Annotated in this window: 42 protein-coding genes and 1 other RNA gene (1 of these 43 running past the window's edge); 19 read left to right on the top strand and 24 right to left on the bottom strand. The window is 57.2% G+C overall.

From position 1 onward, the window contains the following. Positions 1-484, bottom strand: the 5' portion of a protein-coding gene (gene grpE / locus ACZRMS_RS18910) for a nucleotide exchange factor GrpE (RefSeq protein WP_463996549.1). 83 nt of this gene lie to the left of the window's left edge; the window shows 484 of its 567 coding nt (coding positions 1-484); the start codon lies at positions 482-484; its stop codon lies beyond the left edge, outside the window. Between the two features lie 252 nt (positions 485-736). Between grpE and recN the strand changes: the two genes are divergently transcribed. Further along, the gene (gene recN / locus ACZRMS_RS18905) at positions 737-2,419 is read left to right on the top strand and encodes a DNA repair protein RecN (RefSeq protein ID WP_463996548.1); all 1,683 of its coding nucleotides are present in this window, start codon (positions 737-739) and stop codon (positions 2,417-2,419) included. Between the two features lie 95 nt (positions 2,420-2,514). Here the strand turns inward: recN and fur are convergent, their stop codons facing one another. Beyond that, positions 2,515-2,928 (bottom strand): ferric iron uptake transcriptional regulator, encoded by a 414-nt coding sequence (fur, locus tag ACZRMS_RS18900; RefSeq protein WP_048362124.1) that lies wholly within the window; start codon positions 2,926-2,928, stop codon positions 2,515-2,517. A gap of 98 nt (positions 2,929-3,026) precedes the next feature. Between fur and ACZRMS_RS18895 the strand changes: the two genes are divergently transcribed. Beyond that, a complete protein-coding gene (locus ACZRMS_RS18895) occupies positions 3,027-3,560 on the top strand; it encodes an outer membrane protein assembly factor BamE (protein ID WP_463996547.1) in 534 nt (177 codons plus the stop codon). Positions 3,561-3,617: 57 nt separating this feature from the next. Here the strand turns inward: ACZRMS_RS18895 and ACZRMS_RS18890 are convergent, their stop codons facing one another. The 3 genes from ACZRMS_RS18890 to ACZRMS_RS18880 are packed head-to-tail and all read right to left on the bottom strand — an operon-like array spanning position 3,618 to position 5,773. Beyond that, on the bottom strand, positions 3,618-3,935 hold the full coding sequence (locus tag ACZRMS_RS18890) for an RnfH family protein (RefSeq protein WP_463996546.1): 318 nt from the start codon (positions 3,933-3,935) through the stop codon (positions 3,618-3,620). Further along, on the bottom strand, positions 3,928-4,362 hold the full coding sequence (locus tag ACZRMS_RS18885) for a type II toxin-antitoxin system RatA family toxin (protein WP_463996545.1): 435 nt from the start codon (positions 4,360-4,362) through the stop codon (positions 3,928-3,930). The genes ACZRMS_RS18890 and ACZRMS_RS18885 overlap by 8 nt, the downstream gene beginning before the upstream one ends. Positions 4,363-4,369: 7 nt before the next feature. Next, positions 4,370-5,773: a sodium-dependent transporter gene (locus ACZRMS_RS18880; protein WP_463996544.1), complete on the bottom strand. Its 1,404-nt coding sequence runs from the start codon at positions 5,771-5,773 to the stop codon at positions 4,370-4,372. 117 nt (positions 5,774-5,890) lie between these two features. Here ACZRMS_RS18880 and smpB point away from each other — a divergent pair, with 117 nt between their 5' ends. Beyond that, positions 5,891-6,373 (top strand): SsrA-binding protein SmpB, encoded by a 483-nt coding sequence (gene smpB, locus ACZRMS_RS18875; RefSeq protein WP_463996586.1) that lies wholly within the window; start codon positions 5,891-5,893, stop codon positions 6,371-6,373. 143 nt (positions 6,374-6,516) lie between these two features. Here the strand turns inward: smpB and ACZRMS_RS18870 are convergent, their stop codons facing one another. Next, positions 6,517-7,284, bottom strand: a complete 768-nt coding sequence (locus ACZRMS_RS18870) for a GntR family transcriptional regulator (RefSeq protein ID WP_463996543.1) — start codon at positions 7,282-7,284, stop codon at positions 6,517-6,519. 260 nt (positions 7,285-7,544) lie between these two features. Between ACZRMS_RS18870 and ACZRMS_RS18865 the strand changes: the two genes are divergently transcribed. From ACZRMS_RS18865 to ACZRMS_RS18830, 8 genes are all read left to right on the top strand, one after another. Further along, positions 7,545-9,239, top strand: coding sequence for a lactate permease LctP family transporter (locus tag ACZRMS_RS18865; protein WP_463996542.1), 1,695 nt, complete (start codon positions 7,545-7,547; stop codon positions 9,237-9,239). Between the two features lie 140 nt (positions 9,240-9,379). Then, positions 9,380-10,204 (top strand): (Fe-S)-binding protein, encoded by an 825-nt coding sequence (locus tag ACZRMS_RS18860; protein WP_463996541.1) that lies wholly within the window; start codon positions 9,380-9,382, stop codon positions 10,202-10,204. Continuing rightward, entirely contained in the window at positions 10,201-11,658 is a 1,458-nt protein-coding gene (locus ACZRMS_RS18855; protein ID WP_463996540.1) for a LutB/LldF family L-lactate oxidation iron-sulfur protein, read from the top strand. Before ACZRMS_RS18860 ends, ACZRMS_RS18855 begins: the two co-directional genes overlap by 4 nt. Then, positions 11,658-12,329 (top strand): LutC/YkgG family protein, encoded by a 672-nt coding sequence (locus ACZRMS_RS18850; RefSeq protein WP_463996539.1) that lies wholly within the window; start codon positions 11,658-11,660, stop codon positions 12,327-12,329. The genes ACZRMS_RS18855 and ACZRMS_RS18850 overlap by 1 nt, the downstream gene beginning before the upstream one ends. After that, a complete protein-coding gene (locus tag ACZRMS_RS18845) occupies positions 12,326-15,133 on the top strand; it encodes an FAD-binding and (Fe-S)-binding domain-containing protein (protein WP_463996538.1) in 2,808 nt (935 codons plus the stop codon). The genes ACZRMS_RS18850 and ACZRMS_RS18845 overlap by 4 nt, the downstream gene beginning before the upstream one ends. Positions 15,134-16,106: 973 nt before the next feature. Continuing rightward, a complete protein-coding gene (locus ACZRMS_RS18840) occupies positions 16,107-16,388 on the top strand; it encodes a hypothetical protein (RefSeq protein WP_463996537.1) in 282 nt (93 codons plus the stop codon). A gap of 73 nt (positions 16,389-16,461) precedes the next feature. Further along, positions 16,462-16,853, top strand: a transfer-messenger RNA (tmRNA) gene (gene ssrA / locus ACZRMS_RS18835). A gap of 184 nt (positions 16,854-17,037) precedes the next feature. Next, on the top strand, positions 17,038-18,294 hold the full coding sequence (locus tag ACZRMS_RS18830) for an integrase domain-containing protein (protein ID WP_463996536.1): 1,257 nt from the start codon (positions 17,038-17,040) through the stop codon (positions 18,292-18,294). A 158-nt stretch (positions 18,295-18,452) separates the two neighbouring features. Here the strand turns inward: ACZRMS_RS18830 and ACZRMS_RS18825 are convergent, their stop codons facing one another. Together ACZRMS_RS18825 and ACZRMS_RS18820 are read right to left on the bottom strand one after the other, a co-directional pair. Continuing rightward, positions 18,453-19,901 carry a hypothetical protein gene (locus tag ACZRMS_RS18825; RefSeq protein ID WP_463996535.1) on the bottom strand — a complete coding sequence of 483 codons (1,449 nt, stop codon included), beginning with the start codon at positions 19,899-19,901 and terminating at the stop codon, positions 18,453-18,455. Continuing rightward, on the bottom strand, positions 19,898-24,913 hold the full coding sequence (locus tag ACZRMS_RS18820) for an AAA domain-containing protein (protein ID WP_463996534.1): 5,016 nt from the start codon (positions 24,911-24,913) through the stop codon (positions 19,898-19,900). The genes ACZRMS_RS18825 and ACZRMS_RS18820 overlap by 4 nt, the downstream gene beginning before the upstream one ends. Positions 24,914-25,166: 253 nt before the next feature. Here ACZRMS_RS18820 and ACZRMS_RS18815 point away from each other — a divergent pair, with 253 nt between their 5' ends. The 5 genes from ACZRMS_RS18815 to radC all read left to right on the top strand — a co-directional run bounded on the left by ACZRMS_RS18815 (position 25,167) and on the right by radC (position 29,178). After that, entirely contained in the window at positions 25,167-25,496 is a 330-nt protein-coding gene (locus ACZRMS_RS18815) for a hypothetical protein (RefSeq protein ID WP_463996533.1), read from the top strand. 78 nt (positions 25,497-25,574) lie between these two features. After that, on the top strand, positions 25,575-26,543 hold the full coding sequence (locus tag ACZRMS_RS18810) for a DUF932 domain-containing protein (RefSeq protein ID WP_463996532.1): 969 nt from the start codon (positions 25,575-25,577) through the stop codon (positions 26,541-26,543). An 81-nt stretch (positions 26,544-26,624) separates the two neighbouring features. After that, positions 26,625-27,629 (top strand): YqaJ viral recombinase family nuclease, encoded by a 1,005-nt coding sequence (locus ACZRMS_RS18805; protein WP_463996531.1) that lies wholly within the window; start codon positions 26,625-26,627, stop codon positions 27,627-27,629. A 78-nt stretch (positions 27,630-27,707) separates the two neighbouring features. Further along, positions 27,708-28,628 carry a recombination directionality factor gene (locus tag ACZRMS_RS18800; RefSeq protein WP_463996530.1) on the top strand — a complete coding sequence of 307 codons (921 nt, stop codon included), beginning with the start codon at positions 27,708-27,710 and terminating at the stop codon, positions 28,626-28,628. A gap of 52 nt (positions 28,629-28,680) precedes the next feature. Next, positions 28,681-29,178 carry a RadC family protein gene (gene radC / locus ACZRMS_RS18795; protein WP_463996529.1) on the top strand — a complete coding sequence of 166 codons (498 nt, stop codon included), beginning with the start codon at positions 28,681-28,683 and terminating at the stop codon, positions 29,176-29,178. A gap of 166 nt (positions 29,179-29,344) precedes the next feature. Here the strand turns inward: radC and brxL are convergent, their stop codons facing one another. The 10 genes from brxL to ACZRMS_RS18745 form a co-directional block, all read right to left on the bottom strand. Next, complete coding sequence (gene brxL, locus ACZRMS_RS18790; RefSeq protein WP_463996528.1) at positions 29,345-31,393, bottom strand: BREX system Lon protease-like protein BrxL; 2,049 nt, start codon at positions 31,391-31,393, stop codon at positions 29,345-29,347. 3 nt (positions 31,394-31,396) lie between these two features. Further along, complete coding sequence (gene pglZ / locus ACZRMS_RS18785; RefSeq protein ID WP_463996527.1) at positions 31,397-33,739, bottom strand: BREX-1 system phosphatase PglZ type B; 2,343 nt, start codon at positions 33,737-33,739, stop codon at positions 31,397-31,399. Next, positions 33,736-35,427, bottom strand: coding sequence for a DUF262 domain-containing protein (locus ACZRMS_RS18780; protein WP_463996526.1), 1,692 nt, complete (start codon positions 35,425-35,427; stop codon positions 33,736-33,738). Before ACZRMS_RS18780 ends, pglZ begins: the two co-directional genes overlap by 4 nt. Beyond that, the gene (locus tag ACZRMS_RS18775; RefSeq protein ID WP_463996525.1) at positions 35,424-38,795 is read right to left on the bottom strand and encodes an Eco57I restriction-modification methylase domain-containing protein; all 3,372 of its coding nucleotides are present in this window, start codon (positions 38,793-38,795) and stop codon (positions 35,424-35,426) included. The genes ACZRMS_RS18780 and ACZRMS_RS18775 overlap by 4 nt, the downstream gene beginning before the upstream one ends. A gap of 13 nt (positions 38,796-38,808) precedes the next feature. Beyond that, positions 38,809-42,249, bottom strand: coding sequence for a BREX system P-loop protein BrxC (brxC, locus tag ACZRMS_RS18770; RefSeq protein ID WP_463996524.1), 3,441 nt, complete (start codon positions 42,247-42,249; stop codon positions 38,809-38,811). 14 nt (positions 42,250-42,263) lie between these two features. Further along, entirely contained in the window at positions 42,264-42,797 is a 534-nt protein-coding gene (locus ACZRMS_RS18765; protein ID WP_463996523.1) for a BREX protein BrxB domain-containing protein, read from the bottom strand. Between the two features lie 4 nt (positions 42,798-42,801). Beyond that, positions 42,802-43,599 carry a hypothetical protein gene (locus tag ACZRMS_RS18760; RefSeq protein WP_463996522.1) on the bottom strand — a complete coding sequence of 266 codons (798 nt, stop codon included), beginning with the start codon at positions 43,597-43,599 and terminating at the stop codon, positions 42,802-42,804. A 7-nt stretch (positions 43,600-43,606) separates the two neighbouring features. After that, positions 43,607-44,533 (bottom strand): WYL domain-containing protein, encoded by a 927-nt coding sequence (locus tag ACZRMS_RS18755; protein WP_305504421.1) that lies wholly within the window; start codon positions 44,531-44,533, stop codon positions 43,607-43,609. A gap of 352 nt (positions 44,534-44,885) precedes the next feature. Beyond that, positions 44,886-45,554, bottom strand: a complete 669-nt coding sequence (locus tag ACZRMS_RS18750; protein WP_463996521.1) for an inovirus Gp2 family protein — start codon at positions 45,552-45,554, stop codon at positions 44,886-44,888. A gap of 449 nt (positions 45,555-46,003) precedes the next feature. Next, positions 46,004-46,189 carry a helix-turn-helix transcriptional regulator gene (locus ACZRMS_RS18745; protein ID WP_463996520.1) on the bottom strand — a complete coding sequence of 62 codons (186 nt, stop codon included), beginning with the start codon at positions 46,187-46,189 and terminating at the stop codon, positions 46,004-46,006. 816 nt (positions 46,190-47,005) lie between these two features. Between ACZRMS_RS18745 and ACZRMS_RS18740 the strand changes: the two genes are divergently transcribed. Next, positions 47,006-47,881, top strand: a complete 876-nt coding sequence (locus ACZRMS_RS18740; RefSeq protein WP_463996519.1) for a hypothetical protein — start codon at positions 47,006-47,008, stop codon at positions 47,879-47,881. A 220-nt stretch (positions 47,882-48,101) separates the two neighbouring features. Here the strand turns inward: ACZRMS_RS18740 and ACZRMS_RS18735 are convergent, their stop codons facing one another. Beyond that, positions 48,102-49,001 (bottom strand): EamA family transporter, encoded by a 900-nt coding sequence (locus tag ACZRMS_RS18735; RefSeq protein ID WP_463996518.1) that lies wholly within the window; start codon positions 48,999-49,001, stop codon positions 48,102-48,104. Positions 49,002-49,120: 119 nt separating this feature from the next. On the opposite strand from ACZRMS_RS18735, the gene ACZRMS_RS18730 reads away from it, so the two are divergent. Beyond that, the gene (locus ACZRMS_RS18730) at positions 49,121-49,903 is read left to right on the top strand and encodes an AraC family transcriptional regulator (RefSeq protein WP_463996517.1); all 783 of its coding nucleotides are present in this window, start codon (positions 49,121-49,123) and stop codon (positions 49,901-49,903) included. A gap of 107 nt (positions 49,904-50,010) precedes the next feature. Here ACZRMS_RS18730 and ACZRMS_RS18725 read toward each other — a convergent pair whose 3' ends face one another. The 5 genes from ACZRMS_RS18725 to ACZRMS_RS18705 all read right to left on the bottom strand — a co-directional run bounded on the left by ACZRMS_RS18725 (position 50,011) and on the right by ACZRMS_RS18705 (position 56,619). Beyond that, the gene (locus ACZRMS_RS18725) at positions 50,011-51,225 is read right to left on the bottom strand and encodes a hypothetical protein (RefSeq protein ID WP_463996516.1); all 1,215 of its coding nucleotides are present in this window, start codon (positions 51,223-51,225) and stop codon (positions 50,011-50,013) included. Between the two features lie 12 nt (positions 51,226-51,237). Beyond that, positions 51,238-53,253 (bottom strand): hypothetical protein, encoded by a 2,016-nt coding sequence (locus tag ACZRMS_RS18720; RefSeq protein ID WP_463996515.1) that lies wholly within the window; start codon positions 53,251-53,253, stop codon positions 51,238-51,240. An 8-nt stretch (positions 53,254-53,261) separates the two neighbouring features. Continuing rightward, entirely contained in the window at positions 53,262-54,116 is an 855-nt protein-coding gene (locus ACZRMS_RS18715) for an SH3 domain-containing protein (protein WP_463996514.1), read from the bottom strand. Positions 54,117-54,140: 24 nt separating this feature from the next. Beyond that, on the bottom strand, positions 54,141-55,400 hold the full coding sequence (locus ACZRMS_RS18710; RefSeq protein WP_463996513.1) for a hypothetical protein: 1,260 nt from the start codon (positions 55,398-55,400) through the stop codon (positions 54,141-54,143). Between the two features lie 196 nt (positions 55,401-55,596). Continuing rightward, a complete protein-coding gene (locus ACZRMS_RS18705) occupies positions 55,597-56,619 on the bottom strand; it encodes an aldo/keto reductase (protein ID WP_463996512.1) in 1,023 nt (340 codons plus the stop codon). A gap of 212 nt (positions 56,620-56,831) precedes the next feature. On the opposite strand from ACZRMS_RS18705, the gene ACZRMS_RS18700 reads away from it, so the two are divergent. Further along, on the top strand, positions 56,832-57,464 hold the full coding sequence (locus tag ACZRMS_RS18700; RefSeq protein ID WP_463996511.1) for a helix-turn-helix domain-containing protein: 633 nt from the start codon (positions 56,832-56,834) through the stop codon (positions 57,462-57,464). Positions 57,465-57,671 lie beyond the last annotated feature (207 nt).

Genomic DNA, 57,671 nt, shown 5'->3' with positions numbered 1-57,671 from the left:
TGAGCTGATAACCTTTTTGAAACACCTTGAGCACACTGTTTGGCTCCAGGTCAGCGCTTTCCTGCATTGCCATCGCTTGATGATGCTCGGCATTGAAGGGTTCGCCATGTGGATCGATCGCTTCCAGCTGATAACGCTTCAGGGTGTCCTGGAACATTTTCAGGGTCAGTTCGATCCCTTCACGCATTGGGCGAATGTTTTCGTCGTCCGGGCTGGAAAGTTCAAGACCGCGCTCCAGGCTGTCGATCACCGGCAACAGGTCGCCAGCGAATTTTTCCAACGCAAACTTATGCGCCTTCTCAACATCCTGCTCGGCACGACGGCGAACATTCTGCAGATCGGCAGCTACGCGCAGAGCCTGATCGTTGGCGGCGGCCAGTTGCTCTTCAAGCACCTGCACTCGGGCTGCCAGATCCTCACCTGCGACATCGGCGGCCTGATTAGCTTCCTGGTTCTGCGTATCCATAGTCTGTTCGTCTGCCATAGATTTCTCCTTTCAAACATCGTCCGCGAGCTCGACTCGCGCTTCTGCCAAGGTATATGGGGTCGCAATTCTCAGGTTCAAGAGCCAAAAAACCAGAAAAGACATGTTTGAACATCAACGCCCTGGCTGTAAAAAAACTAAAACGAGCTAAAAAACCTAAAAAAACAAGCAAATCGAACTAAGCACAGCCATTGTCAGCACGAAACAAAACACTGTATAAATAACCAGACATTACGTTTTGGAGCGGCTCCCATGCTGGTGCACCTGTCCGTACATAACTACGCCATCGTTGAACATCTCGATCTTGAGCTCGATCGCGGGATGAGCGTAATCACTGGCGAAACCGGCGCCGGCAAATCGATCATGCTCGATGCGCTGGGCCTGGCCCTCGGCGATCGTGCCGACAGCGGTGTGGTACGCCCCGGAGCCGACAAGGCCGACATCCTGGCCACCTTCGACCTGCAACACATTCCCGAAGCCCGGGCCTGGCTGGCCGAGCGCGACCTGGAAGGCGACGGCCCGTGCATCTTGCGCCGGGTCATCACCGCCGAAGGGCGCTCGCGCAGCTACATCAACGGCACCCCCTGCCCTCAAGGCGACTTGAAAGCCCTGGGTGAGCTGCTGATTGATATCCACAGCCAGCACGAACACCAGTCACTGCTAAAGCCCGACACTCACCGCCGCCTGCTCGACGAATTTGCCGGTGCCACGGATCTTGCACGCCAGGTTCAGCTCGCTGCACAACGCTGGCGCCAGACCCGACAAGAGCTAGAGCACCTGTCCAACTCCGGCGATGAACAGCGCGCACGTCATCAGTTGCTGAGCTACCAGCTCGAAGAGCTTGAAACCCTTTCCCTGGGCGAAAACGAACTGGAGGAGCTGGAGCAGGAACACAAAAACCTGACCAACGCCGAAACCCTGCTGACCATCTGCCGCCAGGTGGTCGAACAGTGTAGCGAAAGCGACTCCGGCAACGTGCTTAATGCGCTGACAGCCAGCCTGAACCGCCTTTCGAGCATCAACAGCAACTCGGGCTCACTGGGTGAAGCAACCGACCTGCTGGCCAGCGCACAGATTCAGGTCGAAGAAGCGGTGGGTGAGCTCAACCGCTTCATCGATCACTTTGATGCGGACCCGGGCCGCCTGCAGTACCTCGAAGAGCGGCTCGATACCATCTATACCCTGGCGCGCAAACACCGGGTGCAGCCCACCGAAGTGGCCGCGCTGCAGCAAAAGCTGCTGGATGAACTTGAAACCCTGAACGCCAACGATGAAACCATCGAACGCCTGGCCAATGAACTGGGGGCTTATGCCCGCCACTATCAAGAGTGCGCACGCGAACTCAGCAACCTGCGCAGTCAGGGCGCAACACGCCTGAGCAGCGCAGTAGAAGAAGAAATCCAGCGCCTGGGCATGCCAGGCGGGCGCTTCATGATCGAACTGCGTCCACAGAGCAGCAGTGACCCGATGCCCCACGGCCTGGAGCAGGTCGAACTGCTGGTAAGTGCCAACCCCGGCCAACCACTCAAAGCCCTGGCCAAGGTGGCCTCTGGCGGTGAACTGTCGCGTATCAGCCTGGCCATTCAGGTCATCACTGCACAAACTTCCCGCGTGCCGACTCTGGTATTCGACGAAGTGGACGTCGGGATTGGCGGGCCGACAGCTGAAATCGTGGGGCAGCTACTGCGCCGCCTGGGCGAACGAGGCCAGGTGTTGACCGTCACTCACTTGCCGCAAGTGGCTGCGCAATGCCATCAGCACCTCTTCGTACACAAGGTTCGCGAGAGCGAAACCACGCGCACAGCCGTGTCGAAACTGAGCAAAAAAGAACGCGTAGAAGAAGTCGCCCGCATGCTCGGAGGCATCGATCTGACTAAAGAATCATTGGCACACGCCAAAAAAATGGTCGTCACGGCAAAAAGCCAGGCAGCTTAGCGACGAACGGTCACTCAAAACCGATTTCAGAAAGCACGAAGGCGGCCCTTGGGCCGCCTTCGATCGTTTCGCGAACCGTAATTCGCGCGACATGCTTATTTAACTTTCTTGCGCACGTACAACACCAAGTTGTGATCCACCAACTCAACACCGTGCTTGGCTGCAATGGCGTGCTGCAGTTTTTCGATGTCCTCGTCGAAAAACTCGATCACTTCACCGCTGTCCACGTTGACCATATGGTCGTGGTGGCCACCATCGGCATCAGCCAACTCAAAGACCGCATGACCGCCATCGAAATTATGGCGAATCACCAGCCCCGCTGACTCGAACTGGGTCAGAACACGGTAAACCGTGGCCAGCCCGACGTCTTCGCCTGCCTGCATAAGTGCCTTGTAAACATCCTCGGCGCTCATGTGACGCTGCTCGGCAGAGTCAAGCATCTGTAGAATTTTGACTCGTGGCAGAGTCACCTTAAGTCCGGCCTTACGTAGTTCGCTATTTTCAACCATGGTTAGCTTTCTCGCGGAAGCTGCTTCGCAGCTCCTCTTAATACGGGTATGATCGGCGTTTACGTTGTCCCAGCCAAGATAGTGGAAGTCGCCCACCGATGCAAAACACCAAGCTCTTGCTAACCAGTTTCACCTTTGTGGGACTGCTCGCACTCGCCGGTTGTTCATTCCCCGGGGTTTACAAAATCGACATCCAACAGGGCAATGTCGTCACACAGGACATGATAAACCAGTTACGCCCGGGAATGACCCGTCGGCAAGTGCGGTTTATTATGGGCAACGCCCTGTTGACTGACACTTTCCACCCGGATCGCTGGGACTATCTGTATAGCCTGCAGCCCGGTGGCGGTGAGCGCCAACAAGAACGCGTGAGCGTGTTCTTCAACCAAAACGACCAACTCGTAAGCTTGTCGGGCGATTTCAAGCCTGGCGTAAGCCGCGACGAAGCCATTCTCGGCAAAACCGGTGGCACAGACGTGACCGCACCGGACGCTCCAGTTCAGGCTCCAGCCGAGAAGAAAGAAACACCAGCCAAACCTGGCTCGCTGCTTGATCAAATCCAGAAAGACGTAGACGGTGTTGAAACCGTACCGGTACCTACGCCAGAACCTCTGGATACCACCGAACAATAAACGTTCGGCACAAAAAAGCCCGGCATGCCGGGCTTTTTGTTGTCTGCGATATAGCGATCAGGGCTGGCTCAGGCGCTTGGCTTCGGCAGCTTTAGCCGCACGCTGACGGCGAATCTCTTTAGGATCGGCCAGCAACGGACGATAGATTTCGATGCGATCACCCGCCTGCAGAACTCGAGCTTCAGGCGCCATCACCTGTTTGCCGAAAATCCCCACCGGGCAACTGGCCAGATCAAGCTCGGGGAACTCACCACCGATGCCCGACGCCAATACCGCCGCCCGTACCGTCGTGCCTTCCGGCACTGTCAGGCTCAGCAGCCGCTGGCGCTCGACAGCGGCATAGACCACCTCGATATCAATCATGGGCTCAGCCATACAGCTGCTTGGCTCGCTGACAAAATGCATCCACCAGCGTATTGGCCGCCTGATTGAACAACGGCCCCAGGGTTGCTTTGACAATGGCCCCGGCGTAATCGAAGGTCATGTCCAGGCTGATCTTGCAGGCCTTTTCGCCCAGCGGTTTGAACACCCATACGCCGTGCAGCTTGGTAAACGGGCCTTCTTCAAGGTTCATTTCAATGGACTGCCCCGGCACCAGCGTATTGCGGGTTACGAAGTGCTGGCTCAAGCCGCCCTTTGCTACCCCCAGACTGGCGCGCATCAGCACCTCGGTGTTTTCCAGGATTTCAGCAGACGAACACCACGGCAAAAATTGCGGGTAGCTCGCAACATCGTTGACCAGGTCATAAAGCGCTTGCGCCGGGTAAGGCAACAAGGCCGAGCGTTGGATATGGGTAGTCATGTCAGCGTTACTTCCACAGCTGGGCGGCAAACACAATCAGAATGCCGAGTGGCGCCACATAGCGCATCAAAAAAAGAGTCAGGGCGAACATTACCGGGCTGCGCATCGACAACTCGTCGCGAACCGCACCGCGCCCCATGATCCAGCCTGCAAAGACCACAAAGCACAGCCCACCCAAAGGCAACATGATACGCGAGGTGAAGAAATCGACGACACCAAAGAAGTCCAGACCGCCGGCAGCGCCCCACTGATAGAAGTGAAAGCCTGAGCCTTCATTTACGAAAAACTTGGCCTGCTTCCAGATATTGAACGAAAAGACTGTGCCCAGACCGACAAACCAGCAGCTGAACGCCAGCCAGAACGTGACCCACAACCGTCGCACTTTGGTGCGTTCCACCAGATACGCCACCATCGGTTCAAGCAACGAAATGGCCGAACTCCAGGCCGCCACGGCCACCAGAATAAAGAACACCACGCCCATCAACTGACCGAATGCCACATTGCCAAAAGCAAACGGCAAGGTCACAAACATCAGGCCCGGCCCCTCACTGGGGTTCAAACCCGACGCGAAGACAATTGGAAACAATGCCAGCCCGGCCAGCAATGAGACAAAAGTGTCAATCAGTGCCACCCCCACCACCGTCCCGGAGATCGATGCATTCTTGGGCATGTAGGCGCCATAGATCATGATCGAGCCCACGCCGACGCTCAGCGAAAAGAACGCATGCCCCATCGCAGCCAGCACACCGTCGAGTACGCGGTCGGGGTTGAAGTCGAACATGAAATGCACGCCTTCCATAAAGTGCCCGGTGGTCATGCTGTAACCCAGCAACACCAGCAACAGCACAAACAGAATCGGCATCATGATCCGCAAACTGCGCTCAAGCCCCGCCACTACGCCCCTGGCGATCACAAATGCGGACAACAACATAAACCCGGTGTGCCAAAAAGTGAGGCGCCAAGGGTCCGAAATGACCCCGCCAAAATACGCACCGACCTCATCGGCCGTCGCCCCCTGAAAATCGCCCTTGCCCATATTGATGATGTAATCCAGCGACCAGCCGCCCACCACGCTATAGAAAGATAAAATCAGCAACGCCGTGATCATCCCGGCAAACGCCCCCCACGACCAACGTGCCGAATGCCCCGCCTCGACCGCCAACACCTTCAAGGCATTCGCCGGGCTGAGCCGCGCACGCCGGCCGATAAGGGTTTCAGCCAGCATCACCGGCACACCGATCAGCGCGATACACGCCAAAAACACCAACACAAAAGCGCCGCCACCATAGACGCCGACCATGTAGGGGAATTTCCAGATACTGCCCAAACCCACGGCAGAACCGGTCGCAGCGAGAATAAAGACCCAACGGCTTGCCCAACTGCCGTGGACAGAAACCTTGTCTGTCGACATCGTTACTACGCCCAACCACTAAAAAAAGAGGGCGCATTGTCCGGGAATCAACCTGCGTGCTCAAGCACGCAGGTGCCCATAGCCGACACGCTCGCAACTGCCTATAATGCCGCCCCTATGGCTAAACAGAAGAAACACCCCACAGGGACCATCGCGCAGAATAAAAAAGCGCGACACGATTACTTCATCGAACATCGGTTCGAGGCTGGTCTGGTCCTGGCCGGCTGGGAAGTAAAAAGTCTGCGTGCAGGCAAGGCACAGCTGGTCGACAGCTACGTGCTACTCAAGGATGGAGAAGCATGGTTGCTTGGCAGCCATATCTCGCCCCTGACGACAGCCAGCACCCATGTTATCGCCGACCCGACGCGCAGCCGCAAACTGCTGCTTAACCAGCGCGAGCTGGAAAAGCTGTTTGCCGCCGTGCAGCAGAAGGGTTACGCCTGCGTCTGCCTCTCGCTTTACTGGAGCAAGCACTTGATCAAGTGCGAAATTGCCCTGGGTAAAGGCAAGAAGGAATACGACAAGCGCCATACCGAGCGCGAGCGCGATTCCGATCGCGAACTGCAGCGCGCGGTGCGAAACAAGGGCAAGGACGACTAGTTCCTCAGCCCTTGCACTTGTGGGAGGAGCGGTGCATCGATTCGACTTGCTCGCGATGGAATCAACCCGGTATGCCTGACACACCGAGTTGCCTGAATCGCGAGCAAGTCGCACCGCCGCTCCCACATGTGATGCATTATTTTTTATAACCCATTGCGGCGCTCTGCCCGCGCCATGCGCTGCACTTCCTGACGCACCTCCTCCAACACCTCCTGCACATACACCAGATGGCGGCTCGCAACTTCCCGCGCATCCTCTGCGCGCCCTTCGATAATCGCCAGATACAACTCGCGGTGCTGACTGATCAGCATGTCACGCGTTTCGCTGCGCTGTTTGTACATACCGCCGATGTTCGTCACCACGTTGCGCTTGAGCAGGTCAAATAACCCGCGAATCGTGTGCAGCAACACCGCGTTATGGCTCGCCTCGGCGATGGCCAGATGGAAATTCGCATCCGCCTCCCCCTCTTCTGCGCGGCTGACTTCACCCACCCGTGCATAACAATCCTGCAACCGCTCAAAGGCCAAACGCAGCCGCTCCCGATCCATCTCGGTGGCCCGCGATGCCGCGTAAAAAGCGCATGACGCCTCAAGCGTGTGGCGGAATTCAAGCAGGTCGCGCTGCGCTTCGGGGTTGCTTTCCAGCAGTTGCAGCAAGGGATCACTGAAGGTCGAACCCAGTGATGTCGCCACATAATTGCCACCGCCCTGGCGGCTGACCAGCAAGCCCTTGGCTGACAACTTCTGGATCGCCTCACGCAACGAAGGGCGCGACACTCCAAACTGCTCGGCCAGTGCACGCTCGGCCGGCAAGCGCTCGCCCGACTTCAACGTGCCTTCAAGGATCATGCCCTCAAGCTGCTCGACAATATCGTCCGACAAACGGCGCTGACGGATTTGATCAAACCCCATAACTGCTCTCCACCCTCCCGACCACACGCCGGGCCCTCTATTCTCGCCGATTGGCGCACTCCACACACCCATCAGAAACACCGCCCATAACCCCATCAGATGCCCGGGCGACGAACACCTCGACCAAAGATTTAGAGGCGGCAAATTGACACATACCGCATAAGGCTTTTAACCTAGCCAACAGCGATTGTAAATTGGTAATACCAATTACCCAAAAACAATCAGCGGCATCAACCAATAACAATTAGGGGCCACCCCATATGCAAACCTGGCAACAGCTCTACAGTCCGCTCGGCAGCCTCGGCCTGTCCGCATTCGCGGCCGTTATCCCGATCGTGTTCTTCTTCCTGGCCCTGGCCGTCTTCCGCCTCAAAGGGCACGTCGCCGGCGCTATCACCCTGGCCCTGTCGATTGTGGTGGCCATCTTTGCCTTCCAGATGCCTGTCGACATGGCCTTCGCAGCAGCGGGTTATGGCTTTGCCTACGGCCTGTGGCCGATTGCCTGGATCATCGTCGCCGCCGTATTCCTCTACAAACTGACCGTCAAAAGCGGCCAGTTCGAAATCATCCGCAGCTCGGTACTGTCGATCACTGACGACCAGCGTCTGCAGGTACTACTGATCGGTTTCTGCTTCGGTGCATTCCTTGAAGGTGCAGCCGGTTTCGGTGCGCCGGTAGCGATTACTGCCGCACTGCTTGTAGGCCTGGGTTTTAACCCGCTGTACGCTGCAGGCCTGTGCCTGATCGCCAACACCGCGCCCGTCGCATTCGGCGCCCTCGGCATCCCGATCATCGTGGCTGGCCAAGTCACCGGCATCGACTCATTCAAGATCGGCGCCATGGCCGGCCGCCAACTGCCGCTGCTGTCGCTATTCGTGCCGTTCTGGCTGGTGTTCATGATGGACGGCCTGCGTGGCGTGCGTGAGACCTGGCCGGCAGCGCTGGTGGCTGGTTTGAGCTTTGCCATTACTCAGTACTTCACCTCGAACTACATAGGCCCGGAACTGCCAGACATCACCTCGGCCCTGGCCAGCCTGATCAGCCTGACCCTGTTCCTCAAAATCTGGCAGCCTAAACGCACCGCAGGCGCACAGATCGCAGGCGTAAGCTCGGACGTAACAGTGACCGCCAGCGCCGGAGGTTTCGGCAAACCAACCAACCTCATGGCTTCGCCCTACAGCCTGCTGCAGATTCTGAAAGCCTGGTCCCCGTTCCTGATCCTGACCGTACTGGTCACCATCTGGACCCTCAAACCGTTCAAGGCCCTGTTCTCAGCGGGCGGAGCGATGTACGGCTGGGTATTCAATTTCGCGATCCCGCATCTCGATCAACTGGTCATCAAAACCGCACCGATCGTGAACGCACCCACGGCGATTGCCGCCGTGTTCAAACTTGATCCGATTTCGGCCACCGGTACCGCGATTTTCTTCTCGGCACTGATTTCCATGCTGATTCTGAAAATCGACATCAAGACTGGTCTGACCACTTTAAAAGAAACCCTGTTCGAACTGCGCTGGCCGATCCTCTCCATCGGCATGGTGCTGGCTTTCGCCTTCGTTACCAACTACTCGGGCATGTCATCCACCATGGCCCTGGTACTGGCCGGCACAGGCGCAGCGTTCCCGTTCTTCTCGCCGTTCCTCGGCTGGCTGGGCGTGTTCCTGACCGGCTCGGACACCTCGTCCAACGCCCTGTTCAGTTCGTTGCAAGCCACCACCGCGCACCAGATCGGCGTCAGCGACGTACTCATGGTCGCGGCCAACACCAGTGGCGGCGTAACCGGCAAAATGATTTCCCCGCAATCGATCGCCGTGGCCTGTGCGGCTACCGGTCTGGTGGGTAAAGAATCCGACCTGTTCCGCTTCACCCTGAAACACAGCCTGTTCTTCGCCACCATCGTCGGCCTGATCACACTGGCTCAGGCCTACTGGTTCACCGGCATGCTGGTGCACTGATAAGGACTATGGTTACTGCACGATAAAAGGCGCCGGCCTACATGCCGGCGCCAATCATTCAAAACCCGGTCTACCCGGCGGCTGAGGAAGGTTTCAGCCGCTCGCGTGGACACATAACCGGGACCACCCGGAGACGCCTGATGAGCGAGCTTTTTTACAATGCCGTGCCTAATGCGACCCGCGTCGCCCCACCCCTGCCAACCCCGCGCCAATATCCCACGCACAAACCGCGCAAGGTTTACCTGTTTGGCACCTGCGTGGTCGACCTGTTCTTCCCCGAAGCCGGGATGGACGCCATTCACCTGATCGAGCGCGAAGGCATCGCGGTTGACTACCCCCAGGGCCAAAGCTGCTGCGGGCAACCGGCCTACACTTCGGGCTACACCGATCAGGCACGTGCAGTCGCCCGTTCACAGCTTGCGCTGTTCGCCGAAGACTACCCGGTAGTCGTGCCGTCCGGTTCCTGCGCCGGCATGTTGCGCGAACACTACGAAGACCTGTTCAAGGACGAGCCCGAGACCCTGAAAAAGGTTCACGCCCTGGCCGAACGCACCTTTGAACTCACCGAATTCCTGCTGTTTGTGTGCAAGGTCCAATTCAAGGACCACGGCGCCCCCGTCAAGGTCGCCCTGCACACCTCCTGCTCCGCACGACGCGAGATGAACACCCACCTGCATGGCCGCGAAATGCTGGCGCAACTGAGCAATGTGGAACGTATCGACCACAGCCACGAAAGTGAATGCTGCGGTTTTGGTGGGACATTCAGCGTACGAATGCCCGACATTTCCGGCGCCATGGTCGCCGACAAAACCCGCTCCCTGATTGAAACCGGCGCACATCAGGTGCTCACCGCCGACTGCGGCTGCCTGATGAACATCAACGGCTCGCTGGAAAAACAGAAAAAAGCCCTGCGCGGCCAGCATCTGGCCAGTTTCCTGTGGCAGCGCACCGGAGGTGAACAATGAGCGCCAGCACACTGATCCCCACTGTTGCGGTGGAAGAAGACTTCCGCGAGCGCGCCCACGAAGCCCTGGCTGACCCGCAACTGCGGAACAACTTCCGCAGCGCCATGGACTCGCTGATGACCAAACGCGCCGTGGCCTTCAGCGACGCCCACGAGCGTGAACACTTGCGCGCCCTGGGCAACGCCATCCGCGCCCGCGCCCTGTCCAAACTGCCCGACCTGCTGGAACGACTGGAGGCCAACCTGACCCGCAACGGCGTGCAGGTGCACTGGGCTGAAACCGTCGACCAGGCCAATGAAATCGTCATGTCGATTGCTCGCCGCCGTTCGGCCAAGCAAGTGATCAAAGGCAAGTCGATGGTCAGCGAAGAGATGGAGATGAACCACGTGCTCGGCGCCCAAGGCATTGAATGCCTTGAGTCCGACATGGGCGAGTACATCGTTCAGCTCGACAACGAAAAACCATCCCACATCATCATGCCCGCTATCCACAAGAACGCCGGGCAAGTGGCCGACTTGTTCCACGAAAAGCTCGGCGTTGATTACACCAAAGACGTGGACCAACTGATCCAGATCGGTCGTCGCGTGCTGCGCCAAAAATTCTTCGAGGCCGATATCGGCGTGTCCGGTGTCAACTTCGCCGTTGCCGAGACCGGCACCCTGCTGCTGGTGGAAAACGAAGGCAACGGCCGTATGTCCACCACCGTGCCGCCCGTGCACATTGCCGTCACCGGGATAGAGAAAGTCGTCGAGAACCTGCGCGACGTTGTACCGCTGGTATCGCTGCTGACCCGTTCGGCCCTTGGCCAGCCGATCACCACCTACGTCAACATGATCTCCGGCCCACGCAAGCCCGGCGAGCTGGACGGCCCTGAAGAGGTGCATCTGGTGCTGCTCGACAACGGCCGCAGCCAGGCCTTTGCCGACAGCGAACTGCGCCAGACACTGAACTGCATTCGCTGCGGTGCCTGCATGAACCACTGCCCGGTTTACACCCGCATTGGCGGCCATGCCTACGGCGAGGTCTACCCCGGTCCGATTGGCGCAATCATCACACCGCACATGGTCGGCCTGGCCAAAGTGCCGGACCACCCCAGCGCCTCGTCGCTGTGCGGTGCCTGTGGTGAAGTGTGCCCGGTAAAAATTCCGATCCCGGCCCTGCTGCGCCGTCTGCGCGAAGAGAACGTCAAAGCGCCCGATACCTCGCCCCGCATCATGCGCGGCCAGGGCAGCAAGTACTCACGCAAGGAACGCCTGATCTGGAACATGTGGGCCAGGCTCAACAGCTCCCCTGCCCTGTACCGCGTATTCCTCAAGGCCGCCACCCGCCTGCGCGGGCTCACGCCGAGCAATGTCGGCCCGTGGACACAAAACCACAGCGCCCCCAAACCCGCTGCCCGTTCGCTGCACGATATGGCCCGCGAGCATTTGGCAAAAAAGTCGGGAGACCAGTGATGAGCGCTAGACAAAATATCCTCAACAAATTGCGCAATAGCCTCACGGGCACCACACCCGTGCCTGACAACTTCGACGAAGTGCTGGTGACGGAGCCCTGGTCCTACACTCCAGAGCAACGCATCCCGCAACTGCGCAAGTTGATGGAAGCGGTACACACCGAAATCCATCTCAGCACTGAGCAAGACTGGCCCGCGCTGTTGGCGCAATTGGTCACCGACCGTCAACTGCCCAGTTTGCTGATCGCCCCGACCACAGCCCACGGGCAAAAAGTAACCGCGCATTGGGCGCAAAATCCTGCGCTGCCGACACTCAAAGCCTACGACCGCCCGGTGGAAGAATGGAAAACCGAACTGTTTGACGACACCCCGGCCAGCCTGACCACCACCCTGGGCGCGATTGCCGCCACCGGCAGCCTGATCATGTGGCCGACCCCCGAAGAGCCGCGACTGATGAGCCTGGTGCCACCGGTGCATTTCGCCCTGCTCAAGGCCAGCGAAATTCGCGACAACTTCTATCAGGTACAGCGCGACATGAACTGGGCCGCCGGCATGCCGACCAATGCTCTGCTGGTGTCCGGCCCGTCGAAAACCGCCGACATCGAGCAAGTGCTGGCCTACGGCGCCCATGGCCCGAAAGACTTGATCGTGCTGATTCTGGAGGATGCATGAGCCTGCCCGCCGCCTTTGTGCGCGATGCCCAACGGCTGATCCCCCAAGACCGCCGTTTCGACGACCCGCTCTCCACCTTGGCTTTTGGCACTGATGCGAGCTTTTACCGGCTGATTCCAAAGCTGGTGATTCGCGTGGAATCCGAAGACGAAGTGGTCGAACTGCTGCGCCTGGCCCGCCGCGATCAGGTGCCCGTCACCTTCCGCGCCGCCGGCACCAGCTTGTCCGGCCAGGCCATCAGCGACTCGGTGCTGATCGTGCTCGGGGATAACTGGAACGCCAAGGAGATTCGCGGGCAGGGCACGCAAATCCGCTTGCAACCCGGCGTGATCGGCGCACAAGCCAACGCCTGGCTGGCTCCGTTCGGACGCAAGATCGGCCCCGACCCGGCCTCGATCAACGCCTGCAAAATTGGCGGCATTGTCGCCAACAACGCCAGCGGCATGTGCTGCGGTACCGCGCAGAACACCTACCACACCCTGGCCGGCCTGCGCGTGGTGCTGGCCGATGGCACCCGGGTCGATACCGAAGACGCGGCCAACATCGCCGCCTTTCGCCAAAGCCACGGGCCATTGCTCGAGCAACTGGCGACATTGGCCCGAGAGACCCGCGCCAATGCCGAACTGGCTGCCAAAATTCGCCACAAATACCGCCTGAAAAACACCACTGGCCTGTCACTCAACGCCCTGGTGGATTTCGACGACCCGCTGGATATCCTCAGCCACTTGCTGGTGGGCAGCGAGGGCACCCTGGGGTTTATCAGCGCCGTCACCTACGACACCGTGATCGACCATCCGAACAAAGCCTCGGCCCTCATCGTTTTCCCGGACGTTGAAACCTGCTGCAACGCCGTCACCGTACTCAAAAGCCAACCCGTGTCGGCCGTTGAACTGCTGGACCGCCGCAGCCTGCGCTCGGTGCAGGAAAAGCCCGGCATGCCGGCTTTCGTACAACAACTGTCGGGCAATGCCTGCGCGCTGCTGATCGAATCCCGCGCCGCATCCCAGACTTTGCTGCACGAGCAACTGGCGCAAATCATGGCCTCGCTGTCGGCTTTCCCGGTGGAGAAACAAGTCGACTTCACCGAAGACCCTAAAGAGAACGCCAAGCTGTGGGCGATCCGCAAAGACACCTTCCCGGCCGTCGGTGCCGTGCGTAAAACCGGCACCACGGTGATCATCGAAGACGTGACCTTCCCGGTCGAACAACTGGCCATCGGCGTCAACCGCCTGATCGAACTGTTCGACAAGCACCACTACGACGAAGCGATCCTGTTCGGCCACGCCCTGGAGGGCAACCTGCACTTTGTCTTCACCCAGGGTTTCAACAACCCCGAAGAAGTGGCGCGCTACCAGGCCTTTATGGATGACGTGGCGCAACTCGTGGCCGTGGAATTCGGCGGCTCGCTCAAGGCCGAACACGGCACCGGGCGTAACATGGCACCCTTTGTGGAACTGGAATGGGGCAGCGACGCCTACCGGTTGATGTGGCAACTCAAGCGTTTGCTCGACCCCCAGGGCATTCTCAACCCCGACGTGGTGCTCAGCGAAGACCCGCACATCCATCTCAAACACCTCAAGCCGATGCCTGCCGCTGACGAGATTGTGGACAAGTGCATCGAGTGCGGTTTTTGCGAACCGGTGTGCCCGTCCAGGGGACTGACCCTCAGCCCGCGCCAGCGGATTGTGATCTGGCGCGATATTCAGGCTAAAAAACGCGCGGGCATCGACACCACTGAACTGGAAAAAGCCTACGCCTACCAGGGCATCGACACCTGCGCGGCCACCGGTTTATGTGCGCAACGCTGCCCGGTGGGCATCAACACAGGCGACCTGGTGAAAAAACTGCGTGCCCGCAGCGCCCACAGCGTCAAAACCGCCGACTGGTTGGGTAATCACTTTGCAACCACGCTGCAAGGCGCCCGCTTCACACTGCATGTGGCCAATGGTGCGCGCATGCTGCTGGGGGCGCCGCGCCTGGCGAAAATCTCGTCTGCACTGACCAAGGCCAGCAAGGGCCGCGTGCCATTGTGGACCAACGCCATGCCGCAGCCGGAACGGGCGATCCGCTTCAGCCCGCCCGTCAAGGATGCCCGCCCCCGGGTGGTCTACCTTGCGGCCTGCGTGTCGCGGGTCATGGGCCCGGCGGCAGGCGACACAGAACAGATGTCGTTGCTGGACAAAACCCGCGGCCTGCTGGAAAAAGCCGGCTACCAAGTGGTGTTCCCCGACAACATGGACAGCCTGTGCTGCGGCCAGCCTTTCGCCTCCAAAGGCTATAGCGAACAGGCCGAACACAAGCGCCAGGAACTGATCGGTGCACTGCTGCATGCCAGCCGTGGCGGCCTTGATCCGATCTACTGCGACACCAGCCCGTGCACGTTGCGCCTGGTGCAAGACTTGGGCGAAACCCGCCTCGACCTCTACGACCCGGTGCGTTTCATCCGCACCCACCTTGTGGATAAGTTGACCTTCACCCCACAAGCCGCACCGATTGCGGTGCATGTCACCTGCAGCACCCAGCACCTGGGCGAAAGCCAGGCACTGATCGACATCGCGCGCCTGTGCAGCACCGAGGTGGTGATTCCGGAGGGCATTCACTGCTGCGGTTTTGCCGGCGACAAAGGCTTCACCACGCCCGAGTTGAACGCCCACTCGCTGCGCACCCTGAAAGACGCGGTGCAGCATTGCAGCGAAGGGATTTCCACCAGCCGAACCTGTGAAATTGGCTTGAGCCAACATGGCGGGATTGATTACCACGGGCTGGTCTACCTGGTGGACCGGGTGACCAGCGCACCGGCCTGACGGCAGAGATCTGCACTTTCAAGATCCCTGTAGATACTCTGTTCCCGGTCAAGCACTGGCGAAGTGTTTCTCGCTAAACGGCTTGGCCGGATCAAAGGCGTCCGAGGTGGCAGGCCGGTCTGTTTGGTGTCGGGATCTGCGAGACTCGCACATCTCCTCTGTGGGAGCGGGCTTGCTCGCGATGCAAGCGGCGCGGTATTTGAGTTGAATCGCGCCGATGCCATCGCGAGCAAGCCCGCTCCCACATGGGGTTGTGCAGTTTCAAGCCTTTGCCTTTGCCTTTGCTGTAGCCAGGGGAATGTGCAAACAACGCGAATGCCCCTATTCCAGTTGGGCGTTTGTGGCGGATATGTACTTGGGGTTTCTGTTGTTTTTGCAGCTATTGAACAGCTGAACAGCGTACATATCCATTCGATGCGCCACGGCTTTCTACGGGTTTCGCCCTTACGGCGAGGCACTTTTGTCAAACAGCCACAAAAGTACCCAAAAAGGCCTTGCCCCGGCGTACGGCCTTCGCTGCGCTCAGGTGTCCCTCGCTCCGGTCCCGCTCCGTGGGCACGCCGTGACGGGCCATCCTTGGCCCAGCACGGCTCTCCCGGCATCCATGCCGGGAGGCCCACTGCGCAGAACCTCCACTCGGCCTCCCGAAGGGGCAGGTAGATCAAGAGCAGATCAAAAAGCAAAGCAAAGCAATAGATTGCGCGATACACAAACCCTGTAGCTGCTGAGGAGCGAAGCGAGCGGGATGTTCAAGAAAGGCTCGCCAGATGAAAAAGGACTCGCCGTACGAAATGCCTTATTTCCCGCTCTGGCGGCCCCATTTTCGAGCGCAAAAAAACTTGATAAATAATGGCCAATTACAGGCAGAAATTTTGAGCGTGGCTATAGTCAATTGGCTTGACGCCCCAATGTTTGGGGCATAGAACCGAGCCCGGAGCCACCGGGCCTATCATGAGCACAAGGAGTTTTCCCCATGAAGCGTACCGCTCTTGCTGGTCTGTTTATTTCCGCTGTGATGTTGGCCTCTCCGGTATTTGCGGCAACAGATCTTTGCCAAATCAACCTGCAAAAAATCAAGGACGCCGTGGTCAGTTCTGGAGAAATGAGCTCCGACTTACAAGACAGCGTCGAGAGCCGGGTCGCAGAAGCCAAGGCCGAACAAGCCAAAGGCACGAAAGAAGGCACTGATAACTGCATTTCACTGACCACCCAGACGCTTCAGGATATTGCCGACAACAACAAAGGTGGTGAGTAACCCCTTTGGGTTGGCCTTCTTCGCTACAAAGGCGTACACTCCGCAAGCTTGCTGGTTACACACAGCAAGCATCGGGGCCGTTTAGGATTCGACGCCGGTTGCGAAACTCTAGGTGCATGCCGAGTTGGTAACAGAACTCGTAAATCCACTGTTGCAACTTTCTATAGTTGCCAATGACGAAACCTACGAGGGTCAAGCTCTCGCAGCGTAAGCTGCCTTAGCCATCCTCCTGGTACCTTCGGGTCCAGCAATCACTAGGGGATGCCTGTAAACCTGAAGTGATTGTCATATAGAACAGGATCGCCGTGCAGTACGTTGTGGACGAAGCGGCTAAAACTTACACAACTCGCCCAAAGCACCCTGCCCTTCGGGTCGCTGAGGGTTAACTTAATAGATACGGCTACGCATGTAGTACCGACAGCGGAGTACTGGCGGACGGGGGTTCAAATCCCCCCGGCTCCACCAAATTAACATCTAAAGACGTCCACGGACGTCTTTTTTTGTGCTTGAAATCCAGTAAATACAGGGGCTTAGAGTCCGCGAGCGTCCACTAGCATCCGTGTCCATCTACGATTTCGTGTATTCCAAGTGGTATTCCAAGCCCTCACCTGCTATTTTTTGGAATACATAAACAGCACTGGAATACACCATGGGGGCCCAAGCCACGCGCCTTTCAGACGTAAAAGTCAAAGCCGCGAAGCCAAAGGAAAAGGACTACATACTCACCGATGGCAACGGCCTTCAGATGCGAGTGAGAATCAATGGCTCAAAGCTATGGAATTTCAACTACATCCAACCCGTGACGAAAAAGCGAATAAACATGGGATTGGGCACCTTTCCTGAGGTAAGCCTGGCTCAAGCACGCAAGAAAACCGTGGAAGCGAGAGAGCTCGTCGCCCAGGGGCTGGACCCTAAAGAGAAACGCGACGCCGAGCGGCACGCGAAAAGAGCAGCCACGGAACACACTTTCGAAAATATCTCGGCAGCGTGGTTCGAGCTCAAAAAGGACTCAGTGACCCCAGCGTACGCCGAAGATATTTGGCGCTCTCTCACGCTGCACGTTTTCCCTGATCTGGCCGCCACCCCGATCTCTGCTATCACCGCCCCAAAAGTCATAAATTTGCTTCGCCCCCTTGAGACGAAGGGCAGTCTTGAAACTGTTAAGCGCTTGACCCAACGCCTCAATGAAATCATGACCTATGGTGTCAACTCGGGATTAATTCACGCGAATCCACTCAGTGGAATCCGCGCCGTCTTCAAAAAGCCCAAAAAGAAAAATATGGCCGCCCTGGCGCCCGACGAGCTGAAAGAGCTCATGTTGGCAATTGCTAATGCCAGCATAAAAAGAACTACGCGCTGCCTGATTGAGTGGCAACTTCACACCATGACTCGGCCAGCCGAGGCGGCCACATCGCGCTGGGCGGATATCGACTTCGAGAAGAAGATCTGGACGATACCGGCTGAGCGCATGAAGAAACGTCGGATACACATCATTCCGCTCACTGAACAAGCTTTGGCGCTCCTTGATGCCATCAAGCCCTACAGTGGACACAGGGAGTACGTGTTTCCTGCAGACCGGAACCCTCGCACCCACTGCAACAGCCAGACCGCCAACATGGCGCTGAAGCGCATGGGGTTCGAAGGGCGCCTGGTAAGTCATGGCATGCGTTCAATGGCGAGCACCATTCTCAATGAGCACGGCTGTGATCCTGAATTGATCGAGGTTGCGCTTGCCCACGTCGATAAAGACGAGGTACGCAGCGCCTACAACCGAGCGGACTACATCGAGCGCAGACGCCCAATGATGGCTTGGTGGAGCGAGCACATCCAAGAAGCAGCTAGCGGCAACCTGTCAGTGTCAGCTATCAAGGAAAACAGGGACAGAAAAGTCGTGCCGATACGTTGACCTACGACCCAGTGTCGGAAAACCAATGGTTCCCGAGTAGAAAGAACGTCATTGCTCCGACACCTCGTCGTTGGACTCCTTTACATCGGACTTCATCGTTGCGTACATCTTCTTGAGCAATGGTTCAACGAGTCCCTTCTACCAATCCAAAGTTGTCGCTACATACGCTTCAGCGAATTCGAGCTTTTCGTCATCGGCCCAAGATACCGCGGCACATTGCCCTCTGTGTATTCCGCGAGCCTATCCTCTATGGCGGCCTCAATCCGGCGCACCATTCCTTTGTCTTCAGTGATAAAGCCAAAGGGAATTGGCACCGGATGCAGGTCGGGCTGGACTAGGTGGTAGACAACAATCGCAAACGAATCCACAAGGCTCACAATCTCAAGCGCTGACAGTGCATCGGACTCTATAAAGCTATGAAGGACCGACTCAGCCTCTTTGCATTCGTTAAAAGCTCGGCGTCGCGCCTGGTCGTCGTGCTGATCGGCCAGCGGGATGAGTAGTCTCGGGCTGAAGACTGACTTCTCCTTCCCACTGGCCTTCAATGTTGCAGAACCAACAAACGTGCTCAACGCCTGACTATGGCGCGAACACTTGCCCCACAAACCATGGGCAGCCGGGGCCAGCCAAGTTAGCGTAACAGGCTCATTGGCATCTTCGCTCGCAAGTCGTTTCGCATATTTGGATAGGAGGTATTCCGCTCGATCCCAGTTGCGCGTTATCTGTAGAGCACCGTAGATCGGTTCTATTTCGGCCTGACCCGCTCTGAAAGTCGCAATCGATGCTTGCGCAGCCTTGCTTAGATCGAGGACGCCAGTCGAGAGAATGTCTAGCGTACGCTGATCGCCTATTCTGTCAGCAAAGGCAACTAACGTTTCGATATTGCGCCGCCCTACAAGTCCTGCCAGCTGGAGACTTCGCTGGGCGATGTAAAGATCTTCCTCGGGCAGCCCGGCATGCTCTGCGAACCCAAAGTTCATCGTCTCCAAGTCGAGGCAGTAAGCTTCTGCAAACCGGATATAACCCTCCCGCTCTTTCCGAACCTGGCTGACTTTGTACAGCTCAGGCACCTGCATTTCGTCTACCTGACCACAAAGCTCACCGGACCGATAGATTTTGAATAGATTGTGCTGAAACGCTCGCTCTGCACCCGCCACGGATTCGGCGCGCATAGCAGGATCTGCGCTCAGAACTACAGAGCACCTCGGGGTCTCTAAGCGATGCTTCTTATGCTCGACGAAGGAGTAGGCGAGTAGATCGAATGCAAGAGTCTTCCGGTACTCCTTGCGCCCTTTAACGATAGGGGTTTCACCACCGCCAGCGAACAGTCTCAGCCCCTTTTCGGTAAGCACCACGCGTCCATCAGCGGCGAGGGTCAGTTCGCCTTGCTGCAAGTACGGCAAGAGAGCGGTACTGACCTCCTTCGGCGTGAACCCGAAAAAACGGGCAATGTCCGCAGGCGGTAGTGCTGAGACCCTCAACAGTCGTAACAGGAACTCTGGAACAAAAGGCAACCCGCCCTGCTCAACTAGGGTGTACTCAATACGGAACTGCTGAACCGGGACGCTGATATCAACCTCAAACAAACGAAGCTCATTCGTAGTCATTTTGCAGCTCCTTTTGCCGGAATGATTGCATAGCCGGTTTTGTGCTGACGTTCTCGAATGAACGTACAGACCCTACCCAGCGGCAACTCCGCATTTCTCCCAGCCCACATTCGCATATCCCCGACCACTACTAGCCGATCCATTGCTCTGGATAGAGCTACGTTCACCCGGTTAGATGAGCGTAGGAACCCAGGTGACTGGTCCGCGCACGAGCGCGTAAGTGAAATTATCACGATGCGATTTTCCTTTCCCTGGTAGCTATCCACCGTGTCTATTTTGACCAATCGCTTAAATGCATCCGGCCAGTTCTGTTCCGCAAACTTTCGTCGCATTAGCTTCTTCTGATCGCCGTACATGCAAATGATGCCGATTGCAGGCTCTTGCGTACGGCTCATCTCATCAATGAGCCCATCGGAAAACTCAGTCTGCTGTTCGATCTCCTTGAGCATCTGCATGATCGCGTCTACTTCGGCGTGGTTGATCAAGCTCATGCTGCCATTGGGCGACTGATGGAATGCCCTGATGCCAAGGGTGCCAGTGTCCAACCAGCCGCACACCTGCTCCAGACAACCAGGAGCAAGGTCGAAATGTTCTGGTATGAGCCGTTCACCTGTCTCCAGCAGCCCCTGGTAGAAAACCTCCGAGACCATATCGCCGATTGGGGGCTGCATCCGATATTGGGTTTTAAGCGTGGCGCTAGCCAACTGCCCGTAAGGGGACTCGAATGCCCTCTCGAAGTCGCTGCGCATGATGTGCTGGAACTCCCCAGAGGTCGTGTGGAGCTCCAACGACCTGGCGATGGCTTTCTTGTGCTCATCTTCATAGAAAGGCGGTAACTGCCGGTGATCTCCTACAAGGAGTACTCGCCGACCAACCTGCATGGCGATCGCTAGTTCTGTTGGCGAGGAACGGGCAGCCTCATCGATAATCACCCAGTCAAATCTGCCGTCAGCAAGCTTGAGGTGGTTCAAGCCAATACCGACACAGGTGCCGCACACCAAAGTACGGGTTCTCACCAAAAACTCATCGTAGTTGGCCTTTTCGCTGCCCATGCGCTCAAGCATGTCGTCGGAGAGCGTAATCAACGCCAGACAGCGTTTCAGTTCATGGCTACGAATGCCGAAGTCACTGGCTATCTTGTTCTGGACTTGCTCCAACCACATTAAGGGGGCGCCCTCCTCGTCAACCTCAACCTCGAAGTCATGGCGCATCAACTCTAGGAGCTCGGAGCGCATCTCGCCCAAAGTCACCGAATTGTCGTTTCCGGTCGTTTCGTAACTTTCTTCCGACTCCAAGTCGGCAGTTAGTCGAGCAAGACCTTTCACAAGTCCACCAACTTTCTGCAGGACGGTGACCAACCGCTCGAGAAAGGCAGCGCTCACGCCAAGGGATGGGGCCATGAGACTCAGCCGATGCGCCATCTCGGCACGAAATGACTCGCGCTGCTGGCTAACGATGGAGCGGGAGTAAACATCCCGTAGTTCGTCAGAAACAACCTGCTCTCTATTGCTGAACCGCACCACATCGAGGTCAGTATTGAGTTTTCGACAGTGGGAGCGAATACGCTCAGCTGCGGTGTTCACCGCTTCGTGCGATTGACTGGTAAGCAAAATATTTCGTGCACCAACCTCACTGATTAGGTAATGGCTGAACGCAGCGATGAATTCGGTCTTACCGGTACCGGGCGGCCCCTGCAGTAAGCCAAGAGGTCCAGTGCTGACGAGCCGCGCAAATGCTTCCTTCTGTGCGTCATTCAGTCCGACGGTGGTACCGTCAGGAGCCTGACGCTCATACATTCTGAAGTGGTGCTCTGTCGGCGGTTCATTAAATCGCTCGGGTTTTGCATCGCACTCCTCGTCAAAATAGTCGATAAGATTCGGGACGACTGACAGGCGTTGCAACATGCGCTCAGTCGCGCGCTTGCGGCGCGAAAAGGAGGTTCGGGTCGATCGCGATTGCAAGAACAGCAGGTCGTCAACTTGAATGCCTTTGGCCTGCTTCGATAGGGCCAAATAGATCTCCGACTGGGTGCTTAGACGGATATTGACTGCGCCCAAATCGATTGTCTTTCCGTCCCTCCGCCTCGATAGATAAACTGTTTCGTCTGAATCGAATGACTCTAGGACCTCCCGCTCCGCCGAATACGGAATCAGAAGCCCGACCCCGTCTTTGTGCATCCTGGGCACATCGGCAACCTCGACACTTGGTAAGGCCTCAGTTTCGGTCTCCAGAATCGCCTTCCATACCTTGGTTACCGGGTATGGCTTACGGGATGGTTCAGAGGAAGTTAGATCGGCGTCCTCCTCTAATACAGCCTCGACGATCGATCCAAATGGCTTTTCCTCATTTTGGGCGAGGAGAGCTGCGCGAGAGTCGTTGAGGATACTGATTGCGAGGTCGCCAAAACCCGCCTGTTGCTCCATGAAGCCAGTTAGTGTGGCCAGATTGGAATATCGGCCGACGGAAACCTTGATGCTGACGTCGACTTCGAAGTCAGCATCCTGGGCCTCACGCTGCCGAACACTGTCCTGCACCTTCGGTCCAAAGGCTTTTATGAACACTCTTGTGGCAGGATCGTAGGTGGCACGGAATGCGCCACCAATTCCATCGAAGCTTACGACCAGAAGCTTCGGATCCTGCCGATCCGAGGTGATCTTGATGTATAGCCGACCGTTATCGGGGTAGATGGTAAACCCCTCGACCTCATCTCGACTTACGACATCGATTGCGATCGATGGCCGAGCCTTGGGTGGATTGTTCGCTTCTTCAAGAGCGTCCCGAAATCGCTCGAGAGAGATGAATCCCGACTCGCTTTGCCGCTCCTGATCGATTGCTGCTCTGAGTTCGGGAATATCAGCATCGCTAGGCTCATCCCAGTCCATCCCAAGCAGCTCGACCGTCATGCGCATGACAGCAAAATTGTCTCGTTCAATGACAGTACAGTTCTCTAAGAGTGGACTGTAGCGATGATTGAACGGCTGGGTGCCCGAGGCGCATAAGTCAGGCATGTCCAGCAGGTATACGGCACAGGAGGCCGGATCGCCGGCAGTAACGCATACCTTCACGTTCTCAGGGTGGATATCACCGTGGCTTACCTGCTGCTCGTGAAGACATTCAACCGCAGCCATTAGCTTCCGGGCCACGATGAAGGCGACATCGCGCTCAGGCTTATGCAACCCACTCCAGTCGCATCCGTCGACATGACGCTGGATCAGAAACGGCGTCCCGCCCTTACCGTACCCAAAACTTTCGATCTCAGGGAGGAATTCATAGCCGCTTTTTTGCAACAATTCGAGCCGCTCAAAGAATGCAAGCAGCATAGAACCTTCACCGCCAGAGACTGAGTTGGCGTGAAGGGTCGGCCATATTTTGACTACGTGAGAACCTGACCGATAAACCTCTTTGACCTCGGAGTCGACAAGCTCATCTTCTACCGGAAAAACCTTATAGGGGACGAATCCGCTCGACCCGAAGCGCTCCAGAAGGCTGTGATCAAACTCGAATGCCCCATCAATTCTTGGCGTGTCCCGGTTCAATGCATCGAGCAGCGCACCAGCGTCGGGGTAACGGTCGTTAGGATCAATCTCCATAGCCCGAAGAAGTACAGCAGCGTACCAATCGTCCGCGCTACTTAGTTCACGGCGCGCGCTCTCAATGTGCGTGTCCTCAAACTTGAGCGGAAGCGCGGTCGCAGTGATGAGATGCCAGCACATGAGGCCAAGCGCGAAGACATCCCGTTGAAACGGTGTTCCCCGATAAACGTCGGGATTGGTGTCCTCTGGCATGCAGATTGCGCCGATGCTCAACTGGTCACGACGTGGGCCGACCGTTCCTGCTGGCTGGTGATATGCGGCAATAAAATTTGACAGCGAGATACTGCTGTCCGGTGAAAACCAAATGCTATGGTCACCGAGATCGCGGTGAGCGACTTTGAACCCATGCATAAGCGAGAACTGCGCGACCAAGACCTTTACTAACCGTATTCGGCCAAATTGATCGAACTGCCCCACATAGCGATGGATGAATTCATTTAGACGATAGTGCTCCGAGGGCAACTCACAAAGCTCGGAATACTCCTGGGTCACAGAGTCCTTTGAAGGATTTTTCATCGGCCGAAGGCAGCGTCTACCCAGGTCCAAGTCCCGGTTACTCAGATAGACCAACACGTCACGTTCACGTGAAAGGATTTTGAATCGCCCCTCCGGCGTTTTGGCATCCAGATCATCGAGCTTGGAGAAATCCCAAAGACGCAGCAGCGCACGCTCGTCTTTGTTGTTGTCGTTCTTCGCCTGGTGCTCGACATACACCTTAGCAGGGTGCTCGAAAATCAGTTCCTGAGCTCTGAAACCATCAACGATCAGCTCTTTTGGCTTAGTATTCCCTTTGTTGAGCAAGCGATCGAACACGTCGAAATGCTGATTCAGTCCCTGCTGAGCCGGGTGCGGCCGGAACCGCTTGTTGTATTGACCCTCGTTCGCGAGCGCCAAGAAGTCTCCAAGGGTCAGAACGTGGTTGAGCTCATTGTCGGGCAAGTCGGCAAAGGTGCAATCGCCGGTGAGGACAACGCAAAACTGAATGTTAGGTACGCGGTTGCCTGGGAAACTCGATTTGATAGCTTGGAGCTTCCTTTGCAGCAGGAAGAGCTTGTTCTGAGTTACGGCAACCGGTGAGCGCCCGCGTTCGCTGCCGTTCTGGTACCACTTCCCGCCGTTGTATGTAATTTCCCCGTGCCAGTGCTTCAGCTCTACGATAAGCACGTTCTTGTGCGTAACAATAACAAGGTCAAACTCACCCTCTGCGCCTCGAGCGTCCGCAAAACGGAAACCCGCATATCCACGCCAGGGCCACATCCCACCCGCCCCGGCAGCAAGAGCTTTCAGCTGCTGAGCCATCACCCCCTTCGCTGTGGATGACCCATTGGGCGGTTCGGAGCCTTTGAAGGTTTTCTCCATGGCCTCGATGGCAGCAACTTCGTGGCGCAGAAGGCCACCCTCCCAATACACGACCTCCATATCCTCAAACCCCAAATTCATAAGCGAGAAACGTGCTTCAAAAGATCATGTTCAGTGGGGGCCTTGGCCACTCGCGTCAGGATCACTTGAATTAAGTGATGCATTATCATGTTTGAAGTAGCCAAAGGGTCAAGACCCTTCTGCTCTCTAGGATTAAGGAAGAGCCGCCGAACTGGCCAGCAAAACTATTCAATTCGAAAAAATCTTAGTCCTACATAACCGTAATGACATCAACACCAAGAAGGTTCGTCCCATGTCATTACAGTGCCCTCGCTGTCATTCCCCCAAAATTGCCTCTTTCCATCACGCCATGAAAATAGGGGCTGCCATCGGCAGCGTAGGCGGTGCAGCCCGAGGTGTCAGCGCAGTTTTAGCAGGAGGTCAGGCTGGTGCGCTTATCGGTGCTATCGCTGGGCCCATCGGCATCACCCTCGGCTCAGTGTCAGGTGTCATCCTAGGCGGACTGGCCGGCGGTGTCAGCGGCTGTGCGCTCGGCGCCCAACTGGGTGAGTCGCTAGATCGCCATCTGCTTGCCAACAACCTCTGCCTTGCCTGCAATCATCGCTTCAACCTACCAGCCTAATCCTCTTAAAAAACTCTTCGGCCAGTGCTGCGTGATGCGCAGCATTTATGCCGGCACGCACCCAAAGGAATCACTCCCATGGCTCATCTCGTCGAACAAATGGCATACGTTGGCGCTACCCCTTGGCACGGTCTGGGTAACCGCCTAACGCAAAAGCAACCACTGGAAATCTGGCAGCGCGAAGCCGGCATGAACTGGCAGATTCAGGAAAGTCCTGTTCACTTCAAGGCCGACACGGTCGGCAACCTGGGCACGATTCACTCCTTTCCGGAACAGAAGGTGCTGTATCGCTCCGACACCAAGTCCCCCTTGTCGGTTGTTTCCAACCGCTACCAAGTTGTGCAGCCTCGTGAGGTGCTGGAGTTCTACCGAGATCTGACTGAGGTCTCCGGCTACGAGTTGGAAACAGCTGGGATACTCAAAGGTGGTCGCAAATTCTGGGCTCTAGCCAGGACGGGGCAGACAACCGCGCTGAAGGGTAATGATCAGGTGAATGGCTATCTTCTACTGGCTACCTCCTGCGACGGCACCCTAGCCACCACCGCCACTCCGACCACGGTGCGCGTGGTCTGCAATAACACCCTGACCATCTCCCTGAACGGCGCTACACGCGCAATCAAGGTGCCGCACAACACGCGCTTTGATCCACAGGCGGTGAAAAAGCAACTCGGCATCGCCGTCTCGCAATGGGATGAATTTATGTACCGCATGCGCGCACTGGCGGAGCGCAAGGTGCAGTGGCATGAGGCGATGGGCTTCTTCATGAATGTGCTGTGTGACGTAGCCCCCCATAGCAAACTGCCGGAAGTGCTGCCGAATGAGCGAGCGCTGCGCAAAGTCCAAGGCCTGTACGAAGGCCAAGGTCGTGGAGCGACGCTTGAATCAGCTCAAGGAACTGCGTGGGGCCTGCTCAACGCCGTTACGGAGTATGTCGATCACGAGCGACGCGCCAGGAGTACTGAGTACCGCATGGACTCTGCGTGGTTTGGGGCCGGGGCCGTCCTCAAAGAGCGCGCACTGAACGCAGCGCTGCAACTCGTCGCCTAGCCCCACTCACCTACTCAACGATTAAAGCGCCTGGTCAGCTTCTGCTGGCCGGGCGTTTTTTATGCCGGATAGGAAAACATCATGGAAACGCAAAAGCTGCAACAATCCTGCAGTAAACCCCGCCCCGCCTTGCGCCTGGTGGGGACCAAACAACTTCCCCGAGAAGACTGGCTGGCCGTGCGCAAACAAGGCATCGGCAGCTCGGATGCCGCTGCTGCCGTAGGTCTCAATCCTTACAAATCCCAGCTGGAACTGTGGCTGGAAAAAACTGGCCGTGACAGTTCGCTGCCAAAGTTAGATCAAAATGATGAAAAGAGTCCAGCCTACTGGGGCAATGTGCTGGAGCCCATCGTCGCCTGGCATTACAGCAAGCGTAGCGGTAACCGAGTACGACGAATCAATGCAGTGCTGCAGAATCCGGATCCTAAACTGCCCTGGATGCTGGCCAACATCGACCGAGAGGTGATGGGTGCAGACGATGTACAAATCCTTGAATGCAAAACAGCCGGCATTAACGGCGCTCGCCTCTGGAAAGAAGGCGTGCCTGAGTATGTGCAGTTACAGGTCATGCACCAGTTGGCGGTGACCGGCAAGCAGGCGGCGGATGTGGCGGTACTGCTGGGTGGCCAACACTTGGAGATCCACCGCATCGAACGAGACGAGTCGATGATTGCTCGGCTTATAGACCTGGAACGGCTGTTCTGGGACTACGTGGTCAGTGATACCCCGCCACCGGCCGATGGTACGGACTCAGCGGAAGCCGCACTACGCTGCCTCTACCCCGAGGACAACGGTAAGACCCTGGACTTCAGCCAGCACCCGGAACTGGCAACTACCTACCGGGAACTCAAGGCTGTTCGCCAGAGCATTAACCAACAGGAGACACGAGAGGCGCAGCTCAAACAAGTCCTGCAGCAGGCCATGGGCATCGCCACCCGCGCGGAGTTTACCGAGGGCTACATCAGCTGGAAGAAGTCCAAGGACAGCACCGTGCTGGATGTCGAGCAGATGCTCAAGGACAAACCCTACCTGCAGATCCGCTACAGCAAGCTCCGCGAAGGCAGTCGGCGTTTTCTGATCGCCTGACTCTACCCACCATACATAAGCCACCCGGACCTATCACGTCCCGGTGGCTTTTTTATTTCCAGATCAAGGATAACCGCCATGCTCAAAGGTTTAGCGATCACCCCTCCTGTACTCGGGCGTATTTCCATCGGCAAGGTCGTCGAGAAAAACGGCAAACGTCTGCCGGAGAAAGACGATCAGTTCACTATTACTTCGCAGGTACTGAGCCGCGACGGCTGGCTGCTGCACCCGCTCAATGAGGAACTGCGCAATGGCCAGGACGGCAAGCTACGCAGCATTCCGATCCGTTTGTTGTTCAACGAGCCGGACCTCAACTTTCGGGCTGACTACAGCCTGTTCGACCGTACCACCGGCCGGCCGCTGTGCGTGGGCAATGGTGAAACCTGCAAGCGTTTGACCAAGGAAGGCATCCAGTCGTTGCCCTGCCCTTCACCGGATGGCTGCTCGCTGGCGCAAGGCGGAGCCTGCAAGCCCTACGGACGACTGAATGTTGTCATCGGGGATGACGATCCGCTGGGTAGCTTTGTTTTTCGCACCACGGGCTACAACAGCATTCGTACCCTGGCAGCGCGTCTGCACTACCTACAAGCCATCTCCGGCAATCGCCAGGCCTGTCTGCCGTTGGAGCTACGTCTGCGTGGTAAGTCCACTCGCCTGAGCCACGGCACACCGATTTTCTACGTCGATATCACGGTTCGCAACGGCCTGAGCCTAGAAGACGCCTTGCTCGAAGCCAAGCAGCTGGACGAAACCCGACAAGCCTCGGGCTTTGACCAGAGCGCCTTGGATCAGGCGGCCCAGCGAGGCTTTAACAATGGGGCCTTTGAAAACACCGAGGATGACACTCGTACCATCGTCGAGGAGTTCTTTCCAACCATTGAAGATCAACCCAGACATATAGAGGCCCAAGCCCAACTGGCAGCGCATGGCAAACCCTCACTCGCGCAAAAGCTGGAGTCGCAAGCCACGCGGAACAACGGCAAGCCCAGCGTTCAGTAATCGGGTTGCTCAATCTCCCGCTGTTCTCACGCATTCGTACAGGAATACCCGCATGAAATATCACAAGCTGATAGCCGGTGAAACGACCGGTACCTATGTCATGGAGTCCCCGGTCACCGAGGCTGATATCCTGCAGATGGCGCAACAACTGGCGATGAGTCGTCTGTCGAAAGGTCGGGCATTGACTGAGCCTAAGCAAGTATTCAGCCATCTACAAACACTGCTCCAATACCATGAGCATGAAGTCTTTGCCTTGCTACTGCTTGATGCCAAGCACCGTGTGATTGGTTTCAGAGAACTGTTCAGAGGCACGCTAGATGGAGCCAGTGTGTACCCACGGGAAGTGGTCAAGGTCGCCCTGGAGCATAACGCCGCAGCCGTGATCCTGGTCCACAATCATCCCTCCGGCGACCCGGAGCCCAGCCACGCCGATCGCACGCTGACCACAATCCTCAAGAACGCTCTCAGTATGATTGGCACCCAGACACTGGATCATGTGGTAGTGGGCGCTGAGGGCTGTGTATCGTTGGCTGAACGGGGTTACCTGTAACCCATAATGGCTGGCTGAATCACTCCGCCCGATAAACTACACCCTGGCGACTGCCAGGGGTGGTTATCGGTGTGGATGTGCTTTTAGCTTATGCTTTCTTATTTTTTTCAAGTTGTATTCGGTGCATTTGAATGACGACCGACACCACTGTGATGCTCCTTTGGGGTCAGTCAGCCATTGCTTTCAGCAAGGCATCTTTGGCATCCGAATAAAACTGGATATCGATCTTGGTCGCCATATCATCGGACAAATCGACCAATTGGCGTCGACATGCCACGGGTACTAACAGCGACGTTGCGCCCTTCTCAACGGCGATTTCAGCAATCGTGACCGCATTATGAACGGGCTCGATCGACCCCCCGAGGTTGATCTCCCCAACGATGATCAAGCCGCCACGTACGCTTCGCTTCAACAGAGATGTGCACAGAGCAATTAAAGAAGCCACGCCGAGCTTCGCGCCAGATTTCGCCGCATCAAACGCTCGAAGCTGCACCGTGAACTCATGCTGTCTGGGATCTTTGTCACCAACTAGCTGCAGCGACCTGGCATAAAGGTTTTGCTCGGCGAAACCAATGCTTTCGCGGAATGCCGGCGGAATGGGCTTGTTGAGTACCTTCACACCTGACCCAGGGCCATCGTTGACCTCGATGCGGTAGAGGCCAGAGTTTTCCTCGCCACCACCGGGGCTGATGGTCCACACCTGTCCAGGCTCCAGCGGGTCGCCGCCAATACTGTTGTCGCTCTGGAGTTCTGGCGTGGAGACGAACTTCTCGACACCGTCAGCGCCCATGATGTAGCTGAAATGTGTGTTCCTGAATTCGGCAGCACCCACGCGCTTTTGCTGCTCCTTCACCCGGCGCCGAACCTCCATGGCGATGCGAACGGCCCACTCCAAATCCTCATCGGGGACCGGGACATCTGCGCTGGGGTACAGCAGCTTCAGCAAGCCGCTGACCGTTTTGTTGATCGCATTCGTGTCGCGGCCAGACAGGGCGCCGCCAAAGAAGACTCGGTTCTGCAGCTCGCTCACTCGGCTCTGGTTACGAAGCTGGCTCCAGCACTCGGACAGGAAATCGCTGACCAGACCGAAGTGATTGGTGACCAAGTCTTTGTTGATCTTGGGTACGTCCCAACCAGGCAGAAACGCGTGGATGCGGTCCATGAAGGCGGTGTCGTCACGCATTTCCGGTGGCATAGGGCCAAACAAGTGCCCCACGCGCTGCTGGTGTTCCACATCGACATCGAAGTTGCCGACCAAGACGATACTGCCATCCGCGCGGATACTCTCCTTGCCACGGCTGAATTCTCCGGACTCCATGTAGCCCTTCATGATGTTCACGCCGTCCTTCTGATCGAAGGAAATACCGGACACCTCGTCGAAGCAGACTACGTCGTACTGGCACACCAGCCCCCGACGCCCCTTGGCCGTGTTCTCCACGAACATCTTGGCCACAGTGGCCTTGCCGCCTGAAATGAGGTGGGCGTAGGGCGAAACCTGCTGAAACAGATGGCTCTTGCCAGTGCCGCGCGGACCGAGCTCTACCAAGTTGTAGTTGCGCTCCACAAACGGAACCATGCGCAGGAGCAGAGCATTCCGCTGGCGGTCGCTAAGCTCGCCGGACTCAATGCCGATGGATCGGAGCAGAAAGCACTTCCATTCTTCGGAGGTGAACGCCTGGCGGGCTTTGGCCAGAATTTCCAACACGTCGCGCTTGGACAGCTGAATCTCCCGCAGCGACGTGATCCCAAATGGACGCCCCTTTGCTTCCTGGGCGATGGCCACATCGAACGTCACCCCCAGCTCAGCATAGAAGCCCCCGGTTAACATGCGCTGGTGTTCGTTGACCAGCTCGCTGCTGATGCGCACATCCGTCAGGCGCAGGCTTGGCAGGCTGGCCACGTACTCCCCTTTGTTGTCCACACGCGCTGTCACGAGGTCAATGATCTTCACCTCACCTGTCTCAAGTGCCTTAGCCTTGAACAGCTCCTCCTCGCCGGCACGCACCGTGCGAGACTTAAGCTGGCGCTGAACAATCTCCAGGCCCTCGTCAATCTCCTCCTGATCGATGCTAGCGCAATAGCGCCCGAGCATGAACTCGACAACGTAGGTGGGTACCGGAAATTGCCGACTGAAGGTACGCACCAAGTCTTTCCGGACCAGATACCCGTCCAACACCGAGGCGGCCTTTTTGTCTATCTGATCCAATTCAATCATTCATCATCCTCCGATCACAGTGTTTGCCTCTGCCACCAGCTCGCCCGAGGCGCTGAGCAGAACCAGAAATACCGCGCGGCCTTGCAGTTCTTCGTCCTCAACAACTACCGATGCGGTGCCGTTGTCTTTGAGCGGCTTCACGCACACGATCACGCTGGATGCTGGGTCTCCTGCCTGCGTCCGTATGTCCAGTGACAGATTCGCGTATTTACCGTCGACGCCAACCGTGCAGCGCAAGCCTTTCCATGCGATGTCGGTCACCTTGGCTAACTGCTTACCTGATGCGCCCCCAGCTAGGGTCACCACAAGATCCAAGGTGAGACATTCCTGAAGGCTCAGCCCGCCATGGTTGTAGTCCACCGATTTGCCGTAGCACCCCACGCCGTCGGCCAGAGCGAACTGCTGATGCGGGTTCCAGAACCAAGGGTACAAACGCTCACTGGTGGAAGCGCCTGGTTTGATCGAGGCGCAACGTCCCCATTTGTTGTCGGTGAGGTCCTTGGACATCTGAATCGTGGGTAACTTGCCCGGCATAAGCAGCCAGCCGTGATCGGTCACCACCCTAACGCTGCTCCAACCTGCAGCCAACAAGGCGGCGATACGTTCTGCAATCTCTACTAGAAGCGGGTCGATGTGCTTGGCCAGCTTCCAGCCGCGCGCATGTCCCTCGCTGTCGATGTCGCCAAATTCGCACCACGCGTTGCCTAGGCCGTCGCCGTTATCGGTACGATCCAGCACCCTCCAGTGGTTGTCGTTCAGCAGCTTTTTCAGGTGATAGCCCCCCTTAAGCGACTGGCCCGTGGCGGCGACACAAGGTTCAAAGTCATCGCAATCATCAGTGCCGCTAATCTTGCTTCTGACCGGGGAGACGGCAGCCTTTCCCGTAGCCGTTACGCTGGGTAGAGCCGTCCAGTTGATTGTCTCAGCTAACTGGTAGCCTCGCGCCTCCAAAGCTGCCGATAGCCGCCGAGCCGTATCAAAGCGCAGGCCATCAACAAAAAGCACGCATTGCCCGCCGACCTTATAGAAGGCAGGAGCTTCGGCGATACGTCCGCCTGGGTAGAACGCGCCATCCACCAGCTTTTGCAGGTAGCGCGCAGACTCCTCCAGCCAGGGTAGATAGATTACCCGCGTCGCTATCGTCACTGCGTCAACGTCAGACGCCTTATCAACGCAAGCCAGTGCCGACAGCACCGCATCGTCGGCTCGCCAGCCCTGGTTGGCGTACCCCGACTGCAAGTCTGCTATCGAGCCGGCAGCCAAGGCAGTCTTGGTCACATCCGCTACCACAGCCAAGTACTTGGCGGCCAACGCCAGAGGCGATTCACCCAACTCGGCCCAAACCAGCTCACGCCGAGGCGCATGGGTCTTTTCAAGCTCCAGAACCCGCTTTCTCGCCTCATGCGCAGGCAGGTGGTTCAAGGCCAGCAGATCCTGATGTAGCGACTTCTCCTGCTCCTCGTTCCATTGCGGCCAACCGCTCAGCTTCTCAGCTGGGATGTCGAAGATCCCCAGATCGGGCGGCTTGCACTGGCGGATTCGGCTCGGGATGTTGGAGTAGCGCTTTGGTGCTTCGCTGTACCGCTCCCACACCGAATGCCAAGGCCCCTCGCGCATCGCGAGCTTGCTGGCACCCGCCAGAACGCCATCGCCCTGAGGGTTGAACGCCAGCTGTGACTTGCAGACCTCAACGAAGGCCTTCCACTCGTTCGCGCCGCGCGTGGTTTGGAACGCGTCACCCTGGTCCAACCACTGCAGCAGGTCACGCACAGGGTCGCCGCCGGTCAGCAGGGTGTTGAAATAGTCCTTGTCCAGCCGCTTGTCCTTCAGAAGCTCAAACTCCTCATCCAGCAGGAGGTAGAGCGCCAGTTGTATGGCGTTCTTGGCTTCGTTGTCCTGGGCCACATCCAGTCCCATGCCGCCTTGGTCCGACTTCAGGAAGGCCATGACGGTCCAGTCCTTGGCGTTGGCCTGCGACCAAATTACACCTCGGTACTGCAATTCAGCCAAAGGCTTCAGCAGGTCAGGGCAATCTTCAATCGCTCGCAAGTCCTGGCGGCTCACTCCGGGCAGATAGAACACCGGCACCCGGTCAGCAGGCAGGGCAACATCCGGCGCTTTACCGGCGATCACGCAGCGCAGCCAGATGGCCGGGCCGACGCGGTTCTCTGGCAGGTAGTCGCCTAGGACCAGCAGTTCGCCCAGCTCGCTCTGCAGACGCGGAATCACCGCCTCCCACTGACGGTCCTTGTCGGGCCACAGGATGCACGACGGCGCAACCTGAACCTCAGGGTTGAATACAGCCGAGTCGCGAAGTGCCTTGGACAGGTAATCAATGACTTTCATGAGCTTTTCAGATCCCACTTGTCGGCCAACACGCAAAGCAAGTTTTCCTGTCGGCTCATCGCAACGCTCGCGGTCCACTCAGCCGTGTTCAACACTTGGGTCGTTAACACATAGGAAGAGACACCATGCTTCCCACCGAAGTAGGCGGACTTTTTCTTGTCGAAGTCAAAGTTCTGGGCTTGGGAGTTTCGCTTCTGGGTCAGCGGCACGAGGTTGGCGATGCGATGTACCCATTCATCGCGCACCTGAAGGTCAGGCCAAGTCTGAGCCCACTCACTTTTGGCATCGACGGTCTGCGGCAGCACATGCTCGATTGTCAAAACGCTCGGATCATAGGTTGCCGCGCCATCGGATAAGAACGAGTCCAGCCGCAAAATGAGATAGTTGCGTCGGCGGGCAGTCAGCCAGTAAATCTTGCCGTTGAGCACGGCAGACATTTCCGCCTTTTCGTCAGTCGTGAGCCCCACAGCTTCGACAGGTGACTGCAAAGAGTGCGCCTTCTGCAACCCGGCAACGACCATCGCATAGCGCTCAATACGTTCATTCACGTTCTTACCGCAGATGTGCATGAACGCCCCCAAACGCTCCAGCTTCGTGAAGAACCACAGCACGTACTCCGGCTCGTTCTTTTTCTGTGCCAGGAACAGGATCGCGGGGGGTAGCCAGTCCGAGTTATCGATCCGGTTGAGCCATTTCAGCAGACCATTGATATCCGACGCATTCGCAGTGGATATGTATTGAGCATTCTTGGCGACGAGATAGGCCTCGGCATAAGGCTCGATCACCTTGGAGACTAGGTCCTCCGGTGAGGCGACGGCGGCAAGGACATGCTCCTTGAACTCATCCAACAGTGCGCGCCTTGCCTTGACCCTGGCATAGATCATCCGAATGTGACCAAACAGCTCGGCGAAGCCGTTGCGCCCGGTTTGCACCTCCAACTCTTCCCACTTATCGGTAAACTCATCTTGCTTGGATTGAGTGATGCGTCCAATCACGTTCGACTTGATGATGTCGGTCGGCAGCAGGTCCAGCCCCCGGCTATTCAGCACCGAAAAGACCCGGAAAGCAGATTGCTGGCTTGGGGTAGAAACGGCGACCAAGAAACAACGCTGCACCAGGAAGGCACCGAACTCGCAGAGTTTGTCGGCATCAGCGCCGAAAGCTTTTTTGAGTCTGTCCAGCAGTAAACGCGCGTTGCCTTGAATATTCCGTTGCGATTCGTTATCGAGCTGCGCCGGATCGTGGCTCAGCAACTTATCGAGCTGCAGCGCCTGAACGTGGTCGGCAAAGAAGGCTAGATCACGTTCACGTAGCGCTAGCCGCGGTTTTGGCTTCAAACCTTGGGATGCACGACCGGGCTCACGGATGTAGTTTTCAAAATCAGCACGTAGCTCACCAGCAAATTGTGCGGTCAACGCCGACAGCAAAATGGTCAGCGTAGTTAAGCGCTGTTGACCGTCAATCACCTCAGCATAGGGTTTGCCTTCATCCTTGATCAGTACGATGCTGCCCAAAAAATAAGTGTCCTCCGGCTCCCGCAGGAAGAAATCATGAAGATCATCAAATAGCTCGGACGCTTGATCAACGGTCCAGGCATAGGGCCGCTGGTAGGACGGAATGGCGTAATCGAAATCCGAACTGAATATTTTCGCTAGTGGATATTCGGCGCCGTTGATCTTCTTGCTCACTTTCCGCTCCTTGCTTTTTGTTTTTCTTCCAGGCTCAGATGATGATCATTGATACGATCGCCCGCCTTGCCGTCGTACTGCAACCCGAGCTCGTACCAAGGCGCAGACGGCACATCGCTGCCACGGTCCTTTTCCCAATGCAGATTTTTTGGCTTTTCGCGCAACACTCCAGCGCCCTTTTTGCCAACATTAGGCACTGAAATGAATGGGCGGATGTTTAGGCGAACGCCATCGTTCAAATCGGGGTTCCAGCCGATGGGCTGCTCGTTGATCGGCTTCCAGCGCACGAAGATGTCGTAGGGTTCTTCGCCCGCAATGATCTGCTCCAGGCGTTTTTTAAGCACCTCAGCGGCGGCTAGCTTTTCCTGGGCACCATCAACGCCGCCGTCCACATCACGCTTTTGGCGGCGGATCCAGTCACCCAGATAGGTGTAGATCAAGGACTCCAGCGTCTTGTAATCAAGTTTGTGGTAGTTCACCAAGGCAGCGAAGCCGTCGTGCAGGCCATCCCAGATGTGCCATACGAAAGGCCGGTTGCCGAACAGCTTGCAGTGCTGGGTGAAGAACTTGTCGCGCAACCAGGTCTCCAGCGATTTTCCGGCGTGATCGGCTGCGGTCAGCAACTGCCCAAGGACGTCGTTGCTCCAGTCTGCCTCGTAGGCATCGGCAAGTAGATTCAGAAGTCGATCACTGGCAGATGATTCACCGCCTACTGGCGGAATGCAGACGATGCCGTCTTTGTCGGCATGGGATTCCAGCATCTTGCTGCGCGCAACCCAGGCACGCGCTTCGTCGGACAGTTCCATCTTGTCGTCGGACTCGGCTGGCCAGGTGTATCCAACCAAACGACTTACCGCAACTTGGAGTGGGTGGGGCGATGCCTCTGGGTGCCCGTGGAAAACCCATTGAGTTGGATCATTCGAATATGGTTTTGGAAGCCCCAGCGGAAAACTCTGGTCCGCAATCTGTTGCCATTGTGTTCTATCGAACGGAATCTTCAAAAGAGTCGCATTGGTAACGCTTCGCTTGCGATCCAGTTTACGGACATTCTCCAGGAAATAAGGTGATGCGCAGTAAGACCATAGAGACGCTAAATCAACTTCATTTTTCGGAAAAATAACACTTACACTCGCATCGAACTTCTCACCAAAATAGCGTGAAGGTTGCAAGCCTTGCTCATTAATAGCCACTCCTTTTCGACCCCAAGCAAGCTGACCAGACTCGTGCATATCGTGTAACTTGTGCCTGTTCTGAACAGCATATGTTTGCAGCGCACCACTGCCTTCCTCCCAAAAAATGATAGAGGACATTCCACCGAATTCGGAACTCTTGGAGTTAGGCTCCCGAAATAGTTCCCATGCGCCCGCTCTTTCAGGCACCTCCCAAAATCGAATAACGAATCGATCCTTGTCGCCAGTTCGTAGCCCCTGGTAACAGTTCGCGACCTCTTGAAGTAGTCCGCTCTGCACAACCGCCTGGATCGTAATGCGGTGATCTGGGTTCTTAAGCTGAACAACCGGGTCCAACCAAATTAGCTTTGTATTTTTCAAAGCCATGGCTTTGCTATCGACATCCTCTGATGCAGATACATCGCAAACAGGAAAGCTTCCTTTATTATTCGCTCTACTACGTATGGAGAACAGGATGGGTGATACATCTAATGGCGTTTGAAAGGCTGACCTTCCAAGCCAAGCAATCAGTCCCCATGAAGTGGTGGTCAGCAGTTCCTTTCGAAAATGGTTGTAGCTCTTTAGAAAAAGCCAGTTTTGCGGCATTACAATCTGGACAAGCCCTGATGAAGACTCCAGCGTCAACTCCAAACAGCGCTCTAAAAATACATTCGCTAGGTCGCCCTTTGCTTTTGGGTATTGGCGCTCGCAGTGATTCCGTAGAGCCTCAGACTGCTTACCTCTTGCGAGGTATGGGACGTTTGTAATTACGAGTTGATAGCGCATATCCAGCAATTTCGCTGCAGCCAGCAGCCCTTGCGCGCTTAGCGCCAACTCCCACCGCTCATCATCTTCATTCAACCTGTGGGCCGGACCTTCAGTAGCCAACGCTTTACGCAGCAAAGCCGTCAACATTTCGTAACCGGAAGTGGCCAGGTCATTCTTCAGGCTACGTGCCGGGTCCAGCAAACTTCCAAGCAATGGCGCCTCGGAAAAACTGGCGTGCAGCTGACGCAACTCTTGACGCATGTATTCGGCATTGGGGACATCGTCGGGCACCAGGGCTTCCCAATCCTGCGCCTTAGCCGCGACCTTCAGTCCGCAGCAAGCGATGTTGGGCACCGGAATTTCCCGCACGCCGAGCGGCTTGCCGGATGCATCCGGATAGCGCCAGGCCTCCAGTGCGACGGCGAACACGGCTATTTCTACGCAGCGCGGGTCAAGCTCAATACCATGAAGGTTTTCTTCCAGGACCCGGTTGATAGCTTCCTTGGCACTAAGCCCTCCCGCCGCGATGCGCATGGGCACCAGCATCAGGAAAGAGGCCACCAGGAAGTGGCCCGAGCCGCAACATGGGTCAAGCAATTTGAAGTCGGCTAGTGAGTCGGGCCAGCCCTCAAACTTACCTGCTGCTGGGGTGCCGTCCTCCAGAGTTCGGAAGTATTCGAGATTGACTGGGCAAGGCTTGCCCGGATGGCGTGTAGCCCACCAGGCGCCTAGTGAGTTGTGTAGTAAGAAGGCCACCATGTACGGCTCGGTGAAGAGCTGGGTGACTGCGGGCAACTCGTCGGCGCCGATCTTAACTTCCGACTTGTTGATGCGCTCCTTGTTGTCGGCCTGCCAGAACTGGTACACCCAGCCCAAGCTATCGCTGGCCTTGAACACCGCATCAGGCAGGTCCTTAAGCAGGCGTTCGAGCTCGCTCTGGTGCTCGGGCGCGAAGATCAACTCAAACACGGGTGAGCCGGGTTTGAACACCTGCGGCAACATGCGCGCGGCTAGTCTACCTGCCAGCTCCCAGCCGCTCTTGGTGCCTTCGTCGGGAGCCAGTTCGTCGCATTCTTCGATGGTGACGGCCACGCCGTCATACATCAGCAGGTTGTTGTCCGCCAGGAAGCGGGCGAACAGCATACGGTGCCAGTGCTCATAAGCAACCTCTTGCACCAGATGCTGTACCTCCTGCTTCCCGTAGGTCGGGTTGGAGCTTTTCGAGTCGCGTACATCACCGAGCTGCTTGCCGTGGGCGCGCAGGCGGTTGCGCAGCGCCTTCTCGACATCACTCAGAAAGGCTTCGGGCTTGTCATGGCCAACGCCCAATTGGTCCACGGCAGCGCGGGCGGCAGTCTCCGCCATCTTGCGGGCCGCTTTTACGGTTCGTTCCAGCGCGCTGCGCAGGTCTTTATCAAGTGCTTGCATCATGTTTGTTCAGGCCTCAGTGAAGGATAACAGGGCCTTTTTTCAGGGCCTGTTCGATGGTCTGTTTGGCGTCCTGTAGCCAGGCCTCGATGTCTTCGTCGGTCTTGATGGTGCGGTGGGGCAGCTTGACGAACTGCGCCTTGGGCTCCATCAGCTCGGCCGCCGCCACCAGCACGGCGTCGAACCGGGAGTCGATTGCGGCCACACGGTCGGTGAAGGACGCAAGCGACAAACGATCGACCGTGGCCAGCACTTCTTCCGTGTCGGCCACCTGTACTTTCGGTGCGTCGGACAGCGTCAACTTTTGGGTGGCAAGCAGGCTATTGCGCTGCTCGGGCTCCAGTTGCTGCCAGTTGGTGTCGCCCTCAAAGCGCGCCATACCCTTTTGGTGGCGAGCCTGATAATCCGCATGCAAGCGGTTCAGCTCTTCACGCAGCAGCTGCGTGAGACCGGCCACCAGCGGCGTGATCGGATCGGGCTCGTCCAGCAACTGACGATGCTGCTCCAGGTGTGTGACCTGTGCCACCAAGATTTCGGCATCTGGCAGCCCACTGGCCTGGACCAGCAGACGCTTGAGGGTGTTCCAGGTGGGCAGACGTTTGTCGATGCGCTCGGCCAGATCGTTCCAGGTGTCAATTGCGGCACTTAGCTCGTCGCGCTGGTTGTACAGCGCCAGCAACTGCTCGTTGCCTGCGGTGAGGCGGATCTCTTCCAGCCCAACGGTAGTAGGGCGTGCCGGGCGTGGGGCATCTCCCCCAGCGCGGTTGGCCAGCTCTTGCGCGCTAACCAGAAATTGCGGCACATAGACCAGCTCCTCGCCTTGCTTGGCAGTGAGGCTTACCTTCTGCAGCACCTTGCGAATCTGGATGCGCTGCGCCGCTGAAATGGTGGCGGACTCGACCTTGAACATGGTCTTGCCGATGACCTTGCGTTCCAGGTCCTTCGGGTCAATGGTTTGTCCTTTTTCGTCCTGGGCACGGATCAGCCCGGCCACCAACAGCACCTGCAAGCCGCCGTCCACCGCATCGCCCGGCCACCCGTGGTTGCCGCCTTCGAAGTTCTTGCGGATGTCGATCCCTTTCTTGCCGCCAGCAATGAAGGCCAGGATGGCTTTACAGACAGGGTTCTTGGCGGGTTCGCCATCGTCGCCCACGCTCTTGAGAGCATCCGGTGCGCCTTTTTGCGCCTTCTCGTAGACCTTCGACCAGCCAGCATGGTCAGCGATGTGAAATTGTGGGTACAGCCGTTGCAGCGCATTGGTCGCCGCTTCCAACGTCATGTCCTGCAGGTCGGTGCCCAGGATTTCGTTACCGCCGCCTTGGAAGACACGCGCACCAGTGAAGGCCTCTTGCAGCAGTTCGCGTATCTTGCCTTCAGCAGTCTGCTTGGTAGTCTCCATGGCCGATCGGGCCTCGGTGCCCTCGGCGGTGTTGGGTATGCCACGTTTTTCCAGCGTGGCGCTGGCAGCTTTGAAGTCGATCAGGTAGTGGCGCAGGTCGTCGGCCGATCGCTTGGGGATGAACACGAACACCGTCGGCGACTGGTTGCCCGCCTGTCGTGCATCGGCACGCACCGAGTTCTCGTCGATGCTCCAACCATCGCGAACCCAAACGCAGACCTTCTCGTTGGCATCATCTGGCAACTGCGCATCGAACACCGGGAAGATATCGCGCGAGACCTTAGACGTGCCTTGGGTGAGCGATAGCTTGCGCACCATCTCGCCGAAGCGGCGGCGGATGCGATCGTCACGCTCGGCGTCCACCCGGTGGGCCTCGTTGGCCAGGCTGTTACATTGGCTGAGGAATTCGTCGTTCCAAGCAGCACTTTCCTCAGTCTGGATGCGGTACTCGTCGCCAACCTTCATCAGAAGCTCGCACTTGTCGAGCAGGCTCGGGAGTTTGCTGCGCAGCGCGCTCGAGCCTTGGGTGAGATCTTCCACCATCAGATCGGCCAGGGTATCGACAGTGGCGTGAATGCCGATTTCGTTGTTGCTGCTAGCCAGCTTGTTGATCAGGAACACCAGGCCACACGCTCGGCCCATCAGCCGCTGGTCATCGGTGCCTTTGGCCCAGACCATGGTCTTCTCATGGACCTTGCGCGGCAGGATGCGGGACTGCTGCAGCTTGTCGGCGGCATCGAAGTAGAGGTAGTCCGCTGGCACCACGCTGCCGACCGGTGCGTCCACATTGGTCTGGATGACCCTGTGGATCATCGAGAGCTGGTTGCGCAACTGGCTGTCAGTGCCGGTCTGGTCGAGCACGCGCAAGGCGTTCTCCCAAAAGCGGCGACGCACTGGGAGAATGGGGTAATCCTGCGGGAAAAACTGGATGTCGTCCGGGTGATGACCGATGGTGGTGCCAGCCAAGTGGCGCGAGATCTCACCCAAGTTGGTTTGCATCACCTTTTCCACCGGAGCCTTGGCCTCGGGTTTCTTGGCCAAAATTACTTGGCGGATCACCGCATCCACGTCGGCATCCGACAATTCGACGCGAACAGTGAATCGGCCTTCGAGCTTTTTCAAGTTGGATGTGCCAGTGACGGCAGTCTGGCCGGTGCCAATGAAGAGCAGCTTGGCGCCGATGTTCTTGGAGCAGGCTTCGACGGTTTCTTGCACGTCGATAGAGCGCTGGCTGTCTTCGCCGATGTACTGCTGCACCTCGTCAATGACTACGAGGGTGAGCGGAAACTTGCCGTCGCGGGTGAGGGCCTGCTTGATGGCCTTGATCATGTCGCTGCTGGATACATCCTGCACATAAGGGTACAAGTTGTTCAGTGTCTCGACGCAGGATGCCGCCGACGTGAAGAGGTTGGGCTTGGCTTTAACCAAAGCCGCGTGCAGACCCTCCGCCACGTAGAAGTTGTCCAACTCTTCTTCCCAGTCATGCCCCCCCTGCTCGACATAGCCACGCACCGTGTCGTAAATGTTCTCATGTTTGAGCCACATGACGAATCGTGCCACTGGGTACTGCTCTGGCAGTCCGACCGAATTGAAGAGAATGCCGAGCAGCGCCATTCGAGCTGACTTGTCACGCGATTTGGAACCAAGCGTGCCTGACGCTGCGTGAAGACCACCGTGTCGCTTGGCCTGGGTGCTTAGTTCCTTGAGCTGATCGCTCACGCTTTGCGGCAGCGACGCGAGGCCGCGCGCAGTGGCTCCGTCGTCGAACTGGCTGTCCACCCAAAGTGCGCGCAGCATCTTAACCAAGTGCGACTTACCCGAGCCATAAAAGCCGCTAACCCACACGGCAGGCTGTTGCGCCTGCTCGATGTTCTTGAGATAGGTTTCTAATATGTGGACTAAGCCCTTCTCGTACTGCCCATCGCAAACAAAGGTATCCAATTCGTACCGCAGCACGGAAAGTGCTTCATTGGTTTTTTCGTCATTGACGCTAGCTACACCCTCGTTAACCAACTTACGGGTCGACGGATCTTTTTGGTAGATGTCGCGATTGAGCATGAGCTTCCCCTTAATCAGAATTCTTTGTCTGCGGTGATCGGCACGGCTAGGTAGTTCCAGCCGTCGTACCCATCCAGCAAGCGGTAATTGTTGTCTTCGTAGCTGCCAGGGAAGAACACCAGTAGGCGGCCCTTCACCTTCGGGGCAAGCTTGTCCACGACCTCTTTGACCTTCAGGAAGCCGAACAGAGATCCAACGCCCTGGAGCGCCACGACAAAGTCCTTGCTAACGTTCTTATGCTGCAGGAAGGCCTCGAACTCGGTTTCGATATGGCTGAGGTACTTGGGCAGCAGCGTGGACAGCAGGTTGGGCTTTTGGAAGTAACTCTTGGCGTAACGCTGGGACGCCATCCAGTTGGGGAACGAGTCCGTCAGGTCGAACAAGGCCCAGTCATGTCCCGCTGCACGGGTGGCAATCTCAAACTCGTCGACTTTGGCGCGCAGGCGCAGCTCTTCCGTCTCTTGGTAGACGCAGAAGATGACGCGCTGAGCGGCGGCCGCGTCATCGCGCCATGGCACAGCCACATACCTGCTATAGGACTGAGTCAATCGCTTAATTCTGCTCACGTAGCCACTCCATTTCCTGCGCAGTAATCAGGTTCGGGAAAAGCACCTCGACCACCTGGCCGACGCGTTTGAGCGAGATCCAGCCCCGGCGCGAGGCGTCCTCCGCCAACTCGATCGTCTTTTCGAAGGAACAGTCGAGCATCCGGGTGAAGTCGCTCTTGAACAGCGACTCGCCCCGCAGACCGCTTACGTAGCCCAGAAGCAGTGCCAAGGACACCGTGCCTGGTGTCGATACCGCGCAGGTGCGCACTTTGCGGACGCGACCAGCCAGGTGGCCCGATTGGGTCCAGGAGGAGTTGATGTTCTGCGCGGTGGACTTTAGCGTGGCCTTGCTGAATCGCTCCGGTTCTTGAGCGTCGATGAACTCTTCCATCGCCTCACGGGCAACGGTGGCCCCTTCTTGAAAACCGAGGACAAAGGGGGCGGTGGCTCGAAGAATGGGATCGCGCGAGTAAGCGCACAGCGCAGCCAACAGTGGCTGCCCATCCACATCGCGCAGCCAGAAGAAACGCAGAGCGCGGAACACCAGCAAGCCTGGGTCCAGCGCGTAGAGATCGGCCAGGTGCCGGAAAGTCAGCGTCCGCGTTTTTCCTGAACGCTTGCCGAGGCAATTGGCAGTCTGGATTGCTTCGAGATACTCGGCCTTAACGGCGTCGGCCTTGTCCACATAGGACAACAAGGCGCGCAGTTCGACCAGCATCATCGTCCGGGCGGTGTGAACCCCGCCGCGTTCGAAACTGAACCCAAGGCGCTGCAACTTATTCTGCTTGTACTCTACTTTCACTTTAAGGTCAGTCCTGCAGTTCAGCCGGCATCGGCGCCGATTCGTTGTTAGTCGGAGGGCAGTAGCCAGGCGCCAACACAGCATTCTTGACGCCATAAAGCGCCAAGTGATCTTTCAGCCATAGCCTGAATTCGGGACCGTTAAGACTGTGGTCAGATGAGCAGTCCACACTCCACTGCCGCAGAATGTATCCAGCTGTAGCAGCCCGTAATTTCACACGTAGAGATCCGCGAACCATTCCATAGTCCATCTCTGTGATCTCAGGGCGGGGCTGATCGGGGTGGGGCACCATCTCAAGCTCGACAATCCGGGTCCATTGAATATCCTGGTCGCTACGCTCATGGGGCTGCACTTCGCCCCCCCTCATTAAGGTCGGGTGTTTGATCCGGGTAATGACGAAGTCCCGGAATTCCCGAGACTTTCGATCAAATGCGCGGACATGCCAACGCAGGCCGTTATCGATCAACGCAAACGGGACGATCTCACGTTTGGTGCGGCCACTGGAGATCGAGTGGTACTCGATGCAAAGCGGAGATTCGTGGTGGATCGCTCGGGTCACACTCGCTAGGACATCTAGATCCGGATGAGTGAGCCGTGACGGGCTTTCGCTGGCAACCCATGCCTTGAGTAGCATCGGTTCGCCATCGCCGAAGCCTTGGGTCAGCCATGACAGCACGCGCTCGGAGGGAAAATCGAAGACGCGCTGAAAGTCCGGCCCAAGGATGTAGGACTTGCCTTTGGGGTCGTAGTCAATGTTGCCGGGGGCCAACTCCTTATACAACGCCAGGTCCCTTGACGCAGCGGCTGACTGAATGCCAAACCGAATTACTAGATCCTGGCGGCGTATCTCCCCGATGAACCGCACGCGCAGCTCCACAAATGCGAGCCGGTCGCGTTGTGGCTGGGTGAGATTTTCAAGCCGTTCGTTGGACATCGTAGCTGGCTCACTTAGTTTATCGACTGCTTTTGCACATCATACTGAATAGCATACCAAGACTATTTTAACCGGCTAGCAGCACATTATAAATCTGTAGTTATAATCATTTTGATGAGTATTTTCGCAGTGAAAGCCCCCCCCGCTCTGAGTTTTAGCGAGAAGTCGAAGGATAGGTGCACTCGCGCAGTGCAAGAGGAAAGTTCGAAACACGCCCATTGAGCCGTGAGAATTGGATCAAATCATGATCGCAGCCGCATGCTTGCCGCTGCGCAACGATCCAGTAAAAAGCCAGATCTTGCGACCAAGTGCCCACGGCCAAACGTGCTGCTCTGGCTGGCTATTAGCCAAGCTACCCCTTACTGGCATCAAAGCTTCGCTGGCGATCCCCATACGATTTCGTAGCAGACTTGCACAGGTAGCTGGCGCGGTAGAACAGATCCGGCAGCACGTCCTCATCGCCTGCACGCACATACCTATCTACTCGGTATTCCGCATTACGGGGGATCTCAACCAGCCCATCAACTTGATTGTCAGCCAGGCCCAAGGCACTGGCCCATGCTTCTTGCATGCGGCTGATCATATTGTCAGCTTCAGATCGCAGCCGTCCAACCGTGTAGTAGGCATCTCGATTGAGCACGATCAGCAAGTGGTAGTGTGGTCGCCCTCCCCATCCAACTTCTCTGGCCCAAACGTAGCGAACCTTGCAGTCATGAGCGCATGGATTCCGTTCACAGGCCTTGTCACGGTTGCGCTTGATCTTCGCCTTGAAGGACTCAATGAAGTCGCTGATGACTTTGTTCCTGTATGCATGGTCAGGTAGATCGATGCCGACTGGCAGACGGAGATCCACTCTGTAGGCCAATATCCTGGAGTATTGCTCAAGTGCCAGATCTATGGTGTGCTTCAAGCGGGACAGGTATTGCCGGACGAAGGGGCCTTTCTCAACCATCACTGGCAGGCCTTCAAAGGTGTCGTCGTGGTGCAGGTGGAGGTTGGTGTTCTCGGGATGACGAAGCATGGTTACTACTCACTGGGCTTAGGTTCATAACCAGTGCCCAGTGTGTATTTTTTTATTAGCAACCTTGTAGGACATAACCTACTGGCTTTGGGAGCCAGTAGCTGCCATGCATAACGGTACCAACCCTGCGGGTAGTGAGGACTACTAAAGCATAATACCCACACCGAGAAAGCCCTCTCCAGAAAACCGAGGGAACTGAGACCCGACTGCTCCCGCCACGCTTACATATTTGCTCCGCTATCACTCCGGTAAAAAACTATGCCCTGATCCGGTTTGAAGCCCAGTAGGCTGAGGCAATGGAAGCAACATTGCCTGGTATATGTGGAGAGTTTCCAGGCAATCCCAGAAAGCGCCTGGCAAGGTCCAGCCGGCATAACCCCCATGACCGACTGCAAACCGATCATGGGAGTTATGACTCGCTACTAGATGCCCTTACCTCAGACGCCCTCCTAGGTAAGGTCGCGCTCCTCGATCCTTGCCAGGATCCAATCTTGCACCTCGCTTTCAACCCAGCCAACGCAGCGGTCACCCAGTGGGACCGACTTCGGGAAGCTGCCCTCCCCGATGTACTTGTAAATGGTCGACCGTGCCAGACCGGTCGAGTCGATGACTTCTTTCAGACGGATGATCCTCATGAACGGGCTCCTGTAATACGCTCAGAGGATTCGCAACGTCTGTAAAAAATTACTCACCACGCCTACTGCGTAACGTTGACCGCCCAGGGCTTCGCAGAGAATTTCACCAGAACGGCATAGCCCGTACCGCTCAGTTGATGACTTATTAGCCTAAAACTCGGCTGACGCCACTTAACCCAGGAGGATCAACTGCTGCAAGCGGAGACGCCAGAGTGGGGAGCTTCGCCAATACCTTACCCAAGATGTCCGACGACGAATCAATTCGACCTTGCAGAGAGTATTAATTACCTTTGCACGCGCCCGACTTCGGCCACCACCTTTCCCACGCTCCAAAGACTCGAAGCAGTCTCGGCCAGTCGTTCGAAACAACCGCGCACGCTGTGCACCCGCGTTTTGCCGAAATTGACGTGCGCAACCTATAAGCATCAGCAGCATGTGCTGACAACCTCGCAGCCACTCGACATCAGCACCCACCAGGCTCCGTTTTACTAATGGACGTTTAACGCCATATGCACCACCAACTCCAGGAACGCGACAAAAACGTCACTGACGCCATGACTGCCTTGAACGTCCGGATCGATTCACACGGTAAAAAAATACTAGACACTGCTAAAAAGCCAACCACTTATGGCTACAAAGCCCGTATTTACTGGCCACTATGATAAGAATTATTCTAGAATATTCATATAATAAACATATAATCTCAATTGATCCTATATAGAAACAATGTAGAACACTAATAGAATGCATATAGAATCTCATTAAAACCAGACCAAATTAATAGTATTAATATTCTAGAATCGATAGAGCGTGACTATGAGCGAGACTTTTATCGTTGACGATAGCGGGCTTGACGAGCTGAGCCAGCTACTCAATGAACCACGACAAAACACTCGTCATGACATCTGGCTATGGCTGTACCTAAACCAACACAAGCGGGCTAGGTTTGACGCTAGTACATGTAATGGCTCGACTATGCGGGACGAGATCGCAAGATTCCTGAAACGCAAGACCGAAAACCTTAAAGACATAGCCTCTCAAAAGGACCGATTCCTGGTCCCGCATGACTATCTCAAGTGGATTGAGGGAGATGAGCGGCAGCATCGATGGCTACTTCGCAGGATTGAAGAGCTCACTGAGTTGAGACCTACTCAGGGACTGCCTAGCGGACTGGTAAGACTCAATGGCAGGAATCATCTCATCGCCATCCTTGATCTCTGGGATGTGGATATCGCAAAGAAAGCAGACGAAATCGAACGCCTTCACAATCGTTGGCTTAGACACAAGGCTGGGGACAGAGCTTTTGAGTGGTTCGAAGACAAAAAGGATGGCCTCAAACGCTGCAAATGCGCTTGGGAGTGGCTAGAGAAGCACCATGTATCCATATTTAAAAACCAGCTCCCTATCAACAATTACAAAGAGCTGCTCCTGTACTTTGATGAAGCAGAGCTCGGCCGCAATGAGATGAAAGCCATCATCCAGACGATCAAAAAACGATGGAACCGTAAGCAGTTCGACGAACGCACAGCAGACAAGAAGCAGATTAATGTCATGCTATCGAAAACCGCGATCGAGCTACTCGATACGCTGGCAAAAAAGCACGAGCTGAAACGAGCTCAAGTCTTGGAGCTTCTGATAACGATGGAGTCTGAGGATGGCGTGTACTTCACAAGCAGACTGAAAGGTGGCTAGGAAAACTACCTTAGGTGACGGAGCCAGCCGGACACCCTCCTTTCCTCTGCACCGCCAGCCCAAAGCCTTGGTATTCCAAATGGTATTCCAAAGAATCTTTTAACCGATATTTTTCATTTAAAATCAATTTCTTATATATTCTGTTCAGATTACCCCGGCTCCACCAAATAGCTGTCCAGACCTGTCTCAGACAGTCTGAGCAACACCTCAAGAAGCCCGCCTAGTGCGGGCTTTCTTGTTTCTGGCTATCCGCCAGGCGCAAACGCCAAGGTCCCTTGATCAACCCCACGGCAAGCGCCGACAGGATCAACACCATCGAAACCCCCTCGCTGTAACCCACCCTGTGCCCCAGCATCAGCATCGAACCTGCGATCCCGAATACCGGTATCAGCAATGAGAGCGGTGCCACCGTGGACACCGGGTACTCGCGCAGCAATAAATTCCAACCCCAATAACAGAAGTGCGTTGCCGCGTAGACCTGAAACAACAGCGAGAACACCGCCACCCACTCGAACTGAGTGGCTAAAGCGGCAAAGGGCGCAGGCCCATGCGCCAGCCATGTGAGCGCCAGCAACGGGATCGGCGGAAATACGCTCGCCCAGACCACGAAGGCAAACATTTCCCGGACCTTGGACTGCTTGATGATGACGTTGCCCACGCTCCAGCTAAAGGCACTGACCAGCAACAAGCCATAACCCAGGGTCGTCCCGTGACCGGGGCTGGCGAGGATGATGCTGAGCAGCCCCAACACGGCGAGTCCCATCCCCAGCATCTGCCCCGAGCTCAGGTGTTCGCGAAACAGCAACACCCCCCAGCCCATGGTGAAAAAAGCACTGAACTGGATCAACAACGCGGCAGTGCCGGGCGGTACGCCCCATTCGATGCCCAGGTTGATCAGCGCCCACATCGCCACACCAAAAATTAATCCATACGCCGCCAGCCACTTGATGGCGATCGGTGGGCGTTTGACAAAAAAAACCCACGGTAACGCCGCCAGGGTGAATCGAAGTGCCGTCAGCAACAGCGGATCAATAGCCGCCAGGCCCAGTTTGGTAACGGGGAAATTAAAGCCCCAGATCGCCGTCACCAGTACGGCCAGGGTCAGGTGTTTCTTTTGCATGGTGTTCGAATTCCGATAGGCAGGACTGCCGGCTGTATGCGCCAGCCAAGGCCTCACTATGAACAATTGCAGCTGCGGCCCGCTTGCACTATGAGGTCATAAATCATTAAATTCGGGCCATGCGCGAAACTGAAATCGACACCTGCGAAAACACGCCCCGCGACGCGGTGGTCACAGCCAATAATTATCAGGACGGGCAGCACTTTGCGCTGCATACCCATCAGCGCGGGCAATTTGCCTATGCCGCCTGCGGGGTGATCACGGTGTTCACCAGTCAGGGGAACTGGGTGGTGCCCCCTCAACGAGCTATCTGGGTACCGGCGGGCGTCCCCCACGAGATGTGCATGGCCGGGCCGGTGACCATGCTCAACACTTACATCCGCAGCCCCGCCACTGCCCGGCTTGGGCTACCGGCACACTGCCAGGTTTTCGGCGTATCCCCCCTGCTTCGCCAGCTGCTGATCCAGGCCACGGATATTGCGCCGCTGTATGACGAAGCCCGGCGGGAGGGGCTGGTGATGAATCTGCTACTCCACGAGATAGCCGCGATGCCGGCCCTGTCCCTCAATGCGCCACTTCCCGATGAGCCAAGGCTGGCATTGGCCTGCCGTAACCTGTTGGCGCAACCGTCACTGGAAATCGGGATTGATGAGATGACCCGTCAGGTCGGCATGAGCCGTCGCACGTTCACTCGGCTGTTTCGCCAGCAGACCGGCATCAGCTTTGTCGAATGGCGCCAGCAAGCATGCCTGTTGGCAGCAGTCGTGCGTCTGGGTAACGGAGAGGCTATTACACGTGTCGCGACTGATCTGGGCTATAGCAGCCCGAGTGCCTTCACCAGTGTTTTTCGCCGGGTGCTGGGCGAGGTGCCCAGTCGGTATTTCCCAAAGGAGCGGCTTTAAAGCCCTGCCGCGTCCATGTCGATCTGAGGTCGCGGTGCAGGTCATCGCAGGGAGAAGGGAGAATCAAGGAGCCCGGCAAACCGGGCTCCTTGTTTCAGGTGAGACGATCAGTTCGTCTCGAGGGTATAGCTCTTGCTGACAAACAGGCCTGAAAACAGGGATTTGTCCTCTTTGAAGGTGTAGCTCTCTTCAAACTTGCCATCGTCGACCAGCTTCGCGGCGATCGCACACTCCGAATCACTGTGCTTTTTGGCCTTGGCACCGAAGTCGTTCTGGAACATTGAAAGGCCCGTCTGCGCGCAGTAGCCCTCGAAGTCCTGACGCTTGGTGGCAGCCTTGTACGCCTTGAAGCCATCTTCCAGCGGATCAAACCCTTTGTAGGTCAGCGAGTAGTTGGCCACCTTGGCTTTACGGGCAAAGTTGGCCGCCGCATCGGAGAGTACCGATTGCCCCATGGAGGTGTTGTAGGCCCCCATGATGAAGCCGCTGTATGCGCCTTTCAGCAGTTCCTGGACGTCATCGAGCTCCGGGATCGAGGCGAACTCGGCCTGGCGGGTAATACGGCCCGTCTCGCTGCCGTCGTTGCGGTGAACCACGACAAACTTCATCGAGCCTTCGCCATCGTCGGAGCGCTTGAGGGTGAAGTCCAGATCAACCTTGGTGCCGATATCCCCCGTCGCAGTGCTCAGGAAAGCCCCGGCGAACGGCAGGCGGGCAACCGTGTTGCTGCCCCACGAATAGCTGGAGTTAACCACACGCCCGTTGGCTTCCACCTCGGCGCGGGGCTGGATCTCATCGGCGACATCCGAGACCAGTACCACGTCAGAACCTTTGTGGGAGATGTAGGGGTTGGCCATGTCCAGGCCCTTGAGCTGGACCCGGATTTCGCCATCCTTGCTATCGCCGGAGCGGCTGATTTTCAGGGAGTCGGCCTTGAGGTACACCCCGCCTGCACGACCACCACCGGTGGTGGCGTCCAGCAAGTAACGCGACCAGGCCGCCAGGCCGGTTTCGTTGGCTGCACCGTTGGCGCCCGCCAGCAATGTCAGCATGCCTTTGAGGAAAGTTTCAGTACCGTTGGTTTGCGCGGCAACCAGTCGAATCTCAGGATCGGTCACCGTGAGGTTGCCGGAGAAGACGGAATAGGAAACATCCCCTTCGTTCAACACGTCTGCCAGAAAGAACTGCTCTTTCAAGTCATCGTAATAACCCTGGGTTTTCTTCTTGCCGGCGCTCGACATCATCGAAACCGTCACACCCAATACGACTACAACAGCGGCCGCGGCGGCGATGATGATTTGCTTCTTGTTCATCGTTTTCATAGTGGCGGGGCCTTACTCAATTTGGGCAGATGCTTGCTGCCAGGCAGTCACATACTGCTGGGACACTTCAGGGGTCCAGCTGAAGTCGATACCGGCGTTCGGAAACTCCTTGGCCAGTACCACACCGAAAGACACCCGGTCTGCGCAGTGATCCTGCTGGCAGGCTTCAGGCGTACCCGCCGAATACACGCGGAATGTCGGGATAGCGCGGCCATCCACCAGCGGCACGTACGGCGTCATGTTCGCGGCATACAGCACATACCACTGCTCTTGCAGGTCGGTATCGGCCTGCACCCGGCCTTTGCGCGGGAAGTCGATTTCGTAGAAGTCACCGCGTTTGCCCGTGACGTGAATCATCATCGGTTCCGCAGATTTTGAGCTCGACGGGTTAAGCATGGCCATCGGCGTCGGGAACGCTACCTTGATCCCTGCCATCTGGGCCAGGGCTTCAGTTTCGCGACCTTCAAATTCCTTCATGCCGGCTTTCAACTGCTCGTAGCGGTTGAGAATGCGGGCGTGCAATTGCGCCAGTTGCTCTTGCTGACGGCGGGCTTCGCGCACACGGATCTCTTCACGGCGTTTGGTGTAGTTGTTGCCTTCACGCACATCGAAGTAAAACTCGCCGCGGTTTTCACCCATGCGGGTGCGAACGATCTTCAAGTCATCGCTGGAGGAGTAACCCTCCGGGTACAGGGTGTCCAGGTTCTTGGCGATAAACAGGTTCTGTACCCCGACGGTCGAAGGCGAGGTGGCCTTGATCAACTGGTAGACCTCAACCACGGCCTGCTTGTACTCGACCGGGTCCAGTGCAAACCCGTCGTTCGTTGTGACCGCCACGTAATACGGGTTGCCGCTGAATGGCGTGAGCACGCGGTATTTGGAGCGCTGGAATGCCAGGTAGACCTTCATGCCACGGGCCGGGATTTCACCCACTTCGAACAAGGCCTGATCAGCATTGGGGCTGAGGTAGGACAGTGCCTTGCCTTTGACCGCCGATGCAGCCGATTGACTGAACATCAGCCCGCTTGGGTGGACGTATGTGCGGTTCCATGAGTCGCCGCGGTAGGTGTTGGGGATCGACCAGCGCAACTTGTCGAACTCGCCTTCGGCATAGCCGGACACGGCACACGGCATGGCCGGGGAGGACGCGAACGCAATGCTCGGGTCGCTGGAATCCATCGCCGATTTGCTGAGCAGCCACTTGCAGCCCGCACCGTCGGTGACGGAAATCAGGTTCTTGTTGCCCACTGCCAGCGAGCGGCCAAAGTCAGCGGTAGGTGCCGCAGCAATTGCAGCCTGAGGCGCTGGCGGGGCGACCGGGATTACCGCAATTGCGGCAGGGGCGGCAGGGGCGGCAACTACGGCGGGCGCGGGTGCTGCAACCGGAGCCACAACCACGGCCGGCGCGGGTGCCACAGCCGGAGTAGCGACTTCAGCAACCACAGGCGCTGCAACCGGGGCCACGACTACGGCAGGCGCGGGCGCCACAACCGGAGCCACGACCACGGCAGGCGCGGGCGCCACAACCGGGACCACTACTACGTCAGCCACTGGCGCCACAACCGGAGCCACGACCACGGCCGGGGCAGGTGCAACAACCGGAGCTACAACCACGGCAGGCGCGGCCGCCACAACCGGAGCGGCTGCAACTGGGGCCACAACCGGCGCTTGAGCAGGCGCGGCTGCGGCTGCGGTCAATGTCGCGAGCCCCAGGTGTGTCGCATTGCCGGTGCCGGTGGCGTAGACATTGCCCGTTGCATCGACGGCTTTCCAGCTGACGCTGGCGCGCGGGCATTCTTGCTCGAGGATAAAGGGCAGTTTGCTCAGCAGCACGTTCAACGGCTTCTGATCATCCCAGGCCGGGCGTTGCATGGTGATGGCGATCTCCGGTTTGCACCAGGTGTTCGCCTCCCCTTCAACCACTACGTGGATCTGTTCAGACTTGGAGTAGGCTAATTCATGTGAGTAAGCTTGAGGCGCAAGGCCCCAAGCACTCACCACTGCGAGGGCAAGTGCATGGTTCTTCATGGGGTTCCTTAGATGAGTTCCCAGGTGCCGTTGGCTTGCTTGCAGAAGGTGCTGTTTTCCTGCTCGCTGTCGCCGTCTGCCGCTTTGAGGCTTACGGTCACGGGGCGGCACGAGGTTTGTGCCACAACCTGCTGGGTTGGCAGCGACGGGATCGAGTCCAGGTCAAACGCACGGGTTTCCTTGTCGGCCGAGACATTCATCTCGTCGAGGTTGGCAGCCGGCTTGATGTTTTTGGCCATGGCCACAGACTTTGGCTCGACCAGGCCTTTGTGCACATAACCCACGGTCACACCCTTGCGGCCCACCAGGATCCAGTCGCCGGTAGAACCCACTGCGGTGAACTCCGTGCCTGGCTGCAAACCGCCGACCTTGCCCGCATTTTTGTTGGGCGCCGAGCGGACGTTGGAGCTGCTCTTGGTCATGTACGGCTCGTTGATAAGCTTCATCGACGGCACCGCAGCAATCTTGGGAGCACGTTTGACTTCAACGGTTTTGGTGTCGGTGAACTCTTTGCCCTGGACGATCTCGGCAGTCGCGCCCGAGTGCGCGGAGGTCCACTTCACAGGCTGCCCCGAGGCCGTGGCTGGCTGGTTCAGCACGTCTTGAGTGCGCTGTGCCAGAGCCTGACGGTCTTGATCATCAAGCTTTGCGCCAATCTTGTTGCCGATGTAGCCGCCGAGGGTACTGGTCAGCAACACGGCGATGATTTTGCCATTGCCCTTGCCCATAAAGGATCCGGCCACTGCGCCCGCGACAGCGCCGATGGCGGTACCGGCCTGCTGCTTGTTGATACCCATCTGGGCACAGCCCGAACTGGCCGCAATCGCGACCGCAAGGATTGAAACGATGAATTTGTTACGCACGGTGAATCTCCCTTTTATGTTTCTTCACTCCGCTCTCAGCAGAGGCTTTGTCAGGTTGTAAAGCATGGCCTGCGAGGTCATTGCCCAGTTGAACACCGAGGCCACGACCATCGGTTGCCGGCCCAGGCTTCTGAATGCATCGCGGTACCCGGCCGAATCGACAATGCCGTTGCTCAAGGCCAAAGGCACAATGACGATCAAGGCAATGGCGGCCGGGCGCACGAAACGAATGCGTCCGGGCAAACGGCTCAGGGCTTCAATGCCGGAAATGATCAACACCACCAGGCTGATGGCGCCGAAGAACAACCCGCTCAACAGTGAAAACGGGATGAACCACATGTTCTTCACCACATTCAGCCCTTCCAGACCCTTGATGTCCGTGTGGGCCACATCGAACGCCATGTTCTCGGCAATCGCGGGCAGATAGCTCTGGAATTGTTGGCGCGTCGCCAGCAGGTTCATCCCTTTCACGTAAAAGGGTCCCAGGGTGCTTTTGGCCATGTGGCGGATTTCGTCTGAATTCATCAGCGCGTCGCGGCTTCTTACCCCCGGGCTGATCGATCTGGCGTATTCATCGATCGTGGGCTGATAGCCCAGGTCGCGATCCCCTCGCGGCCACGGGATGGGTTTGTGCTCATGCCCCGCAATCCCTGCTGCACGAAACCCTTCAAGCTTGGTGTACTCGCGGATGATGTCGTCAACATCGGGCACGACGGTTTCATTGAGCCGCTCGTACAGGGCGTCGCCGTTGCGGGCGGTATAGCCGCGGAACACGGCAGCAGCAAAACCCTGAAAGTTCTTGTCGATACGGTTGACGTACGAACCCTGGACGCTCATCAACACCCCGAGGTTGGCGATAAAGGCCTTGCCCTCTCCTTGATCCTTGTAGGCCTTGTACGGCAGCCCGGGGATATTCAGCGAGTCATACAACAGCCCTTTTTTGGTCACGTAGGCGTACAGGCTGCTGACCCGCAGAGAGCCCGGGAACTGTTCGGCAATCCAGTCGGGCGCAGCGCCTTGAAACCACCAGGTGGCCGGCGTAACGATCAGGGTCGAGGCGACAAGCGAGATCCACAGCACCTTGCCCCGGGCCCGATAACGCCAGTAGCACAGACGCCAGACCAGCATGCACATACTGGTCGAAGCCAGGACCTGGCTATAGGTCTCAAGGTCTTCGAGTTTTTTGAGGGGGATATCGGCCCCTGCCATGTTCAAGAGTTCCGCGTTGAACAGAAGGCAGCAGATCAGATAAATCGCGTTCAAAGCATCAAGTGCGACGAGCATCCAACTGTTCCTTGTCAGAATTCGGGCCGTGCGCAGTAGATGGTGAGGTGCGCGCAAAGCGGCTGGCATTTTGCCAGCTAAGCTCTGGCCATACCACCCAAAATCGTGCCGTCATTCAAGAACACATGTTGCTGTATCGCTGCATATTCAAGGCCTGCGCCCGCAAGGCGTGCTTGCGGGCGCAAGACCTGCAGGTTCAACCGAGGGGTTTGCGCCCAAAAAACGGGTGACTCGGGTCGTTGTAACCCGGTGTCGACGAATGCCCGGTCACCACCAGCTCATTCACAAGCGCCTCATCCTGCTCGGTGAAGCGGTAGTTCAGCGCTGGCACGTAGTCTTCCCACTGCTGTTCGGTACGCGGCCCCGCAATCGCCGAAGAAATCAGGGCGTTGTTCAGCACCCAGGCCAGGGCGAACTGCCCGGCACTGATGCCACGCTGTTCGGCGTGCTCACGGATGCGCTGGGCGAGGCTGAGGGATTCCGGGCGCCATTCCGTCTGCTGCAGGCGCAGGTCGTTGCGCCCGGCGCGGGTGTCCTGGCCCGGGGGCTGGTTCGGATCGTATTTACCCGTGAGCACGCCACGGGCCAGCGGGCTGTAGGAGATCACGCCAATGCCGTAATGCTCGGCAGCCGGCAAGTGTTCGACCTCGATCTGACGGTTGGCCAGGTTGTACAGGGGCTGGCTCACGCTGGGCCGCTGGATGCCCAGCAGGTCGGCGGTGCGGCTGAACTCGGCGAGTTTCCAGCCGCGATGGTTGGATAGCCCGTAACCGCGGATCTTGCCTGCGCGGATCAGGTCGTCAAGGGCGCGCAGGGTCTGGTCCACTGGCGTGTCGTGGTCTTCGCGGTGCAGGTAGAAGAGGTCGATGTAGTCAGTGTTCAGGCGCTTGAGGCTGGCCTCGACCGACGCAATGATGTTCTGGCGCGAAGCACCGCTGTTGTTCGGGCCACTGCCACCGGGCTCGGGATAGCCGAACTTGGTAGCCAGTACCCAGTGCTGACGGCGTTCGCCGATCAAGCGGCCGACCACTTCTTCCGAAGCACCGGCGTTATAGACGTTGGCGGTGTCGATGGAGTTGATGCCCTGCTCGAACGCACGGTCGGTGATCCGCCGGGCGACGTCGTCCGGGGTTTGCCCGCCGAACATCATGGTCCCCAGAGTAATGGGCGAAACCTTCACGCCGTTACGTCCCAGGTTGCGGTACTGGATGTCGCTCATGATGACTCCCTGCGTTGTGACCTGAAATCGAGTGGCGCCAACCTTAGTCAGCGGGGTTGGGGTGGTCAACGCCCAACGGGGTATAACTATAGAGCCGTTTGATCAGCTTGCTGCTTATTCAATATTGGTATTTAAAGTTCCTAAATAATTATTTATAGATCTAAGCAACCCTCGGTAATCTCATGGGTTTCGGATTGCATGAAGTAGCGCCCATGAACATTCCAACCGGCTTTCTCGACAGCAGCGGCAGCATTCCTTTCAGCCTGCCAGAGCGCGATCAACGGGGCGACGACCCCACGGCCAGGCGGATCAGCCAGAACCTGCGGCGCTTGCGTGACAAGGGTCAGGTGTCTCTGGATGTGCTGGCCCATTCCAGTGGCGTGCGGCGGGCGCTGATCGTGCAGATAGAAGCGGGCCGCAGCATTCCTTCGATCAAAGTGCTGTGCAAGATTGCAGGTGCTCTAAAGGTCTCGATCGCCGAATTCCTCTCCCCCTTCGAACCCCATGGAGCCCTGTTGCTGCCTGCGCAAGACGGTACCCTGCAGGTCAACGCTGCCGGCACTGTTACTCGCCGCGCCTTGTGCCCGGCACAGGCAGAGCCGCTGGTTGGGTTTTACGAGCTGCGTCTGGCCCCCCTGGCAGAAGAACACGTGCCGGGCCACGAGCACTGCGTACAGAAAAATCTGGTGGTCGCGCAGGGCAGCCTGGAGCTGAGCATTGAGGATGAACACTTTGTGCTGCATACCGGCGATTCGATCCTGTTCCGCGCCGAGCACCCCCACACCTACCGCAACCTGCTGGACAGCGAGACCGTCGCGTATCTGGCCCAGCCATCGTGGCGCTGAATGGTTACTGTGGGAGCCAGCTCCCACAAAAACTGCACCTGCGCACGCTCAATAAAAAACCAGCGCGACGTAGACTTATGGTATTTCGCTGCTCTGGTGGGAGCGAGCCTGAACTGGTCCAGTAATTTCGGACATTCTTTTCGGTTCTCACGCCGCCATCTTTTCCGCTGCTACTGGAGAGTGGTATCCGTTGTAGCTGTGGCGCCT

The organism is Pseudomonas sp. B424 (assembly GCF_055408345.1).
The sequence above is the reverse complement of the archived record's forward strand: the minus strand, read 5'-3'. Positions and strand labels throughout refer to the sequence as shown.

Bases quoted from the DNA above. Each gene is read 5' to 3' on its own strand.
- recN (WP_463996548.1), top strand. From the start codon at position 737: ATGCTGGTGCACCTGTCCGTACATAACTACGCCATCGTTGAACATCTC.
- fur (WP_048362124.1), bottom strand. From the start codon at position 2,928: ATGGTTGAAAATAGCGAACTACGTAAGGCCGGACTTAAGGTGACTCTG.
- ACZRMS_RS18895 (WP_463996547.1), top strand. From the start codon at position 3,027: ATGCAAAACACCAAGCTCTTGCTAACCAGTTTCACCTTTGTGGGACTG.
- ACZRMS_RS18890 (WP_463996546.1), bottom strand. From the start codon at position 3,935: ATGGCTGAGCCCATGATTGATATCGAGGTGGTCTATGCCGCTGTCGAG.
- ACZRMS_RS18885 (WP_463996545.1), bottom strand. From the start codon at position 4,362: ATGACTACCCATATCCAACGCTCGGCCTTGTTGCCTTACCCGGCGCAA.
- ACZRMS_RS18880 (WP_463996544.1), bottom strand. From the start codon at position 5,773: ATGTCGACAGACAAGGTTTCTGTCCACGGCAGTTGGGCAAGCCGTTGG.
- smpB (WP_463996586.1), top strand. From the start codon at position 5,891: ATGGCTAAACAGAAGAAACACCCCACAGGGACCATCGCGCAGAATAAA.
- ACZRMS_RS18870 (WP_463996543.1), bottom strand. From the start codon at position 7,284: ATGGGGTTTGATCAAATCCGTCAGCGCCGTTTGTCGGACGATATTGTC.
- ACZRMS_RS18865 (WP_463996542.1), top strand. From the start codon at position 7,545: ATGCAAACCTGGCAACAGCTCTACAGTCCGCTCGGCAGCCTCGGCCTG.
- ACZRMS_RS18860 (WP_463996541.1), top strand. From the start codon at position 9,380: ATGAGCGAGCTTTTTTACAATGCCGTGCCTAATGCGACCCGCGTCGCC.
- ACZRMS_RS18855 (WP_463996540.1), top strand. From the start codon at position 10,201: ATGAGCGCCAGCACACTGATCCCCACTGTTGCGGTGGAAGAAGACTTC.
- ACZRMS_RS18850 (WP_463996539.1), top strand. From the start codon at position 11,658: ATGAGCGCTAGACAAAATATCCTCAACAAATTGCGCAATAGCCTCACG.
- ACZRMS_RS18845 (WP_463996538.1), top strand. From the start codon at position 12,326: ATGAGCCTGCCCGCCGCCTTTGTGCGCGATGCCCAACGGCTGATCCCC.
- ACZRMS_RS18840 (WP_463996537.1), top strand. From the start codon at position 16,107: ATGAAGCGTACCGCTCTTGCTGGTCTGTTTATTTCCGCTGTGATGTTG.
- ACZRMS_RS18830 (WP_463996536.1), top strand. From the start codon at position 17,038: ATGGGGGCCCAAGCCACGCGCCTTTCAGACGTAAAAGTCAAAGCCGCG.
- ACZRMS_RS18825 (WP_463996535.1), bottom strand. From the start codon at position 19,901: ATGACTACGAATGAGCTTCGTTTGTTTGAGGTTGATATCAGCGTCCCG.
- ACZRMS_RS18820 (WP_463996534.1), bottom strand. From the start codon at position 24,913: ATGGAGGTCGTGTATTGGGAGGGTGGCCTTCTGCGCCACGAAGTTGCT.
- ACZRMS_RS18815 (WP_463996533.1), top strand. From the start codon at position 25,167: ATGTCATTACAGTGCCCTCGCTGTCATTCCCCCAAAATTGCCTCTTTC.
- ACZRMS_RS18810 (WP_463996532.1), top strand. From the start codon at position 25,575: ATGGCTCATCTCGTCGAACAAATGGCATACGTTGGCGCTACCCCTTGG.
- ACZRMS_RS18805 (WP_463996531.1), top strand. From the start codon at position 26,625: ATGGAAACGCAAAAGCTGCAACAATCCTGCAGTAAACCCCGCCCCGCC.
- ACZRMS_RS18800 (WP_463996530.1), top strand. From the start codon at position 27,708: ATGCTCAAAGGTTTAGCGATCACCCCTCCTGTACTCGGGCGTATTTCC.
- radC (WP_463996529.1), top strand. From the start codon at position 28,681: ATGAAATATCACAAGCTGATAGCCGGTGAAACGACCGGTACCTATGTC.
- brxL (WP_463996528.1), bottom strand. From the start codon at position 31,393: ATGATTGAATTGGATCAGATAGACAAAAAGGCCGCCTCGGTGTTGGAC.
- pglZ (WP_463996527.1), bottom strand. From the start codon at position 33,739: ATGAAAGTCATTGATTACCTGTCCAAGGCACTTCGCGACTCGGCTGTA.
- ACZRMS_RS18775 (WP_463996525.1), bottom strand. From the start codon at position 38,795: ATGATGCAAGCACTTGATAAAGACCTGCGCAGCGCGCTGGAACGAACC.
- brxC (WP_463996524.1), bottom strand. From the start codon at position 42,249: ATGCTCAATCGCGACATCTACCAAAAAGATCCGTCGACCCGTAAGTTG.
- ACZRMS_RS18755 (WP_305504421.1), bottom strand. From the start codon at position 44,533: ATGTCCAACGAACGGCTTGAAAATCTCACCCAGCCACAACGCGACCGG.
- ACZRMS_RS18750 (WP_463996521.1), bottom strand. From the start codon at position 45,554: ATGCTTCGTCATCCCGAGAACACCAACCTCCACCTGCACCACGACGAC.
- ACZRMS_RS18745 (WP_463996520.1), bottom strand. From the start codon at position 46,189: ATGAGGATCATCCGTCTGAAAGAAGTCATCGACTCGACCGGTCTGGCA.
- ACZRMS_RS18740 (WP_463996519.1), top strand. From the start codon at position 47,006: ATGAGCGAGACTTTTATCGTTGACGATAGCGGGCTTGACGAGCTGAGC.
- ACZRMS_RS18735 (WP_463996518.1), bottom strand. From the start codon at position 49,001: ATGCAAAAGAAACACCTGACCCTGGCCGTACTGGTGACGGCGATCTGG.
- ACZRMS_RS18730 (WP_463996517.1), top strand. From the start codon at position 49,121: ATGCGCGAAACTGAAATCGACACCTGCGAAAACACGCCCCGCGACGCG.
- ACZRMS_RS18725 (WP_463996516.1), bottom strand. From the start codon at position 51,225: ATGAAAACGATGAACAAGAAGCAAATCATCATCGCCGCCGCGGCCGCT.
- ACZRMS_RS18720 (WP_463996515.1), bottom strand. From the start codon at position 53,253: ATGAAGAACCATGCACTTGCCCTCGCAGTGGTGAGTGCTTGGGGCCTT.
- ACZRMS_RS18710 (WP_463996513.1), bottom strand. From the start codon at position 55,400: ATGCTCGTCGCACTTGATGCTTTGAACGCGATTTATCTGATCTGCTGC.
- ACZRMS_RS18705 (WP_463996512.1), bottom strand. From the start codon at position 56,619: ATGAGCGACATCCAGTACCGCAACCTGGGACGTAACGGCGTGAAGGTT.
- ACZRMS_RS18700 (WP_463996511.1), top strand. From the start codon at position 56,832: ATGAACATTCCAACCGGCTTTCTCGACAGCAGCGGCAGCATTCCTTTC.